The sequence below is a fragment of the Mucilaginibacter sp. 21P genome, assembly GCF_019331605.1.
Taxonomy (GTDB): domain Bacteria; phylum Bacteroidota; class Bacteroidia; order Sphingobacteriales; family Sphingobacteriaceae; genus Mucilaginibacter; species Mucilaginibacter achroorhodeus.
Window position 1 is genome coordinate 1,843,657 of sequence record NZ_CP063061.1, and the last position, 57,671, is coordinate 1,901,327.

The following is a 57,671-nucleotide window of genomic DNA, read 5'->3' on the forward strand; positions in this document are numbered from 1 at the left end:
ACCCTGCGCCAGCCACGGCAACAACCCACCATTGTATACTTTGGCGATAGGCGAAACCATCCAGCCATTTGTGCATCACCAGCCAGGCGAGCGGTGCAGCTATCAGGAATGACAGCATAACAAGTTTTATAAAATCTTTAGATAGCATACTTACAATGGATGATACGCTTGCACCCAGTACCTTGCGTATGCCTATCTCCTTGTTGCGTTGCTCTGCAGCATAAGCGGCCAGGCTAAACAAGCCTAACCCTGCAATAACAATGGCTAAGGTAGCGAAGACCAGAAAAAGCTGACCTGTGCGCTGCTCGGTGCGGTAGGCGGCGTTAAAATCCTCGCCCATAAAAGAATATTCAAATTGTTGATTTGGAGATGCTTTGTTCCATTTTGCCTCAATTAGTGGCAGAAAGTGTTTTACATCAGCGCCCTGTAGTTTAACGCTTAATGCGTTGTTATTACTTTGCAGCATCATCACCACCGGGGTAATATTGTCACGTAGGGATTTAAAGTTAAAATCTTTGATCACACCTATTACTTTAAGCTCTCTTACAGCGGTATCGCGCTCGCCGCGCTCCGGCTCGTAGTAAAGGCTTTTACCTATGGGATTAGCCGCGTAACCCAGTGCACGGGCGGCGGTTTCATTGATGATCACTTTTGATGAATCGGAAATATTGCCTTCTTCAAAATTTCGGCCCTGCGATAACTTCATACTCATGGTAGGCAGATAATCCTCATCAACCGGCCATATCTCTGTAAATACTGCATTTTTAGGTACCGGTGTGCGGCTTTTAAATACTGAATTAGGCTGCCTTAGGGTTCCGGTGGGTAAAAAACCACTTAGCGATGCATTGTTTACACCTGTAATTTGCTTTAATTCGTTTTTAAGTGCTCTGGCGTTTTCTACCCCTAAAGTGTTTTTTATAACCAGCACATGGCTGCGGTCATAACCGAGATCTTTTTGCTGTATATAATTTAACTGGTTGTAGATCACAATGGTGCCGATGATCAAAAAGATAGATACTGAGAATTGCACCACCACCAGGCTATTGCGTAACAAACTGCCCTTAAAGCCGTTTGATAACTTGCCTTTTAAAACGGCAATAGGTTGAAAAGCCGACAGATAAAAAGCAGGATAAGCACCTGCCAATACGCCCACAGTTAACACTATTGTGAATACGGCGGGTAATAACCATTTAATGGTTTGCAGGTTTATGCTTAATGCTTTGCCCGCTATGTTATTAAATGCAGGTAACAATGCCCAAGCCGCAAGCACAGCAATTATCGCTGCAGCCAGCGTTACCAAAATAGATTCCGTAAGGAATTGAAAGATCAGCATTTTGCGCGGCGAGCCCAGTACCTTACGTACACCTACTTCGCGGGCACGGTTAGCCGAGCGAGCAGTAGAAATGTTCATGAAATTGATACAAGCCAGCAACAATATAAATAATGCAATACTTGAGAATATGTACACATAGGTAACATCGCTGTTGGTACCCAACTCGTATTGCCTGTTAGAGCGTAAGTGGATATCAGTAAGCGGTGTGAGGTTTACGCGCACATAATTACCGTTTTTGGCAAAGGCCTGTTTATTAAAACCCGGCTGTTTTTCAAAATGCGATTGAAAAAGTGCGTCCAAGTTTTTATTCAATGCAGTAGCATCAGTTCCCGGGCGGGCAAGCAAGTAGGTACTGTAAATAAAGCTGTTCCAAACGTTGGCCTTGCTGCCCTCGTTGGTGCTCATTGATATCAGGAAGTCATAATTAAAATGCGATTGCTCGGGCATGTTGGCTATTACACCGGTTACTTTAAAGTTCTCGTTATTATTAGCCATAGTTAGCACGCGGCCAACAGCATCAGTGGTGTTAAAGTATTTTAAAGCGGCACGTTCTGTCAACACAATACTATGCGGCTCTGCAAGTGCCTTGTGCGGATCGCCGTGAAGCATAGGAAAGGTGAATACATCAAAAAAGGTAGAATCAACATTGGCTACTTTTGGCTCACTGATGTTTTCCACACCTTTTTTAAAGCGTACTTCGGTGGCAGTTGTTATGCGAACAGCCTTTTGTACTTGTGGCAGTTTGTTAACTGCTTCGGCAGCGAGTGGGGGCGGGCCGATAGCGTAAGAGCTTGCGTTGCCGCCGTAGCTGATATCAGTATTAACGCGATAAATACGGTTGGCGTTGGTATTAAACTTGTCGAAACTTAATTCGTCTACCACGTAAAACACAATCAGCAGGCAACTTGCCAGCCCCAGGGCTAATCCAAATATGTTAATGAGGGTTACGCCTCTGTTTTTGAGCAGATTTTTGAACGCAATTTTTACAAGGTTTTTGAACATAACAGTTGGTGTTAGGTGTTGCAGGCGATGCTTATAGCTGATTATTTTACGTTTTATAAAAGTAGTATTCACACAAACATCAAGATGTTAAATAAAGTTAAACTAAAATTTTAGTTATATCAAACGGTCTTCTAAAATATATTTTAGAAAATGTTACTGAAATATGCGTCTAACACTTTCTTTTGCATAAAAACAGCAACATGGCAATACAGATAGGAGAGGCAGCCCCTCAGTTTAAATTAGTTTCAACGGAGTTGAAGGAAGTATCGTTGGCGGATTTTAAAGGACAAAAGGTGGTGCTTCATTTTTTTCCGATGGCTTTTACAGGAGTATGTACTACGCAGCTTTGTACTATGCGCGATGATTTTGGCTTTTACGAAGGCATTAACGCACAAGTGTTGGGTATCTCGGTTGATTCGCCTTTCACGCTTGCTAAGTTTAAAGAGGAGCAAAAATACCAATTCCCATTGCTGTCTGATTTTAATAAAGAAGCCTCTTCAGCCTATGGAGCTCTGTATGATGAGTTCTTTTTTGGAATGAAAGGCGTTTCTAAACGTGCTGCTTTTGTTATCAATGAAGACCAGCAAGTGGTTTACGCTGAGGTGCTTGAGGATGCTAACAACTTACCGAACTTTGAGGCTATCAAAGAAAAATTAAAGTAATTGATAAAAAAGTTTGCAGCGGATATAAGAAAATTCTATTTTTGCAGTCCGTAAAAAACGGGACGTTATTGGTGAGACAATAACGGTTTTACATAGTACAGCGCACTTGTAGCTCAATTGGATAGAGCATCTCACTACGGATGAGAAGGTTTGGGGTTCGAATCCCTACAAGTGCACTCAAATTTTAAGCCTTTCCGTATAACAACAGAAAGGCTTTTAACTTTAATCACAAAGGGATGCTTAACTTAGTACTGTTTGGTCCGCCCGGTGCCGGGAAGGGTACGCAATCACAAAAACTTATCGAAAAATTTGGCCTTATTCACCTTTCAACCGGTGACTTGCTACGCGGCGAAATTGCACAAGGCACCACGCTTGGCCTTGAAGCAAAGAAGCTGATGGATGAGGGCCAATTAGTACCAGATGCGGTTGTTATTGGCATGATAAGCAATAAGCTTGATGCTAACAAAGATGCGCAGGGCTTTATTTTTGATGGTTTCCCGCGTACGGTAGCACAAGCAGAGGCATTGGATGAGCTTTTAGCATCTAAAGGTTCAGCTATATCAGGCATGATCGCTTTAGAAGTTAATGACCAGGAGCTGGAGCAGCGTTTATTAAAGCGCGGTGAAACATCCGGTCGCCCGGACGATGCCAACCCCGAGGTTATCCGCAAACGTATTAAAGAATATAACGATAAAACCGCACCTGTTGCAGGCTTTTATCAAAAGCAAAATAAGTTTACAAGCATTAACGGCATAGGTTCAATAGATGGCATCTTCGACTCTATTAATGACGTTATAGACGCATACTGATTGTTTGGGGCAAATCTTCGTGTTTAAATTTCAGAGCAGCAAGTTTTTTGACTCTTTAGGATGTCTATGTTTTAAAAGGCATGTGATAACTAAACCATTCATCAATCAATCTGTCAGACACCTAGATAATCTTATCATATGAAATTTTTTTCTTTTTTTTTATCGATTGCACTTATCGCACTCACTGCTATTTCCTGTAAAAAAAGCGATACGGTCACTCCATCCAAAACTGATTTGGCGGTAGGGGAAAGCACAATACAAGATAGTGTATCGTTTACCCTAAACGGAAAGTCGTATATAAACTTGCTGAATCCGACATCTTACACATTTAACGAGTTCGGTAATAAAGGCACCAATTTGAAGCCAACCACTACGCCTGGTGAATTTTATATTGGGCGGGGTAATACTTATTGGGTAGGAAGTCCTGATTCCGTTCAGTATTATTCGGCTTATGAGGCAGTATTGCAAAACAAAGCAGGTGTCATAAAGTTTTCTTTCATCAGAAACAACAATAAATTAGATGTGGTAAAGATGGGTAGCTTTTATCTGCCTAAAACTAACGAGGATTTTTATAAGGTAGGAGATTACCAATATGCGACAGACTTTGAGCGTGAAGGCAAAGAACAGGGCATTGCAATAAGTTTTGGATCGTTAAAGTCAAACACCCAGTCAGAGATATATGATCAGCCAACATTAACGGCACAAGATCAAAAGGGGTCGATGTTCAGGATTAAAAAAATCACAGAACTTAAGGGGGATCAATTGCTGTACGGAGCGCCTTCTGTTATGATAGAAGCAATCTTTGAGGTGAATTTATTTGACAAGGATAAAAATTCGGTTAAAGTTACCAACGGTTTTCTTAGGTTTAAAGCTATCGAATATGGAAACAGATGGAGTTTTTAACAATTGATTCCGTTTCGTAATTATCATCCCACCATATATTCGGTAATAAGTACATTAATAACTTCTTATTTGGTTTATTTTGTGTCAAATGAGAAGTTATCACTTAAAAAACTTTAATTTACTTGCTTATGTCTCAGGGATCTAACTTTGTTGATTACGTAAAAATTTGCTGTCGCTCGGGCCATGGCGGGCCGGGCTCTGCGCATTTGCACCGTGATGTTTTTACAGCAAAGGGCGGCCCCGATGGCGGCGATGGTGGCCGTGGCGGGCATGTTATTGTAAAAGGTAATGCGCAGTTATGGACATTGCTTCACCTTAAATATCGTAAACACGTTATTGCCGGTGACGGCGAATCCGGAGGCAGTTCGCAGCGCTCAGGTAAAACCGGCCGTGATGAAATATTAGAAGTGCCGCTGGGTACCATTGCCCGCAATGCAGAGACAGGCGAGGTGCTTTTTGAGATAAACGCTGACGGCGAGACCAAAATAATTACTCCTGGCGGTCGTGGTGGTTTAGGTAACTGGCACTTTAAAACACCAACCCAGCAAACGCCCCGTTTTGCGCAACCTGGTGAAGACGGCCGTGAGGATTGGAACGTTTTAGAGCTTAAACTACTTGCTGATGTAGGTTTGGTGGGTTTCCCAAATGCGGGTAAATCAACTTTGCTTTCGGTAGTATCTGCCGCTAAGCCGGAGATAGCTGACTATGCCTTTACCACGTTAATTCCTAACCTGGGCATTGTAAGCTATCGCGATAACCGCTCTTTTGTAATGGCCGATATCCCGGGGATTATTGAAGGTGCTTCACAAGGAAAAGGATTAGGTATCCGTTTCCTTCGCCATATCGAGCGTAACTCTACGCTGCTGTTTATGGTACCTGCCGATACTAACCGCACTATTAAAGAAGAGTATGATATCCTGTTAAATGAGCTTAACGAGTATAATCCGGAACTGATGCACAAGCCGCGTGTTTTAGCCATCACCAAAGCTGATATGCTTGACCAGGAATTGCAGGAAGAAATGGAAAAAGAATTGCCGAAGAATGTACCGCACATCTTTATATCGGCGGTGGCACAGAAAGGGATCACCGAGCTTAAGGACTTGCTCTGGAGAGAGATCAATAAATAGTTACCTGGCTTCTGTTGCGTAGTAAAGCACGTAATCGTCGCTTAGCTCTTTAAGAGAAAAACCTTTGTAACCGGGGAAGCATTTGAGTAGAACATTAGCGCGTATGCCAATGTAATTATGCGGCATTAGAATATAAACCGGTCCTCCATGTCTTTTGTAGGTATAATCATCCATATTAATACTAATATCCCTACCGAGCGGATCTAAGGTGATGCTGCGGTTATGATTGATCTCTAATCCCATATCCGGGCTAAAAAATACGAATACTGCATTGTTGTTATGGTTATCCAGCATTCGCAGATAATCCATAGTTTCCTTATCAGCAAACTGTTGCGCTATGCCGCTGGTGCTGTAAACTGCTTCTGTTCTTAGTGCTATGTGCGATAAAATATAGAACTTTAAACCAAAGAAAGCTGTAAAGGCTACCATTAAGCCAAATGCTATACGGTAGACTTTTGCAGCGCGGCTAAACAGGTAAACGGCACCGGGGATTGTAAGCAAGCCTACCGTACGGAAGTGCCTGGCCTCAAAAGATATATCCAGTTTACGTAAAAAAGCCGAGCCGAAGAATAATACTGCCGCAGCATAAAATATTGCCAGTAATACCGCGTACCGCTTATTCGGCACCTTTTTACAGATGAAGTAAATAAGTAACAGGCTTACGATAGCTAAAATGGCAATTATAGCTACCGCTTGCCCCGAGCTGAAGATTACCGCATCATTGTGAAATATAAAGCCATTGGCCATATCATCAAATGAAAAGCCGGCCAATAGTGGCGAAGCCAAAGGAAAGGCAAATACTTTTAAACTGAAATCCAAACCACCCGATGCTGATGATGGATTAATCCCTCTGGAAATGTATGTGAGGTAAATTACAGCGAACGAAATTACCGCCGGCACGCCTATCCAAAAGCCATTGACAAGCCACGTTTTTATCTCTCTTGTATGTTTTGACAGTTGTATACAAATAAATAATAATCCGGCACCGTACATCCATAAAAAGGATGATTTAGCAAAAAAGCCGACCCACCCGGATATCAAAACGAAAACTACCAATACAATGCCTGGCTTTGTAAATGACAAGCATCCGTACAAAAACCAGCCTATAAAGCCAAATAGCAAAACCTCCCCGCCGTTATAAAATATGAAAGGTGTTAAGAAAGACTGCTGCAGGGCGATGATGAGGATAGACAAAGCACTGATGAATTTGCTGAAGCCTGCCTTTTTAAAGAAAGCATAAAGGCCTGCCAGGCCGGAGAACTGACAAATGATAGTGGTAAGTGATGATGCATGACCCAGATCGAGCCCAAAAAGTTTCTGAAACGCTCCCGGCACAAGATATTGGCCCGGCGACCACCAGGATTTAAATTCTTCCACATTAGTTGCAATATTTGTGTGGCTTACCTGTGTTATCATATTAAAGCCACTTCCATTTTGCATGCTGCGCCAGACCTGGAAACCCCAGGATGCATCAGGAAAGATAGCCGCAGGATGCAACAGTAGTAATGCACATGGTATTGCAGTTAATATAAATGTGATAGAAAGTATGATCTTATAAGCAGAGCCGGAACGGAGAAACATAGTTATTGTATTTGACGGGCCCGCACCTTTATGGCGGGGTTACCCTGGTAGATAGCGTAGGCGTCGAGATTTTTGGTAGTGACAGATCCACTGGTGAGTATAGCATGGCTGCCTACAACAACGCCTTTGTTGACAACGGTATTTTGCCCGATCCAAGCACCATCCTCAAGGGTGATAGGGCCAATGATGAGATCGAACGTCGATTTTTTATAGTTATGGCTGCCGGTTTGTAAAACAGCACCCTGTGATAAGCAAACATTGTTGCCGAGGGTAACGGTTGTTAAATTATCTATCCAAACGCCTTCACCTATCCAGCAGTTATCACCTATTTGCAAATGCCATGGATATTTAATGTTAACGCGTGGCTTTAGCCTTACGCCCTTGCCAATGCGGGCGCCAAAGACTTTAAGCAGCAGAATCCTAAAACCGCTTACCGGTAACCATGCACTATTGATGAAAACGATATTTACATAATACCAAAGTAAGCGCTTGAAAGCATTTGCACCGGGACGGTAAGGATGGTTATTATATTTTGAAAGATCTGTTTGCTGCATTTATCGTCAAGCCTTTAATTCGTAAGGTTTGCTATTTATTTTTTGTAATTCATACACCTTGATATCGATCATCATCCTGAACCAAAAACCCTGTAAAAAATGAAAAACAAAACCGGTTTTACCGTCTAAAAACCCAAGCTTTATAAAATACCTGATCAAAAAATAAATTACCGGCCTAACAAATAAAGGAAACGACTCATACTTGTTTTTTAGATACCGCCTGCGTTGCATGGGATTACCCCAAAACTTTGGTTGTATCAGTTCAGTGCTATCCGGTTTATTTTTTTTGGCAAACTGATACTGTGCTTCGAGTGTGGCCCAATGGTTATGCCGTGTTACAAAAGTGTTTATAGAATCGGTAATAATGTCGATGATATCGCCCTTTAAGATCTTTGTTCTGCCATTTACGAGGAAATGCTGGTCGTAGAGTTTATCCTCGCAGCTCCCGTATCCACGCCTAAACATGTTTGCATGGTAGGTAGGGTAATGGCCGCCGTGCTTTATCCACTTATCCATAAAAATGGTGCGGCGGCTTATTAGAAAACCATTCAGATCGGCATCGGTTTGGGTAGATAAAATAGCATTTAGCTCGAGTGCAAGTTCCTCGCTTATGCGGTGGTCTGCATCAACATTAAATATCCAGGTGCCTTGCAAAGGCAGGTTAGCAAGCGCCCAGTTACGCTGTGCCGCATAGTTTTCAAACGGGTGATCAAAAATATTGCCTGTAAATTTCCTGCAAATCGCCAGCGTGTTATCTGTTGAGCCGGAGTCTACGATATAGATGTTGGAATTAAGAGGCAACGTGCTTTTAAGGCAAGCCTCAATGTTTTTTTCCTCGTTATAGGTTAGTATGATAATGTCTAAACTTTCAGCCAAAGTTATTATGCTATTTCTTGAATTACAGGTGCCGTTGCTATGTTATTGTACATACTTAGATATTCAGATACCAGCTTATCAATATTGAAATCATCTCTGATAATATCAGGAGCTTTGGAACTGATAACGTCAAACTTACTTTTATACAAAGCACATATATCGTTAAGCTTATCGCTTAAATTGTCGGTGTTAATCTTGAATATCCATCCCATATCCTTGTCTGCAACATAATCCGCTAAGCCAACCTTGTCGCTTATCAACACAGGTGTGCCAACGCTTAAACTTTCAATGACCACGTTACCAAAATTCTCGTCATACGAAGGGAGGATTAACAAATCATGATCATTTAACACATCAAACTTATCATCAGTAACAAAACCAAGCCAGCTTATTTGTTGGCCAATATTGTTGTCGGAAATAAGACTTTTAAGGGATTTGATGTACTCTGGATCGCCGGTGCCAGCGATGGTTAAACTAAATTGAAAATTTAGCTTGGGAAGTGCCTTTAGCAGTAGATCCAATCCTTTTTTTTCTTCGATACGAGAGAAAAACAGAAGTTTAATGGGCGATGCTTCATCGAAGGTTCGTTTAAAAGTCAGCTGACAGGGCAGTTTCACAAAGTTAGGAATAACCGTACTGCTTAGCGGCTTTATGAGTTTGTTTACGGCAAAAGCTTCACTTTGGGCCGTGGCGTGAATGTGACAGTTGCGAAGCAACTTTTTGCCGAGGAGATGATGTATTAGCCTCTTTTTAAAGCTATTTCGATTTAAAAAACTATAATAGCTTAAAGTTCCTCGCGGTGATAATATAACCGGCACATTATTTCTTGTAGCTATAAGTGCTGCAAATACCGAGACCAGATTCCACCAGGCATGGATGTGGATTACGTCATAATCTTTAACCTTTGCACGCAGGTTTTTTAACAGAGAAGGTGAAAAGTGAGTATGATCTTTAGTGATGCGTTTAAAGTATGTAACCGGCACGCCATTTACCATTTCTGGCGTCCCAGGTTTTACCGATAATTCCTGGCTTCCATTCGCTGTTGTAGTTAAAACTTCAACGTTGATACCGTTTTCGACCAATGCCTCGCAAAGCGCACTTACCGACATGATAGGGCCGCCATAGATATACGCCGGTTTGTAAGATGCGGTTACGTGCAGTATTTTCAATGTTTTTTTATATCGTATCAACAAAGTTTTTCTCAACCTTGTTATAAATTATTACTCCTACTAACAATGTAATAACGGTAGCTATTGTACAATAGGCCAGCAGACCGATGTCAAAACTGCCCTTCCCAAGTAAACCGTATCTGAAGGTTTCTATGATCGTTGTTATCGGGTTATATTTAATTACCCAACTATAACGTGGAAATTTTGCCTCTGCTTCCGATAACGGGTAAATAACTGTAGTAGCGTACATTAACAATGGCACACCAAAGGTTACTACAAACGCAAGGTCTCGATATTTTGTGGTTACTGCTGAAATGATCATCCCTAACCCCAGCCCTTGTGCGGCAATTAATACCACCAGGAAAGGGAAAAGCAACGCGTAGATATTTACTTCGATATTTGCACCTTTTATAAAATAGAATACTGCAACGGCGATGAATAACACCAACTGCACTGCAAAACGTATGAGGTTTGATGCTACAACACTTAGTGGCATTATCAGACGCGGGAAATAAACTTTGCTCATCAAAGCAGAATTATCTTTGAATACGGTTGATGTTTTGGTGAGGCAATCTGCAAAGTAATTCCAGAGGATAGTACCAGCCAGGTAAAAAAGAGGTTTAGGAACACCATCTGTTGGTATGCCAGCAAGATTCCCGAAAACGAATGTGTAAAAAACAACTGTGATAACCGGCTGTATAAAAAACCAAATGGGGCCTAATATGGTCTGCTTGTAGAATGCTACAAAGTCGCGGCGGACAAGCAGCACCAGCAGGTCTCGGTATTGCCAGACATCTTTGAGCTTAAGATCAAGAAGGCTGCCGCGAGGTTCAATTATGGTGTCCCAATGTTCGTTTTCAATATCAGTCATTGCTCAACATACTTTCAATTTTCTTACTGTAATTTCTTTCGTTAAAGTGTGTAAGACATTCTTGCTGCAGATCCCTTCGTTTAGCATTGGTAAGCGGTTTGTCCAGATAATCTGCAATAGCATGCTCCAGTTCTTTCTCATTGTCCGGGTCGATAGCTATTCCAAGTTCGCCGTCCCTTACAGCATCAACGCTTCCGTCTGCGTTGCCGCAAATAACCGGTAATCCGCAAGCAAGTGCTTCAATAAACACGATCCCAAAACCTTCTTTTTTGCTTGGCAGTACAAACAGATCTGCAATTAAGAAATGATCAGATATTTCTTTGTCGTCAATAAAGCCTGTAAGTATTACCCGGTCCTGGATGTTATATTTTAAAGCAAGCTGTTTGATCCTTTCTTCTTCCAGTTCATCGTATCTGCCGGCTAATATGTATTTAAGATTTTGATATTTTTCTTTCAGCTTAGCAACGGCTTTAATTACCTTTTCATGCCCTTTGTATTGTTCAAATGACGAGAGGCGTGTAAGGCTTAATATAACCTGATCGGTTTCTTTTATACCATAGCGATGCAACAAATAATCTGGTTTAACTAAATCTGCTGGCAGTTGCATAAAAGGATCAAGCACATTATTCAGTACTTCACATTTATCCGTTGTTAAATGGTGGCGGTTTGTTATTTGCGAAAGGGTGAATCTGCTTACGCACAATATCTTATCACTTTTTTCCAATAATTTCCGCTTTAACGGAGATAAAGGGCACCACATTTCAATGCCATGTGCTACAAGCCAGATCTTTGTTTTAGGACTAAAAAACTTTATTAAAACGCCGACAGCAGCCAGATTTATATGGCTTAATATCACAACGTCAGGTTTTTCGGCGAATAACACGCCTTGAAGCATAAACCTGATCTTCTTTCGGGCAAAGCCCTTAAAACTGCCTGCGGGGATATACTGATCCATCAGATCAGCATCCTTATCGTACAACGACACGAATTTAAAATCCCAATGCTTCCGGCTGCAAATATTATGTAATGAATGCGATAGGGTGCGGGTCATTTTTTGAATACCGCCGGTATCGCTAAAAGTCTGTAAAGAAAAGAGAACTATCTTTTTAGACATGTTTTTGTGTGTGATATAAGGCGAAGGCTCTTGCCCAATGCAGCTTTCCCGCTTTAAAATCAGCGATTTTTTTCTTGGCGAAGCTGCTATTATAATTATCAGTGTTGCAAATATTTTTATTTGCTGCCATCCATTTTTGTAAAGGGAAGGTAAAGCCCATTTTTGGCCTTTGCCAAACGGCAGCCGGTAACAGGTTATTAAAGCTATTTATCAGGAGCTGCTTATTACCATCTGCGAACCTAACATGCGGATCGATCGACTCTACGTAAGCAGCGAAATCCTCATCAAGGAACGGCACCCTAACCTCAAGGCCGTGTTGCATGCTCATCATATCCGTATCGCGCAGTAATTGATTTTGCATGTAAAGCCCTGTTTCCAGCTTGGCGGCTTTAAGTTTATCGTAAGGTAAATTTTCGCTATTTCCTTCACAGGCTAAAATGTCTTCAATTTCTTTTTGGTCCGCATTCAATAACCGGGGTATCTCGTTCAGTGAGAATAGTCCCCTAAGTGCAAGATAATCAGCATTATCACCTTCGAGCGAAAGGTAAGATAGCCGCTTCAATCCAGGTGACCCTGCTAAATTGAACAGTTGCATTATACCCGCAGGGATTTTTCTTAAATATGAGAGGTATTTGATCCTATCAAACGATGGGTAACCGCCAAAAAGCTCATCGCCACCAATGCCGGATAATACTGTTTTTAAACCTGCTTCCCTTGCATATTTGCTAATGAACCAGCTATTGATGCCATCAGTGGTTGGCATGTCCATAGCCTTTACGATCGCTGCAAAGTTTTGTTCAAACTCTTCCTGCTTTACCAGGTAGGTAAAGTTATCACCTTTAGTTTTATCTAAAACTGCTTGCTGGTAAGCGCGCTCATCGTATTGCTTTTCGTTAAAAAAGATGGAGACTGTTTTAAGCTGTTCCACTTCCTTAGCGGCAAGTAAGGTAATAAGACTTGAATCTACCCCACCACTGAGGAATACGCCAATAGGCGCGTCAGCTATCAGTTGGCGCTTTATGGCACTTCTGAAAGTAGCATTGATACCATTTTTTGCTTCTTCTTTATCGTTCACCCGATTATAACTTTTATCGGTGGTATAACCTTTAATACTATAGGCTCCACTTTGCTGCCAATGCAGGTAATGTCCGTTAGGTAAGCTGTAAACGTTTTGTAAGGTTGTATACGGCTCCGGCAAATGCCCATAAGCCAACAGATATACCGGCCAGTTATGATTATTTGCATGAGCAATGTCGCCCGCTTTAAAAGCCTTCACTTCCGAAGCGAATGCCAATTGCTTATCTTCGATATGATAATACAAAGGTTTTATACCGGCTGTGTCTCTTACGAGATAAACATCACCGCTTATCACATCATGTAATGCAAAAGCGAACATTCCCCTTAATTTCCCAAAAGCCGAGGTGTTCCACTTAAGATAGGCCTGCAATATTACTTCGGTGTCACTGTTGGTTTTAAATGTTGCACCTGCAGTAAGCAACTCTTGTTTTAGATCGATGTAATTATAAATCTCTCCATTGAACGTGATAACTGCCCTGTCATGAGTATCACTCATAGGTTGATGACCGTTGGCGCTGAGGTCAATAATAGATAGCCTGCGATGGCCAAAGATGACACCGCCATCATTACTTGCATAGATACCCTCATCATCGGGGCCGCCATGCCGTAGAGCATCGCACATAGCTTTAACCTTGTATTTTTCGGTTCCGGTACTTAGGGGATTTACCAGCCCTGCTATCCTGCACATATCTTAGGGGTTGAACACAGCTTCGCTCCGTAAGTCACATTTTTGGCGAGACTTATCAATAACAAAGCTATCTATCAGGTTGTCAAAACCTGTTTATCAAAGCAGCGGGAGCATTTACCAAGATGGATTGTCCCATGCTTTCAAGTCGTACCAATAATTGCTTTTGCGAACGATGGGCAACAATTTCGCCCGTTATGCCTTTAAGCGGTCCGCCCTTAATGGTTATTTTTTCGCCCGGCTGCAGGTCTTCTTCAGTCACTTCCATTTCCAGCGAGCTTGCCATTAAAAGTTTAAGCTCTTCTATCTGATTATCTGGCATAGTAGCCACCTTACCGGAGAAGTACACAAAGCGGGCTATACCCTTGGTCATTAATACTTCTGCCTGGCTGTTTGCAGGTATACGTACAAAAAGGTAAGAGGTTATCAAAGGCTCTTCCACCCATTTTTTCCTGTCGCTCCATTGTTTTAGTTTACGCTGGAGGGGCAAATAAGCCTCGATCCCCTTGGCAATCAAGGCGGCGAATGCTTTTTTTTCGGCACGTGGGTTTGTGTAAACCGGATACCATTTCAGGCCGCCTTCACCCGCAGTATCTTTCATTATTGCCTTGATAGTGTAAATATGATCAATGCTGTATTAAGCAATAATAAAGCGGGTTGTGCCCATGTGTTAAAATTTTGCAGGTTTTCCGTACGTATAGCCCGTTTGTTTTGCGCTACGTAAATAATGTCGCCGTTTTGCATAACCGTGCGAGGGTCTGATATCGAGTTTAAATCGCTTAGGTCTATGAGGTGAACTTTTTGCCCTTTCCCTTTGCCACGTATGATCTTTACATCTTTTTCGCTTGCTGCTGGCGTTAATCCGCCTGCCTGGCCAATTATCTCAACCAGTGTTGTATTATCTTTTAGCAGCGGGATATTACCCGGTGATTTAACCTCGCCTAAAAGGGTAACCTTTAAATTTGTTACTTTAAGTTCAATAAGCGGGTCTTTTAGTAAATTTTTTCGGTACAGGTCTTCAATCATTTTGGCTGCCTGGGTACGTGTTAGGCCAGCCACCTGCACATGGCCTATAGCCGGTAATGTTATGGTTCCATCATCCTCAACCTGGTAGGTTTGCCCGCTGCCTGCAATGTTGCCACCAGCAGATGTTCCTCCATTTCCTGAAGACATAGGAACTTCATCAACAATATATTTCAAGTTTTGAAGGTTGCGTATCTGCAAGGCATCCTGCGGTTGTATGCGGTAAGGCGTAACCGGCGCTTGTTGTGCGGTATCAGTTAATGCCGAAACCCTGTTTTGAAATAAAAGCTGGTTTTGTTTGTAAGAGCAGGAAGTAGCAATAACAACAAATGCTACAATTAATAAGGGGTGTAAAAAACGCATATATATAACCGCTTAATGTTGTCAATTAAATTAGGCAGCGCTTTCAAAAATACATAATTTGCGCTTATTAAAGCGGCCCTTAAGCTTGGAATATCCTAAAATATCAATCATAACCGTTTGTTATAACGCTGTTAACACCATAGAGCGTTGCATAAGGTCTGTAATAAACCAAAATTATCCTAACGTTGAATATATAATTATCGATGGAGGCTCAACAGACGGTACTGTCGATATTATATCAAAGTTTTACGAGCACATTGCCATAAGTGTTTCAGAAAAAGACCAAGGAATATACGATGCTTTAAATAAAGGTTTAAAATTATCATCAGGAGAAATTGTAGGCGCGCTTAACGCTGATGATTTTCTTTCGAATGAAAATATTTTAACTGTTGTGTATGAAACCTTTTCTATCCACCACCCGTATATTGTGTACGGTGACCTTGATTACCTTGATGGCACCGGTAAAATAATCCGTAAGTGGCGCAGCGGCAAATACAAGAAAGGTTCATTCAATTTCGGTTGGATGCCCCCGCACCCTACATTTTACTGTAAAAGGGAGTTATTTGAAAATCTGGGTAATTATAGTTTAGCATATGGATCTGCAGCAGATTATGAACTGATGACAAGATTTATACATAAATATAAACTTGCTGTTCACTACATACCGGTTGTTATGGTTAAAATGATGACGGGGGGTGTAAGTAACAGCAGTATGGGCAACCGATTAAAGGCTCTGGCCTATGATTTTAAAGCTATGTATAAAAACAGGATTATTTTTCCACCTATGGCGTTGTTGCTCAAACCTTTAAGAAAAATAAAACAATTTTTTTAATCCGAATACAATAAAGTAGATTTGCGAGAAGATAATACCCCTAATAATTTATCTAATGCAAGAGTATCTAGGTACTTACTACTTTGTTTACTACTTATTTATTGCTACGTTTTCTGTCCTGATAACGTTATTGGCAATCCCGTCAATTTTACACGTTGCCCGTACTCGCCATTTATATGACGATGTTGGCCACTTTCGTAAACAGCATGACCATGGCATCCCACGCTTAGGAGGCGTGGCTATCTTTGTAAGTTTTACTATTACGCTGCTATTATTCAGCATAGTTGATAAAAGTATACCTGTAAGCTACATACTGGCGGCCAGTATTGTGCTTTTTATTATGGGTATCAAGGACGATCTTTCGGGCGTTAATCCAAGTACTAAGTTTTTGATACAGTTGGTTGTGGCAATATTGCTGGTTACCGTTGGTAAAATAAGGTTTACAAGCATGTATGGTGTATTTGGCTATCATGAAATACCCTATCTGGTAAGTGCTGTGTTGTCATCGCTTTTCATCATCCTTATTATCAATGCCTTCAACCTGATAGACGGTATAGATGGCCTTGCCGGTACAACCTGTATCATCGTTAACGGAACCTTTGCTGCACTATTTATTTACATGGGGCATTATGAGCTTGCAACGGTTGCATTGGCCATTGTTGGTGCAGTGTTAGGATTTTTACGATACAATTTAACACCTGCTAAAATTTTTATGGGCGATGCCGGTTCGTTGCTCATCGGGTTGATATCTGCCATACTTGCGGTAAAGCTGGTGGAGCTTAACAGGTTCACTGCAACAGGCGCAGCGCCAGCTATCATTTCGGCACCGGCGTTAACCTTTGCTATTTTAATAGGGCCAATCTTTGATACTTTGAGAGTGTTTGTACTCCGGGTTTTTACAGGCAAATCTCCATTTCTGGCAGACCGTAATCATATCCATCACCGCATACTGGGGTTAGGTTTTACCCACCTGCAAACCGTGTTATTATTAGCCATAGTTAACATTGGGCTGATATTTATTGCCTACTTCTTTTCCTATCTGGGCAATTTTACGTTGATGATGATCATTGTAGCACTATCTATGTTTTGTAATTGGATGGTAACCTTTGCTTTGCGTAACCGCCAGCGCGAAAAGTTATCGCTGCGTAACTTGTTCATATAACCCGGCGGGGCTTTTTTTATTTAAGTAAATTTGCATCCTAATTTGTTACTGAATGAGGATCGCGATAAATGGATTTGGCCGCATTGGCCGAATTTTTCTGAGAACTATATTGAATAAGCAAGGCGTTGAGGTTGTTGCCATTAATGATCTTACTGACACCGCTACACTTGCCCATCTATTTAAATACGACTCTGTCCACCGAGGCTTTAAGGGTACGGTTAGCGTAAGCGGTGATGCCATGATTGTTAACGGACAAAGCATCAAAGTACTGCGGCAGGCTGATCCCTCATTATTGCCCTGGGCCTATATGGGCATAGACCTGGTTATCGAATCAACAGGCAAATACACTTCTCTTGAAGGTGCCCAAAAACATCTTGCAGCCGGTGCCAAGCAGGTTATTATTTCTGCTCCGTCGGCAGATAAAGCCATACCTACGGTTGTATTAGGTGTAAATGATGATACGGTTGATATTCACGCACCTATATTGTCAAATGCATCCTGCACTACCAACAATGTAGCAGCCATGGTGAAAATATTGGATGACAACTGGCATATAAAGGATGGTTATATTACAACGGTACACTCCATGACAGGCGACCAAAACCTGCACGACGCCCCGCATAAAGATCTCCGCAGGGCTCGTGCGGCATCATCATCTATCATTCCAACAACAACCGGGGCGGCTAAGGCCATTACTAATATATTCCCGCATCTTGAGGGTAAACTGGGAGGGGCGGGTATCAGGGTTCCGGTTTTAAATGGCTCACTTACCGATTTTACCTGCAGCCTGGCTCATTTGCCAACCGTTGAAGAGATCAATAATGCCTTTAAAGCTGCTGCCGATGGCCCAATGAAAAATGTTTTAGAATATACGGAAGACCCAATTGTGTCTGTTGATATTTTAGATAATCCGCACAGCTGCATTTTTGATGCTCAGCTTACCTCTATTGTAGGCGGTTTAGTTAAAGTAGTAGGCTGGTATGATAACGAGATGGGGTACTCCAGCCGCCTGGCAGATCTGGTTGAAAAAATAAGCCTGAGCAAGCATGATTAAGTTTATCACAGCCGAAGAGGTACTGCCTATCCGCAACGAAGTTTTAAGAGAAGGTAAGTTAACGCTTGATGAGTGCCGGTTTGTGAATGATGAAAAGGAGAGTAGCTTTCATCTTGCTTATTTTGTAGAGGAAGAGATGGCATGCATTGCATCCTTTCATGAGCAAAGCTATAAAGATTTCCAGGGCAGCGCTTATCAGTTAAGAGGCATGGCCACGCTTGAAAAATACAGGGGGAAGGGTTACGGCGCCATGCTGGTTAATTTTGCTATTACTTATCTGCGCGGCCGGCAGGTTAACTACATGTGGTGCAATGCGCGTAAAAGGGCGGTGCCATTTTACCTAAGCGTAGGATTCGAGATCGTTTCGCCTGAATTTGACATATCGGGCATTGGTCCGCACCATGTGATGTATGTTAAGATAAGGTGAAATTTTGATAAAATACAAACACCTTTTTTACTTTGGCGTTGCTCATTAGAATAAATTTCGGCATTTTGCGCCGTTACATCAATTATATATTATTTAAATGAAGACAATTGATCAGATAAGTTTCAATGGTAAACGTGCCCTCATTCGTGTGGACTTTAACGTTCCGTTGGATGAGAATTATAACATCACCGACGATAACCGCATGACAGCGGCCCTGCCTACCATCAAAAAAATTCTTAAGGATGGTGGTGCAGTTATCCTGATGTCGCACCTGGGCAGACCAAAAGATGGCCCGACCGAAAAATATAGCTTAAAGCACGTGGTTCCGCACCTGTCTGATCTGCTTGGTCAGCAAGTAGAATTTGCCAATGATTGCATAGGCGAGGAAGCTGTACAAAAATCAAAAGAGATTGAAAAAGGCGAAGTTTTATTATTAGAAAACCTTCGTTTTTACAAAGAAGAAGAAAAAGGCGATGTAGCTTTTGCAGAAAAGTTATCTAAGCTTGGCGATATCTACGTTAACGATGCATTTGGTACAGCGCACCGTGCACATGCTTCAACTGCAGTTATAGCGCAATTTTTCCCGGATGCAAAGGTATTCGGTTACCTGATGGCGGCTGAACTGAATAATGCTGAAAAGATCTTGAACGGTGCTGCAAAGCCTTTCACTGCCATTATGGGCGGATCAAAGGTTTCTGATAAGATCCAATTGATCGAACGTTTGCTTGATAAGGTTGATAACCTGATCATTGGTGGTGGTATGGCTTATACCTTTGCCAAAGCAGATGGCGGTAACATTGGCACATCGTTGTTAGAGGCCGATAAGCTTGAGCTTGCCCTTAGCCTTAAGCAAAAAGCAAAGGAAAAAGGCGTTAACCTGCTGTTACCGGTTGATAACGTTATTGCCGATAAATTTGCCAACGACGCTAACCGCGATGTTGCTAAAACCGGCGAGATACCTGACAACTGGATGGGTCTGGATATTGGCCCTGAAACCATTAAATTGTTCAGCAAAACTGTTGAAGAATCAAAAACTATCCTTTGGAACGGCCCTATGGGTGTTTTTGAGATGGATAACTTTATGGCAGGTACCAAAGCAATTGCTGATGCAGTGGCCAAAGCAACCGATAACGGTGCTTTCTCTCTGATAGGTGGCGGCGACTCAGCTGCTGCTGTCGCTAAGTTTGATATGATAGGTGATGTTAGCTACGTATCAACAGGCGGTGGTGCATTGTTAGAGTACATGGAGGGTAAAGAACTTCCGGGTGTTAAAGCAATTAACGAATAAGAACGAATTTGTTTATATAAAGAAAGGCAACCAATTTGGTTGCCTTTCTGCTTTTATTATCTCTCCGTTTTATTACGGATTATAAGTAGTTGATTTGCCGTAAAGCGCATTTGATATACTGCTTAAATATGTATGCACATCCGTATTAGGCAGGTTGTAATACAAATAAATACCATAGGCATTACTAACCGTGCGGGTAGCCAAAGATGCAGCAGTAGATGAACTCGTCGATTGTATGTCGATAGCTGCCGGGCCGAGGTTACTTTTGGCAAGGCCGGGCACATTTGGTGCCGAATAGGTGCCGTAAACTGCATTCCAGCTGTAATTTACCTTTGAACCTACGGTAACGCCGTTGTAGCTTAACCGTGATGCAGCAGGACCGTAAAAGTAGAAAGAGATGATCTTGTTAGGCATTAACTGGCGCAATGCACTTACCAGGTAAACAAACGAACTTGAGTTTGGCTGGCCTGTTCCGTTTGTGCCGTAATCAGCGTATTCATCGTCAAAATCAATACCGTCAAGTCCGTAAGTATTAACGGCATCGCTCAATTGCTGTGCAAATGCCTGCGCAGCAGCCTGGTTAGGAAAATTAGAGATACCGGCACCCTGGTGGTTGCCGAGGATAGATAACAGCACTTTGATACCCTTAGCCTGCAGCGTTTGTATATAAGTTGCCTTGTTGTTTAAAACATTGCTCACTTGCGGGTTAAAGTAAAGCACGGCTTTTTGGATGCTTGTATCGTAATTGATGTTAGCTGCAAATATGATGGCAATATCAAACAATTGGTGGCCGGTAGATAATTTGTAACTGCCTACATTGCGAATGTCGTTATTGTTCACCTCAACATAACAAACTCCTTTTGGCCCCGTAACGCCAATGGCATCAGTACTTAACCGGCTGCTGCTTTTCGGTGTTTCAGCAGGTGTTGGTTGTGTAGTAACGTCTTTTCGGCAAGCCGTAAAAATCAGCGGCAGACTGAGGAGTGTAACAAGAGTTTTGCTTAACTGTGATTTAAAAACTGTTCTCATAACTATTACTATTGGTTTATAAAATGGCAAATGCAGAACAGGTCATCCTTCAATAAAAATAAATGAATAGCAAAAGCATTCGGCTTTAATTGCCGTTTAGAAAAGCAGAAAAGGAGAACCTGATTAAATGGTTTGTTTGGTTTATAATTACTCTAACGTATTTAACCACGGCGGGGTTTCGTTAACCTTAGAGAAAATTGGAGTGCGAGCGATAAAGTTGATTGTTGTTGTGTTAAGATGGAAATTTGCTGATATTCACCGTATGAAAAGATCCCTCGTTATCGCTTTAAGCTTTGTGCTTTTGGCGTTCAACAGCTTTGCGCAAAATGATGCTGCTTACATCAAAGACAACTACACCAAGTACGAGTACCAGATACCGATGCGAGATGGCAAAAAGTTGTTCACCTCGGTTTATGTGCCTAAAGATCAGGCTAAAAAATATCCTGTTATGATGGATAGAACGCCCTATAGTGTTGGCCCTTACGGGGCCGATAAATACAAGGGCAGTTTAGGCCCATCATCGCTTTTTGTGCATGACGGTTACATTTTTGTTTACCAGGATGTACGCGGCCGCTGGATGAGCGAGGGTATTTACGAGGAAATGACCCCCGAACTGGAACAGCACAAAACCAACAAAGATGTTGATGAGGGTACCGATACCTATGATACCATTGACTGGCTTATCAAAAACTTGCCGAATAACAATGGCAAAGTAGGGGTATGGGGCATATCCTATCCGGGCTTTTACAGCACAACCGCTTTGTTAAGCCGTCACCCGGCTTTGGCTGCTGTATCGCCTCAGGCACCAATTGCCGACTTGTATCGCGATGATGCTTTCCATAACGGAGCTTTTATGCTGGTGGCAAACTTTGGCTTTTATCCGGGTTTTACCAATCGACAGGATGACAAACCTACCCAACGCAGGGCAAAGGGCTTTGATCCGGGCACTAACGATGGTTACAAGTTCTTTATGGATATGGGCAGCATGCGCAACTCTAACGTAAAGTATTATAAAGATACTATCCGCTTGTGGAACGAGATGATGGACCATCCTAACTACGACCAGCATTGGAAAGACCGCAACGTTTTGCTGCACCTGCATGATATCAAAACGCCTACCCTGGTAACAGGTGGCTGGTACGATGCCGAAGACCTATACGGAGCGATCAATACCTATAAAGTTTTAGTAAAAAATAACCCTGCAACACCGGTTTACTTTGCCATGGGGCCGTGGGTGCATGGCGGTTGGGCACGCGGTAACGGTGATCATCTGGGCGATGTAAGCTTCGGCGGACCCACCGGGCCGATGTACCGCGAAAAAATTGAGTTTGCGTTCTTTAGTCATTATCTGAAAGGTACACCTATGGATGTTGCTAAGGTTAATACATTTGAAACCGGCGTAAACCAATGGAAAAGTTACAAGCAATGGCCACCTGTGGAAGCGCAGGAAAAGAACCTATACCTTTTACCGGGCGGTAAACTTTCCTTTACCGCGCCAACAACCACCAGGAACGATTATAAAGAGTTTGTTTCAGACCCGATGAACCCGGTGCCTTTTATCGATGGGATAGATTTTGACATGACCCGCGAGTATATGACCGCCGACCAGCGCTTTGCGGAAAAACGACCGGATGTGTTAACCTACCAAACCGATGTATTGGATAAGGATATCACTTTAGCAGGTAACATTTGGGCAAACCTAAAGGTGAGCACCACAGGGACTGATGCCGATTGGATAGTGAAGGTACTGGACGTTTACCCAGATACTGCATCAGCTAATAAGTTCACCAAAAAAGGCGTTAACATGGCCGGCTACGAGCAAATGGTACGCAGCGAGGCTATGCGTGGCAAATTCCGCAACAGCTTTAGCAAGCCAGAGGCATTTGTGCCTGGCAAGATAACACCTGTAAACTTTGAACTGCAGGATGTGCTGCATACCTTTAAAAAAGGGCACCGCATTATGGTGCAGATCCAAAGCACATGGTTCCCGCTTATTGACAGAAATACGCAGCAGTTTCAGGATATAATGAAAGCCAAGGACACTGACTTTAAGAAAGCAACACACCGCGTTTATAGTTCAAAGACAGCCCCAAGCTATTTAAAGGTGAGGGTGTTGTAAGTAATAACCGGAGATTTTGCGTTAGTTACAGATTATATCTGTTGAATAGCTTGCAAAGCATTAATGGATAGGATAATACCAACAACCTGTAAGAATAGGTTGAACTGATGATAATCAAACAAATAAACACCTTTTTCATTTAAAGGATTATGATAAATATTGTTAACATAACAGCCATACAGCACATTGGCATACCGGTTACCAATATCGGAGACTCACAAACGTTTTATGAACGGTTGGGTTTTAAACGCGCAATGCTGGCGGGTTTTATGCACAAAGGGCATCCGGGCTCTTGTGTAATGATGAAGCGCGGAGATATGCTGATAGAGCTTTATCAATTACCCGAGCCTGATCTTAATGAGATACGTGGCCGGGGCAATGGCCATATCGACCATGTGGCATTCAACGTGCCTGATATTGACGTAGCCTTTAAGGAGATCAAAGAATCTGGTTTTACCATTATAGAGCCTGAGCCCGTTTTTTTGCAGTTCTGGAAAAATGGCTGTAAATTCTTTAACATCACCGGCCCTGATGGCGAGCGGCTGGAGTTTAACCAGATACTATAAGCTATGAAAAAGCTTTGCTTATTTGTATTACCCATACTACTCTTTGCTACATCATGTAGTAAAAGCGTTAACAGCGGATGTCCCACAAACCAGATCTGTACAGAAATATTTGCTTCCGTAGGTACCCAGTTTGTTGATGCAAATGGAAAATCTATTAGCGTAACCGATCTTAAAGTGTATAATCTCCGCACAAAAAAATATATAGAGCCTAAGGGTATCATTGATCCGGGTTTCTCACCTATGCATTATACCATTGTTACCGACTCTAACCGCAAGGAATTATCCTCCGAAGGGGACGACATCAGAGTGACAGCCATGTACGGCACCAAGCGTGTAGAAAGCATCTTCAAAATCTCCGGCGGTTGTAATTGCCACGTAGAAAAATTATCAGGCCCGGATAAAATAGTAATAAAGTAAACCTTAAGGTTGTGAAATTTGTTATGTTTGCATAGTATTTCGCTATGCGTTTAAATCAATTTAAATATCTGGTTGTTTTTATCTGCCTTTTCTCTTTGTTAGAGAGCACTGGCATCTCTATGATCAGGATGATCGTAAAAGCTAGCATAACGCATGTCCAAAAAAGCGCACTGGCTGATGATGACGCGACCGAGCGCAGCGATCGTGAAGTGAACTTGAAGGAGATACTGGCTGTGGAGGCTTTTTGTACTTTGCCGTCTGTTGCTTTACATGTACAAACTTATAATTATTCCACAGAAGCTTTTGTGCCCCACTTGGGTTGGATATCTCCCGTTCCAACACCGCCGCCCGATTTCGTGATATAATACTATCTGTCTTTTTAAGCCGCTTTGCGGCACAATCATTTATTTACTTAAAATTTATATCATGAAAATTCGTGTTCAATTCATATTATCATTTATGTTGATTTTAGTTGGTTTTGGTATCAAAGCATCAGCACAAACCATCAGCGATAAAGAAATTAAAACCAGCACCATGCCTTTAACCAATTCGCTTAATTATATAGCGCAGCTAAAGCCTATCAGTTACAGTTATGACCAGCAGCAGTTTAAGCAGTTACATTTGCCTGGTGGTACGCAATACGGATTCATAGCTGCAGATGTTAAGCAGGTGCTTCCATCAGTAGTTGGTGCTAAAAATAGCTGGTACCCGGCAGGTAAAGGAAACCAGCGCGCGGTAACCACCCCTGAGGTTGATCTGCAAAAACTTGTACCACTTTTGGTAGGCGCCATGCAGGAGCAGCAAGCCCAGATAGAACAGCTAAAGCAGGAAGTGCAGCAACTAAAAAGCACCAAATAATTAAAAGCGGCGAGAGCCGCTTTTTTTGTAGCGTTAACCGATCAACGTGCGTAATCATATAAACCAAAACCAAAATGATTATGAAAAGATTATGTACGTTATTACTTGTACTCGTTTGTGGATTAAGCGCCTGTAAAAAGAACAAAGGAGGCTGCGCCGCCCAGGTTTGTACTGACGAATTTGCGTCTGTAGGCATCGTGTTTACCAATAGTGACGGATCTGCGGTTGCTATATCAGATATCGAGGTCATAAATCTGCGTACCAATAAGCCTGTTCAGCGTCCTCCAATGCCACCTAACGTTGATTATGTGGCAGGCTTTGTACTGCTGGCAAATGACAATACCAAGGCAGAATACTCTTCTGCCGGAGATGATATCAGGGTAAGTGCTAAAAGCAATAAAACCGGTCAGGTTAAATCGGTAACGTTAAAAATAGCAGGCGGCTGCAACTGCCATGTCAGTAAAGTATCAGGACCGGATAATGTCGCCTTTGATTAACTTTTTTATACAATTCTTGTTATTCAGGGGTTTATTGGTAACTTAATAAACCCTTATTTGATAACCTGAATTGTATAAATATGAGCTTAAAGCGCTTACTCATCGGCAGTTTGTTTATAGCGGCCGCGACAATTTCACAAGCACAAAAGATTACGGCTTATCATGAGCCATACCGCCCGCAGGCGCACTTTTCCCCAAAAAAATGGTGGATGAACGACCCGAACGGCATGGTATATTATAAAGGCACCTACCACCTGTTTTTCCAGCATTACCCAAAAGCTACCATTTGGGGGCCGATGCATTGGGGCCATGCCACCAGTACCGATCTGGTGCACTGGACGGAACAACCTATCGCACTTTATCCCGACAAATTGGGCTACATTTTCTCCGGTAGTGCGGTGGTTGATCAAAATAACACATCGGGTTTGGGTGCAAACGGCAAAGCGCCTATGGTGGCCATATTCACCAGCCATGATCCAAAGGGAGAAAAAGCCGGAAGTTCCAAGTTTCAAAACCAGAGCATAGCCTACAGTTTAGACGAAGGCCGCACCTGGACGAAGTATAAAGGTAACCCTGTTATTAAAAACCCTGGTATTAAAGATTTTCGAGATCCCAAGGTTTTCTGGTACGAAGAAGGTAAAAAATGGGTAATGAGCCTGGCTACTAAAGACCGCATCACATTTTATTCGTCAGCCAACTTAAAGGACTGGACAAAGCAAAGTGAGTTTGGCCAAACCTTGGGTGCACACGGTGGCGTTTGGGAATGCCCCGATCTGTTTCCGCTTAAATTGAATGGTAAAGAGTACTGGGTTTTGCTGGTTAGTATCAATCCGGGAGGGCCAAATCAGGGATCGGCTACGCAATATTTTGTGGGCCATTTTGATGGTAAAACCTTCACACCCGTAAGTACTAATACCAAGTGGATAGACTTTGGTCCCGATGATTACGCAGGAGTTACCTGGGGTAACACAGGTAAGCGAAAAATATTTTTGGGCTGGATGAGCAACTGGCGCTACGCTAACCAAACACCTACCAAAGTTTGGCGAAATGCCATGACCATCCCGCGCGAGCTATCGCTGCAGCTTACGGCCGGCGATATTTACCTAAGATCAGAACCTGTTGAAGAGTTAGAAAAAATAGTTTCAAAAACTATTAAGGTTGATCCTGAATTGTTGGCCAAGAACAACAACATCTTTTCAGTGATAAAACAAACGCCCGCACAATACGTGTTGAAGTTTGATACCAAAGCTGCAAACAATTTTTCTGTAGTATTATCAAACACAGGCGGCGAGCAATTGATCGTTGGTTATGATGCCAAAACCACGCGTTATTACATAGATCGCACCAAAGCCGGGCAAACCAAATTCGATAAAGGCTTTGCACAGATCGCATACGCGCCTCGCCTAACAACAACTTTAGAAACTGATATGCAACTGGTAGTTGATGCATCGTCTGTAGAAGTATTTGCTGATAAAGGTCTTAGCGTTTTAACGTCGCAATTTTTCCCTAAAAAGCCTTATACAAAATTAAGTATCGTTAACCATGGTTTAGAGATAGAGCATTTGGAAATACAGCCGTTGAAAAGTATTTGGTAGGTCGCTGGTCTAAGTTTAGCGAAGCGTAACTTAGACCTTTAAATGTATTAAGCTTTCAGCTTAACAAGCAAGGAGAATTCTTGCTTTATCACTCCAGGACCACCGTCTTGTTTTTATACACAAACACGCGATCGTCAAAAACCAGTTTAAGGGCTTTTGCTAAAACAGCGGTTTCAATTTCTTTGCCCGCCTTTACCATATCCTGCACGGTGTGGCTGTGGTTAGCAGGGATAATTTGCTGGGCAATGATAGGGCCTTCGTCCAGCTCGTTGGTAACGTAATGGGCCGTCGCACCAATAAGTTTAACACCCCGCTCGTGCGCCTGGCGGTAAGGGCTTGCACCCGCAAATGCCGGTAAAAACGAATGGTGAATGTTGATGATGCGCATCGGGAAGCGTAACACAAAATCGGGCGAGAGGATACGCATAAACTTTGCCAGCACCAGGTAATCAAATTCGTATTGATTGATGGTTTCTATAAGCTTAACTTCAAAAGCTTCCTTACTGTTACCAGCCTGCACTTGATAAAAGGGCACATCAAAACGGTTGCAAATTTCCTGCAGGGTAGCATGGTTGCCTATAACGCACTGCACGGTTGCGCCAAGAGTTTTAAAGTAGTTGCGCACCAGTATATCCGCCAGGCAGTGGTACTCTTTCGTAACCAGCACCACAATCTTTTTCTCTGGTACTGGATTCACCTTTACAATGGCGCCCTCAGGTAATATCTGTCGCAGGTACTTTTCAATTTCCGCCGCACCATCAGTTTGGTCAACATCCAGGCGCATAAAGAAAAGGTCTTCGTCGTTGTCTACAAACTCCTGCATGCCATTAATATTAAGCCCTTTGTCGGCCATCAGGCAGGAGATAGCCGCTACAAGACCGATCCGGTCGGCGCATTGGATAACAATGATCATGGTTGGGGTATTACTTATTCTCTTTAACTAAAGCTATTTTCAGTTTCTGCCTGATGGGTATATCAAGCAATCTCATCACAAGGTAAGCAAAGCCAATTAATAATACGGTGCCCACGGCTGTAACAATGGTCATCTCACCCATGGTTGGCTTTTTTGCCTCCACCCAGCTCATAAACCACCAAATAAAAGGGTAGTGAACCATATATAGAGGATAAGAAATTTCCCCTAAAAAGTCGGAGATCTTTTTTGATGTGCCTTCTTGTTGAATACCTGCAGCAAGAGCTAATATAAAGGGGAAATAAAAAACAACGCTTACAGGCTCAAACCATTTATTAAAGCCGTCCCTGTACGGAACAATGAATATTACAAATAGCAGCACGCTGATCACTGCAAAGTTGATCTTAGATCTGATGATCCACTGCGCACGGTAAACCAGCATTCCGGCTAAAAAGGAAAAACTCATGCGTGCAAATCCGCCGCGCATAGTGTCGCCGCTCCACCCCAGGCTTAGGTTGCCTGATACCTGCGCTTCCCAAAACAGCGCAATTGCAGCAATGATCGTAAGCACCCAAAGCAACGGTTTCTTTATCCTTACCAGCACAAGCGCGTAAATAATATTGGCTATGTACTCAAAAAACAGAGACCACGTAGGCGGGTTAAGGTGGAACAGGTTAAAGTACCGTTCACGTACAAGCGGGTAAGGTATCATTACGCAAGAGGCAACAAACATCAGCAGCAGATTACCGGCATATTTCTGATAGAGGTTGCTCCAGGGGTCAAATACAAAGCAAACCAACCCCAACACCGAACCGATAATAACCAGTGGATGCAAACGAATGAGGCGCATTTTTAGAAAATTGCCGATACCTAACTTCTCCAGTCGTTGATCGTAAGCATAGGCTATCACAAACCCCGAAAGGCAGAAAAAGAAATCGACAGCCAGGTAAGCATGGGCAATAAAGCTTTTGGTATAATCAGGCTGTACCAACTCCATAAAATGGAACACCACAACGGATATGGCTGCAACGCCTCTTAATCCATCCAATACGGCAAAGTGCGGTTTAGTAGCGGTAATGCTTGTAGCAGCGGTTGGGTTACTCATGGTGATTGATCGATGGATGATAGTTTGCGGTTAATTGGCATTTTTCTTAAGCCATTCTAAACGGCGCTGATCCGGCAGGTGCTTAACCTTAAAGTTTTCAAATTTTGCCTCGAAACCCTGCCCGTCTGGCGATGCTGCCATAAGCCCAACCATTACGGGTTTGTTATCCTGGATGGGTGCGTTACGAGTCATGATGTAATTGACATCATCTAAAGAGTAAAACACTTCAACCGCATCCAGTCGCCGCACTATCTTTATCCAAATAAAAGGAGGTACTTTATTTAAGGTAGTAACCGCCCAATCGCTGGTGTGGTGGGTAACCACGCTGCTTACGTTAAACTTGCCGTCAACAAATTCAACGCCTGCCTTAATATAATTTTCGTGATCGGTACGTACCATTAAACCCATCTGGTCAAAACGCGCTTTATAGGCACCGGTAAGTTTCACCTTGGCTTCAAACTCGCCGCCGTAGGTAGTGTAATAAAAGGGTGCATCATCAACCGTGAAGCCATAATGCGAAATGCGCCAGTAATCACTTTGCGGTGTTACTGCCATAATTAAGGCGTTGTTCTTTATTTCCCACTTTTCGGGTTCATTGAACCATTGCATTTTTTCGAGGCTTTGAGCCATGTTCTTCTCGGTAGCGCATAACGCCATAACGGACAATAGAAGTCCTTTAAATTTAGTCATGAAAGGTAGAAATTGTAGTGCTTGTTGTTTGTAATGGCAAGTATAATAATTACCACCGGCGATTAAGGCATTTAATGTTTCCCATTTTCTACCACCAACGCACAGCCGGCAGATTTTAAATGCTGCTAAGTGGTGAGTAAGAAGTTAAACCTTAATTATTTACGCTCCAATCAACATGGTTGTCCGTCTTGCTTGATGTTTGATTTTTCGGCGTTTAGAGCAAAACAAGACCCCTTAAAAATTGTTGAAAACTTTTAAGTGGTAAAAGGTGGTAAAAAGTGGTAGAAGTGTTTTACTTTTACGTTACAAAAATTGCCGACAATCTAAAATGTCCTATTTAACCGGAGAATTTGAATGTAAACTTGATGCCAAAGGGCGGATGATGATCCCTGCTGGCCTAAAGAAACAGCTTCCAGAAGCTGAGACTGAAGGGCTTGTGATCAACCGCGGCCTCGAAAAGTATCTTGTTATTTACACCAAAACCGAGTGGGACAAAAAGCTTGATGAGCTGAGCAAACTTAACGAATACGACAGGAAAGTTAACCAGTTTGTGAGATATTTTACCGGTGGTGCCACTACTGTAGAGTCGGATGCGGCCGGTAGGATAAACCTGCCGAAAGGTTTGATGGAGTACGCAGGTATTACCGGCGAAGTGGTTTTAACCTGTATGTTAAATAAGGTAGAGATATGGGATAAAAAAGCGCATCAGCAGATGCTGAGCGATGAGCCCGAAAACTTTGCCGACCTGGCCGAAGAGGTGATGGTGAAAAGAGGAAAGGGTGGCAATGAGTAATTACCACGTACCCGTTATGCTGCAGGAGTGTATTGAGGCATTGAATATCAAGCCAAATGGCACTTACGTGGACGTAACCTTTGGTGGTGGTGGCCACTCGCGCGAGATAATGAAACACCTGAGCGATGGCGGCAGGTTGCTGGCTTTTGACCAGGACGAAGATGCGCAGCGCAACAGGATAGACGACGAGCGTTTTGAGTTTATTGACCAGAACTTCCGTTTTCTGAAAAACTTTGTGCGTTTGCATGATGCTATGCCGGTTGATGGGATACTGGCTGATCTGGGTGTATCATCGCACCAGTTTGATGAAGCCGATCGCGGTTTCTCTATTCGTTTTGATGCGGAACTGGATATGCGCATGAACCAGGCATCTGACCTGAGTGCTAAAGAAGTGGTAAACACTTACAGCGAGGCGGATCTGCACCGTATTTTTGGCGTTTATGGCGAAATCAAAAATGCCAAAACGCTGGCAAAAACCATTGTTACCGCAAGATTAAACGGTCCGCTGAATACGATAGCAGACCTAAAGAATGCGATAAATGGTTTGATCCCTCGCGGTAAAGAAAACAAATACCTGGCGCAGGTTTTCCAGGCGCTGAGGATAGAGGTGAACCAGGAGCTTGAGGCTTTAAAAGATTTTTTAGAGCAATCAGCAGATGTGTTAGCCCCTGGCGGTCGGTTGGTGGTAATGTCTTACCACTCGCTGGAAGACAGGTTGGTAAAGAATTTCATCGCCAAAGGCAAATTCAGCGGCGAGGTGGAGAAAGATATCTACGGCAATGATAACCGCCCGCTGGATGCGGTAAGTCGTGGCGCCATAACCGCCACCGAAGAAGAGATAAAAGAGAATAACAGGGCACGCAGTGCAAAACTTAGAATAGCTGTAAAAAGATGAGTAACCGTTTACGTACAGAAATTCTGGAAGAAGAGGAGGAAGCAGCAAAACAGCTTGTTGTTGAGGAAAAGCCGCGCAAAAAAGAGCTTCCGGACAATTTGCTAACGCGTTTCCTTACCAAAGGTGTTATCAGTACTGATGATGCCACCCGTGCGTTGCCTTTTATACTATATCTGGCTATGCTGGGTATGTTCTACATTGCCAACAGGCACTTATCAGAAAACAACATACGCGAGCTGGATAAAGTGAGTAAGGAAGTTAAAGAGCTAAGCTGGGAATACAAAAGCACTAAGGCTGATCTGGCTTTTAAAAGCACACTTACCGAAGTGGCTAAACGCGCAGACACACTTGGCCTGAGAGAGAGTAACGAACCACCACAAAAAATAACAGTAAAGGAGGATGCGCAGTAATGGGTATCAGAACTAACATATTATTAAGGGTTTACCTTGCATTTGGGTTGATTCTTTTGTTTGCAGGCGCTGTTTTGTTTCAGCTTTGCCGGGTGCAGTTAACGCAAGGCGAAAAGTGGAAAGCTATGGCCCGCAACCTGTCAACCCGTTACCGCAACATTGAAGCGGCGAGGGGTAACATATTTTCTAATGACGGCAGTTTGCTGGCTACATCGGTACCTGAGTACGAGGTGCGTATGGACATGCTGGCCGTAGCAGATGACAAGCTGTTTGATGAAAAAGTAGATTCGCTTGCACAAAAGCTTTCTGCATTTTTTGGCGATAAATCGGCACGCGAGTATTCAAGGATGTTCCGCGATGCACGCAAAGATAGCTCGCGCTACCAATTGGTTAGGCGCAGGGTTACTTATAATGAATTGAAAGAGATGCGCACCTTCCCCATCTTTAAAATGGGTAAGAATAAAGGCGGCTTGATCGCCGTGCAGCAAAATAAACGCATTCTGCCATTCCGCGCGTTGGCAGCACGTACCATCGGTTACAAAAATGAGAACGTAAAGAACCCGGTAGGCCTTGAGGGTGCCTATGCGGATTATATAAACGGAGAAAGCGGTAAACGCCTGGAGAGCCGTATGGCAGGCGGCGTTTGGATGCCGGTTAATGATGACGATGAAGTTGCGCCAAAAGATGGTGCAGACATTATATCTACCATTGATGTAAACATGCAGGACCTGGTGCAGAATGCTTTGCAAAAGCAATTGATATACACCAAAGCAGACCACGGCACCGCCATCCTGATGGAAGTTGCTACTGGTGAGGTAAGGGCGGTGGCCAACTATACCCGCATGCCCGATGGTTCATTTAAAGAGAAATTTAACTACGCCATTGCAGGCAACCAGGATCCCGGTTCAACCTTTAAGCTGGCATCATACATGGCGCTTATTGAGGACCATAAGGTAGACACCAGCACTATGGTTAACACCGGTGAATATCCTATCCCGGGCCATACCATTAAAGATTCGCACGGTAGCATCGGCAGGGTATCCGTTAAAAAGGCTTTTGAAAAATCATCCAATGCCGCGGTGGCTTATCTGGTAAATACAAGTTACAGAGACAACCAGGCTAAGTTTACAGATCATCTTTATGATTGGCACCTGAACGAAAAAATGAATTTGCAGATACCAGGAGAGGCACGCCCGGTAGTTAAAAACCCAAGCAACCGCAGCTGGAATAAAAACATGACCCTTCCGCAAATGGCATATGGTTACGAGATGCAGCTTACGCCGTTAAAGATGCTCACCTTTTACAACGCCGTAGCTAACGATGGAAAATTGATAACGCCTGTTTTTGTTAAGGAGATAAGAAGGTTGGGCAATACGGTTGAGCGTTTCCAAACCCGCGTAGTGAACGACAAGATATGTTCTGACGTGACCCTTAAAAAAATGCGCGAGATGCTTGAGGGCGTGGTGCTGGAAGGTAGCGGCCGCGAATACGTTTACAATCCGCTTTACAAAATAGCCGGTAAAACCGGTACTGCACAGGTGGCAGATGCTAACAAAGGTTATAAAGCCAAAAAGCAGTACCAGGCATCGTTTTGTGGTTACTTCCCGGCAGACAGACCTAAGTATTCATTGATCGTTGTTATCAATGACCCTAAAAATGGTTACTACGCTGCTTCGGTGGCAGGGCCGGCTTTCAGGGAAATTGCAGATAAGGTGTACGCCGGTGATATGGAGCTGAACCAGTCGCCGATAAGATATGTGGGCAATACAACCTTGCCAAAATACAAGCAGGGCAATGTTAAGGCGCTTAAAAAGGTTTACGAAAAGCTGAGCCTTAAGCCGCTTTATGCTTCAGCAAATTTAAACTCGGTGGATACCAGCAACGGTATTGGCTTTGAAGATAACAAATACAAAACCGGCACGGTGCCCAATGTAACCGGCATGGGTTTAAGCGATGCATTGTTTGCATTAGGTAATGCCGGCTACAAAGTATCAGTAAAGGGAAGTGGATCGGTAATAAATCAATCTGTTACCGGGGGGAGTGCAATACCTAAAGGATCAAAAATTTTAATTGAACTGCAATGAGATACCTGAGCGATATAGTAGAAGGAGTAGCCTTTACCGAACTGCAGGGCAGCGCGGATGTAGAGATAACCGCCATTGTTTTTGATTCGCGCAAGGTTGTACCGGGCTGTATGTTTGTAGCTGTAAAAGGCACGGCTGTAGACGGCCACGACTATATTGACCATGCTATAAAAGACGGTGCGGTTGCCATTGTATGTGAAGAATTACCTGCACATACCGCAGCAGAGGTTGACTTTTTAATGGTTGCCAACTCAGCAAAAGCTTTGGGCACCATGGCAGCCAATTTCTATGAGAATCCATCTACCAACTTAAAGCTGGTTGGGGTAACGGGCACCAATGGTAAAACTACTATTGCCACGTTGCTTTATAAGCTTTTCCGCGATATGGGTTATAAGTGCGGTTTGCTTTCAACGGTAGAGCACCAGATAAACGGTAATATTATTCCTTCAACGCATACCACGCCTGATCCGGGGGCGCTGAATAAGCTATTATCAGACATGGTTGATGAGGGTTGCGACTACTGCTTTATGGAAGTTAGCTCTCATGCAGTAGCACAGCACCGTATCGAGGGTTTGAAATTTTCAGGGGCGATATTCTCGAACCTTACGCATGACCATTTAGACTATCACAAAACTTTCGACAGCTATCTGAAAGCTAAAAAGGCATTCTTTGATAACCTGCCTAAAAACGCTTTTGCATTAACCAATACCGACGATAAGAATGGTAATGTAATGCTGCAAAATACCGCGGCGCACAAAAAGAGCTATGGCCTTAAAAGCATGGCAGATTATCGCGCACGTATCATAGAAAACCAGTTCAGCGGCTTGTTACTGAACATTGAGAACGAAGAAGTGTGGTTTAAACTGGTAGGTACATTCAATGCTTACAATCTGCTTGCGGTTTATGCAGCGGCTATGTTATTAGAGCAGGATAAAGCCAAAGTATTGGTAAGCTTAAGCAAATTAACCGGTGCCGAAGGTCGTTTTGAATATTTTACTGCGCCTAATAAAGTAATAGGCATTGTAGATTATGCCCATACGCCTGATGCCGTGCAGAATGTGTTGAGCACTATCCACGACATTCGTAAGGGTAATGAGAAAGTGATAACCGTTATCGGTTGCGGCGGAGACAGGGACAAAACCAAACGCCCGGTGATGGCAAAGGTAGCCTGCGAATGGAGCGATAAGGTGATCCTTACTTCAGATAATCCACGTACGGAAGATCCTGCGCAGATCATTAAAGACATGGAAGAGGGTGTTGATCCAGCCTTTAAGCGTCATACGCTAAGCATTGCAGATAGAAAAGAGGCTATTAAAACAGCCTGCATGCTGGCACAGCCCGGAGATATCATTTTATTAGCCGGTAAGGGGCACGAGAAATATCAGGAGATTAATGGCGTAAAAAACCATTTTGATGATATGGAAGAATTGGAAGAACAATTTAAACACATGGTTTAATGCTATACTACCTGTTTAACTACCTGAACAAGAATTACACCATTCCCGGCACGGGCGTGTTCCAGTATATCACGTTCCGTATGGCTATGGCGGTAATTGTATCGTTATTGGTAACAACGGTTTTCGGCCGTAGGCTGATCGATTATCTGCGTTTTAAACAGGTGGGTGAAACAGTACGCAACCTTGGCTTAGAGGGCCAGATGCAAAAGTCAGGCACGCCAACAATGGGCGGTATCATCATTATCCTCGGGATACTTATCCCAACCTTGTTGTTTGCTAAACTGGATAACATCTACGTGATCATGATGCTGATAACAACCGTATGGTTGGGTTTGATAGGTTTCCTTGATGATTATATTAAAGTATTTAAAAAGAATAAAGAAGGCCTTGCAGGCAAGTTTAAAATAACCGGTCAGGTAGGTTTGGCGCTCATTATCGGGTGGACGATGTATTCAAACACATCCATTACCATTCGCCAGGAAGTAAAACTTCCGGTTAAGTACGATGCCCCGGTTGATTTCCACATGCGTGGCGATAAACCGGTTTACACCCAGGATGTAAAATCGACCAAAACAACCATGCCTTTCTACAAAAACAACGAGTTTGATTACGGTAAGGTGCTTAAGTTTTTAGGTAAAGGGTATGAGCAATATGCACTGCTGGTGTTTATGGTGTTTGTTATCGTCATCATTACGGCGGTATCAAATGGGGCAAATATAACCGATGGTATTGATGGACTTGCAACTGGTACATCGGCAATTATCGGCCTTACGCTGGCTATACTTGCCTACGTATCAGGTAATATCATCACTGCCGATTACCTGAACATTATGTACATACCCAACTCGGGCGAGCTGGTGATCTTTGCCGGTGCCTTTGTGGGTGCATGCGTTGGTTTTTTATGGTACAACTCATATCCGGCCCAGGTATTTATGGGCGATACAGGTAGTTTGGCAATCGGTGGCATCATCGCAGTGTTTGCCATCATCATCCGTAAGGAATTATTGGTACCGGTGCTTTGCGGCATTTTCCTGGTAGAGAACGTATCCGTAATGATGCAGGTAGGCTGGTTTAAATTCACTAAAAAGAGGTATGGCGAAGGCCGCAGGATCTTCCTGATGGCACCATTACATCACCATTACCAGAAAAAGGGATTTCATGAAGCCAAGATCGTCACGCGCTTTTGGATCATTTGTATTTTCCTGGCGATACTAACGGTGATAACGTTGAAGCTCCGTTAGTGATTGGTGATTAGAGAATAGAGATTAGTTAAATGAACGAAAATAAAAATATATCATCCCTAACAGCTCCCTCTCCTTCGGAGAGGGCTGGGGAGAGGCTTTGCATCCTCGGTGCCGGCGAAAGCGGTGTTGGTGCGGCCTACCTGGCACAGCAGCAGGGGTATGATGTTTTTGTTTCTGACTTTGGCGCTATAGCAGATAAGTATAAAGAACAACTACAGCAATGGAATATTCGCTTTGAAGAAAGCGGACATACAGAGGTTGAGATCCTCAGCGCTGAAGAAGTAGTAAAAAGCCCTGGTATACCTGAGAAGGCACCAATTATCAAAAAGCTGCGCGAGGCAGGCATCCCTGTAATATCTGAGATAGAGTTTGCAGGCCGCTACACCGATGCAAAAATGATATGCATAACCGGCTCTAATGGTAAAACAACCACCACCAGCCTTACTTATCATATTCTTAAAAATGCTGGGCTTAATGTAGGCCTTGCAGGCAACATCGGCAAAAGCTTTGCCTACCAGGTGGCAACAGAAAAGTTCGACTGGTATGTGCTGGAGATAAGCAGCTTTATGCTTGATGATATGTACCGTTTTAAGGCTGATGTAGCAGTGCTATTGAACATCACGCCAGACCATTTGGACAGGTATGAGTACAAGCTGGAGAATTATGCGGCATCAAAATACCGTATTACCCAGAACCAGACCGAAGCCGATTACTTTATCTATTGTGCAGATGATGCAGAAACGATAAAGGTACTTGCGGAGAAAGAAGTTGCAGCGCAACAGCTGCCGTTTTCGATAGAAAAACAACTGGTGCCGGGAGCATATCTCGATGCCGACAACCTAATTATAAACGTTAATAAACAACATTTTCAAATGTCAATCAACGAACTGGCCTTGCAGGGAAAGCACAACATCTACAATTCTATGGCTTCGGGTATCGTAGCCAAGGTGCTTGAGCTACGTAACGATACGATGAGAGAGAGCATGGGTAACTTCCGCAATATTGAGCACAGGCTCGAGTCGGTTGGCAAGATATCTGGCATCAGTTTCATAAATGATTCAAAAGCAACCAACGTAAACTCTACCTGGTACGCTTTAGAGAGCATGACAACCGATGTTGTTTTGATATTGGGCGGTGTTGATAAAGGTAATGATTACAGTATGCTGCGGGATCTGGTTAAGCAAAAGGTGAAAGCCATAGTTTGCCTTGGGAAAGATAATAAGCGCATACACGATGCCTTTGAAGATGAGGTAGAGGTAATAGTAAACACTAATTCGGCACAGGAAGCAACACAGGTGGCTTACCACCTGGCTTCAAAAGGCGATACGGTTTTACTATCGCCGGCCTGCGCAAGTTTTGATCTTTTTAAAAATTACGAAGACCGCGGCAACCAGTTTAAAGCGGCGGTAAGAGAGCTTTAGACGGCCTCTTGAAAGGGAGAACCTAAGTTTAAGATTAAATTAAGTAACAGAAAAATAAAGATAATGAGCACGACGGCAGCAGACCAAGCTACTCAAAAACTTCCTTTTAAGGGGATTGGGGCGCTCTTGAACAACGTTAAAGGAGACCGTTGGATATGGCTGATCGTGATATTGCTGTCGGTGATATCATTACTGGCGGTATACAGCTCTACCGGTACGCTGGCTTATAAAAGAGGGCAAGCTAATGAGTTCATCCTCATGAAACACCTGTTTATGATAGTAGGTGGTTTGGCGCTGATGTATTTTTCGCACCTGTTAGATTACCGTTATTATGCAGGTATATCTAAACTGCTAATGGTTATTACCATTCCATTGCTATTATACACGCTTTTGTTTGGTAATCACGTTAATGATGCCAGCCGCTGGATCTCTATCCCCGGTACCGGTTTAACGTTCCAGACATCCGATTTGGCTAAACTTGCGCTTATAACTTACCTGGCCCGTACGCTATCGCGCAAGCAAGAAAACATCAAAGACGTAAAGCAATCATTCATTCCAATTATGGGGTCGGTTTGTGTTGTCTTTATATTAATTGCATTGGCAAACTTGTCAACAGCTTTGATGTTGTTCGGTGTAAGCATTTTGTTATTGATCATCGGGCGTATCAGCATTAAGCAAATAAGCGTGGTTTGTGCAGCAGGCGCAATCTTATTGTTGGGCGTTGTGTTTTTAGGCCCTCGCCGTACCACTTACATTTCGCGTGTACATGCATTTATGCATCCTGAGACTGCTAACCCGGATAAGTCATTCCAATCGGACCATGCTAAGATAGCTATTGCTACCGGTGGTGTGTTTGGAAAGGGTCCCGGCAACAGTACAGAACGTAACTATCTGCCTCACCCATATTCAGATTTTATATACGCAACTATCATAGAAGAGTATGGTTTGCTTGGCGGGTTCGCTCTGGTGGCTATCTATCTTTTTCTGTTATACCGGTGTATAAAAATTGTAACGGCAGCACCCAAGGCTTTTGGCGCATTGCTGGCTTGTGGTTTAAGCTTTAGCCTTACCATACAAGCATTTGCCAACATGGCAGTAGCAGTTGGTTTAGGCCCGGTAACAGGTGTGCCGCTGCCACTGGTAAGTATGGGTGGTACATCAATACTGTTCACCAGCGTGGCGTTCGGTATCATCCTTTCGGTTAGCCGGGATATAGATGAACCAAAGAAAGTGGTAGTAGGTGAGATAAGGGAAGTGGCGGCGTAACCCGCAGTGATTAGAGATCGGTGATTTGAGATTAGTGATAAGGGCTCTCTTTTAGGATTTGGTTTTTAGGATTTAGAGTTTAAAATATAAAATATGAGTAAAAGGATCATCATAAGCGGCGGCGGTACAGGGGGGCACATCTTCCCAGCTGTATCTATTGCCAACGCGGTGAAAAAGCTTGATCCGGATACCGAGATACTGTTTGTAGGAGCCAATGGCCGCATGGAAATGGAAAAGGTTCCGGCGGCCGGCTATAAAATTATCGGGTTAGATATTACCGGCATCCAGCGTAAATCGCTCTGGAAAAACGTAATGTTCCCCATAAAACTGTTACGCAGTGTGCGCAAGGCCATGCAAATTATAAAAGATTTTAAGCCCGATGCCGCAGTGGGTGTGGGTGGTTTTGCTTCGGGGCCGCTGCTTTATGCAGCATCGTTACGTGGCATACCAACGCTTATACAAGAGCAAAACTCTTATGCAGGTATTACCAACAAATGGCTTGGTGCAAAGGCAAAAAAAATATGTGTGGCCTTTGATGGTATGGAAAAATTCTTCCCGTTTGAGAAGATCATCAAAACCGGTAACCCTATCCGTAAGGAGTCGGTAAATATTGCCGGCAAGCACATGCAGGCGCTGGAGTTGTACAAGCTTTCGTCATTCAAGAAAACCATCCTGATAACGGGTGGCAGCCTTGGTGCGCGCACATTGAACAACAGCATTATGGCCGGTATAGAAAAGCTGATAGCGGCTGATGTACAGGTAATATGGCAAACAGGTAAATTTCATTACCAAAGCATATTGCAGCAATTGGGGCCTGATAAACACCCCGATATTTGCGTGGTAGAGTTTCTAAACCGTATGGATCTGGCTTATGCCGCTGCTGACGTAATTATTTCACGTGCAGGGGCAGGAACCATTGCCGAGTTATGTGTGGTTAAAAAACCGGTAATATTGGTGCCTTCGCCAAATGTCGCCGAAGATCACCAAACTAAAAATGCGCTGGCACTGGTTGAAGAGCGGGCGGCAATTTTTATTGCTGATAGGGATGCCGAAGCAAAACTGGTTGACAGGGCACTTGAGTTACTAAAAGACAACGATTTACAAAAAACATTAAGCAATAACATTGGCAAACTGGCCCTGCCGGATGCCGATGAGGTAATTGCAAAAGAAGTTATCCAAATAACAAACAACAATTAAAGTAAAAGCCTCCCGCTTAGGGCGGGAGGTCTTTTTAAAAATGAGTTAGTTAGTTTCCCGGTATTATCGGGAAGAGATTAGGAGTAAAAAACTAAAAATGGAATTAAACAACATAAAACGAGTATACCTGATAGGGATCGGCGGCATAGGCATGAGTGGCCTTGCACGCTATTTCTATCACCTGGGTTGTGTTGTTTGTGGTTACGATAAAACGCATACGTCACTTACAGAGGCGTTGCATAACGAAGGTATTTGCATTGTATACGAAGATCTGAAGGACAGCATACCAATGAGTTTTCAGTCTCCTGATGAAGGAACGCTGATCATTTACACACCTGCTATCCCTAAAGATTCGGCGATACTCAATTATTTCCGTGAAAGCGGGTTTGAGCTGTACAAACGCTCGCAGGTGTTAGGCATCATCAGCAAGGGCATGTTTACCATTGCCGTTGCAGGTACGCATGGTAAAACAACCACCTCGTGCATGATAGCGCACATCTTGAAAGATTCGGGTAAAGATTGCTCGGCTTTTCTGGGTGGTATATCATCAAACTATCAAACCAATGTGCTGTATGGGCAAAACGATATTGTAGTTGTTGAGGCTGATGAGTATGACCGATCGTTCTTAACACTTCATCCAAATATCGCTATTATCACATCGATGGATGCCGATCATTTGGATATATACGGCGACCATTCAAAACTGGAAGAATCTTTCCTCCTGTTTGCTTCACAGCTTAAGCAGGGAGGTACTTTAATATACAGGCAGGGTTTGCCGTTAAACAACGGCTTTACCTACGCCATGAATGATAATGCGCAGGCTATGGCCACAAACGTACGCATTGAAGAGGGTAGCTTCTTTTTCGACTTTAACGATGGAAAGGTAAGCATACCGAACATACGTATGGGTATTGCCGGTCTGCACAATGTTGAGAATGCTACTGCAGCTATTGAAGCAGCCCTGCATGTTGATGTTGACCCTGATGCCATCCGCGAAGCGTTGGGCTCTTTCAAAGGAGTTAAGCGCCGTTTTGAGTATATTATTAAAACCTCGGAAACTATTTTTATTGATGACTATGCACACCATCCCGAGGAGTTGCGTGCTGCGATATCATCGGTAAGGAAGCTGTATCCGGAGAAAAAGCTGACGGTTATATTTCAACCCCACCTGTTCACCCGCACCCGTGATTTTGCAGATGGTTTTGCAGAGGTATTGAGCATGGCTGATGAGACCATCTTACTGGATATTTACCCGGCAAGAGAACTGCCGATTGAAGGTGTTACCAGCGAGATGATCCTTAATAAGATGACGCTTGCAAACAAACGTAAGCTGGGCAAACAGGAATGTATTGATACAATACGTAATGAAAAACCGGAGCTGCTGCTTACGGTAGGTGCAGGCGATATTGATGCAATGGTGCAACCATTAAAAAGTGCTTTAGAAAATGTTTAAGAAACGCATTTGGAAACCACTCTTAATTAGCTTGGGTTGGCTGGTAAGCCTCTCGGGCCTGGCGGTGCTCATGAGTTTCATTGAAGTAAAAAAGGCAGAATTGGTTTGCAAAAAGGTAAAGGTATTTATCCCCGGCAACCAGTACTTTATTGACAGGCAGGAGATAGATAACATTTTGGGCGCAAGTGGTAAAAACCTGGTTGGCCGCCGGTTGGAGAATATTGACATCCATGCGCTGGAAAATAAGCTAAAGCATAACCCATTTGTGGAATATGCCCGGGTTTACGAGGATATGGATGGCACCCTGCAAGTTGAGGTAGTACAACGCAAGCCTATGCTGCGTGTAATGAACCGCTTTGACCAGGATTTTTATGTAGACGAACATGGCATGAAAATGCCGCTATCGCAAAACTTTACCGCAAGGGTATTGGTTGCTAATGGTTTTATTGATGAGTTGTTTGCCAACAAGGTAGACTCGTTGCATACCGTTTTAGCAAAGGATATTTACAAAACTGCAGATTTCATCAGGAAGGATTCACTTTGGGAAGCGCAGATAGCGCAGATCTACGTGAATGAGAACCATGAGATAGAGCTGATACCGCGGGTAGGCAACCAGCGCATATTGCTGGGTAATGCCGATTCGTTGAGTACACGTTTCAATAACTTGAAAGTGTTTTACAAGCAGGCACTGCCAACTGTTGGCTGGGAAGCTTATAAAGTTATCAATATAAAATACCTTAACCAGGTAGTGGGGGTTAAGAACGAAACGCTTTTAGACTCGCTTAAACGCCGCAAGGCTTTTGAGACCGATTCGATAAAGCGTGCACAAATTAAACTGGACACGGCGAAGGCAGACAATGCGCCGGTTATAGAAAGTACGGATAAAAAGACATCTATTAAAAATTAAAAGTATGGACAAAAGTTCGACACAAGAAAAAAGCTCGCCAATTGTAGTAGGCCTTGATATTGGTACTACTAAAATTTGTGCAATTGTTGGCCGCAGGAGCAAGAATGGCAAGATCGAGATTTTAGGGATAGGAAAGGCGGAGTCGGCGGGTGTCACGCGTGGTATGGTATCAAATATTGATAAAACCGTGCAGGGCATAGTACAGGCAGTAGATGTGGCCGGTTCGCAGTCGAACGTTGAGATAAGGATCGTAAATGTTGGTATTGCCGGCCAGCACATCAAAAGTTTACAGCATAGGGGCTTAATAACTCGCCGCGACCTGTCGCAGGAAATAGGCCGTAAGGATATTGATAAACTGGTTGAAGATATGTACAACCTGGTAATGCCTCCGGGAGAAGAAATTATCCATGTGCTGCCACAGGAATTCACCGTTGATAACGAGCCGGGTATCAAAGATCCTATCGGTATGGCAGGTGTGCGCTTGGAGGCTAACTTCCATATCATATCAGGCCAGGTAACTGCCATTAAGAACATTGTAAAATGTGTTAACAAAGCACAATTGGAAAGCCAGGAACTGATCCTTGAACCACTTGCCTCATCAGAATCCGTACTGAGCGAGGAAGAAAAAGAAGCAGGCGTTGTGCTGGTAGATATAGGTGGCGGTACAACAGACGTGGCTATTTTCCACGAAGGTATTATACGCCACACTGCAGTTATTCCGTTTGGTGGTAATAGTGTAACTGAAGATATCCGCGAAGGTTGTTCGGTAATGCGCAACATAGCAGAGCAGCTGAAGGTAAGATTTGGTTCGGCCTTGGCTGAGGAGAATAAAGAGAATGAGATAGTTTGTGTTCCTGGTCTGCGTGGCCGCGAACCCAAAGAGATCTCTGTTAAAAACCTTGCGTTTGTGATACAAGCCCGTATGGAGGAGATCATAGAGCATGTTTACTACGAAATAAAATCATCAGGCTACGAGAAAAAGCTGATAGCAGGTATAGTAGTAACCGGTGGTGGTGCTCAGTTAAAACATTTAACCCAGCTTATAGAGTATGTAACCGGTTTAGATTGCCGTGTGGGTTACCCTAACGAGCACCTGGCTAAGAATGAAGTATTGCCTAAAGCCACTTACGAGGATATGCAAAGCCCTACCTACGCAACCGGTATCGGCTTACTGATAAAAGGTATCCAAAAGATGGAGTATGACGGGGTAACGGCGACACCTGCAGCTTCAACCGTTAAACAGGAAAAGGTAAAATATACCGATGACCGCAAGTTTGGCTTGCTGACCAAAATTTTAGAATCGGGTAAGAAATTTATTAAGGACGATATAAAGGATGAGGATTTCTTGAAATAGACTCACCACCAACCCCTCTTGCGAAGCAAAGAAAGGAACTAAACCCTCTTTCCGCGCAGCGAAGAGAGGGTCGACGAGCGAAGCAACGTCGGGGTGAGTAAAAACTCGCGAGGAGTTGAGACAAGGACTTTTTCCACAAACAATAACTTTTCCACATTATAAACGATTGTGGAAAAACCCTGTGGAAAAACTGTTATCATTACATTAAGTAAATCTATCTAATCGTCGAAATACATATAGCTGAAAATAAGGATTATGCAGTTTGAGATGTTAAAGGAAAAATCGTCTATCATCAAAGTTATTGGTGTTGGCGGTGGCGGCGGCAACGCAGTAAACCATATGTACAGGCAGGGAATCACCGGTGTTGATTTCATTATTTGTAACACCGATGCCCAGGCGCTCGAACTGAGCCCTATCCCAAACAAGGTGCAGTTGGGTGCAAGCTTAACTGAAGGTATGGGCGCCGGCTCTATTCCCGAAGTTGGTAAAAACTCTGCCATAGAAAACATTGATGACATTAAGGAAATGCTGGGCAGCAATACAAAAATGCTGTTCATCACCGCCGGTATGGGCGGTGGTACCGGTACCGGTGCAAGCCCTATCATAGCGAAGGCTGCCCGCGAACTGGATATCCTTACCGTAGGCATTATTACTACTCCGTTCTCTTTTGAAGGCAAGCGCCGTAAAATGCAGGCTGAGGAGGGTATGGAAGAACTTAAAAAGTATGTAGACTCATACCTGGTTATTTCAAATGACAGGCTTCGCCAGATATTTGGTAACCTAACCATGAGCTCTGCATTTGCACAGGCCGATAATATCTTAACAACTGCCGCTAAAGGTATTGCTGAGATCATTACCCTGCCCGGCTATATCAACGTTGACTTTAAAGATGTACGCACCGTTATGAAAGATAGCGGCGTATCTATAATGGGCAGCAGTAGCGCCGAAGGCGAACACCGTGCATTAAAGGCGGTTGAGGGTGCATTGGCATCTCCTCTGCTGAAAGATAACGAAATTGAAGGTGCACGTTACATCCTCCTGAACATCAGCTCTGGTGATAGCGAAGTTACCATGGATGAAGTAAGCATTATTACTGATTACATACAGGAAGAAGCCGGCCTTGCTGCAGATCTTATCTGGGGTAACTGTAAGGACGAGAACTTAGGCGATAAGTTATCGGTAACCATTATTGCTACCGGTTTCCAAACCAAAGACGAGCGCGAAAAAGAGAACAACAATAAGAAAGTAGTATCAATGCTGGTGCCTGAGAATGAGCCACTGGTAAAACCGGTAAATGAATTTATCACCCCGGTTAAAGATGATACCGACCTGGTTGCGCAGCCTTACATGAAAAGTACTGTTAAGGAAGAGCCGAAACAAACCGGTTTATTTGATCTGTTTGCCCGTGCCGAAGAGCAGGACAAACATGAAGGCAATGTTGTTAGATATAACCTTACTGAGGAAACACCTGCAGCACCGGAAGAAACCGATGCTACGGAGTTTACTTTTAAGGTGACTGAAACAGTTATGAACTTTGAGCCGGTTGCAGCGCCGATACAACAGCCCGAGCCGGAACCAGAACCGGAACCACAGGCACTTAGCGCTGATGACGGCAAAACTGATGAATCTATAGAGGAACAACTGCGTAAATCGCGTGAGCGCATTATGCGCCTTAAGGATCTGAGCATGAAACTGCGTAACGGTAACATCCAGGAACTGGAAAATGTACCGGCATACAAACGCAAAGAGATTGCATTACAACAAACACCGGCATCTGATGAAAGCCAGGTGTCAAGGTTCTCGTTACTGCCTGATAGCGATGGCAAAACCGAGATCAGGAACAACAATTCGTTCCTGCATGACAATGTCGACTAATTGATTAAACCCTATCCCAAGCCTTTCAAATTAACTTTGGAAGGCTTTTTACTTTCCTAAACCTTTCTAAAAAAGCTGGTTCAAACAAATTGGCTATAAGTTAGTTTTGCAACAAAGCGCCCATTTGTGGTTTAACCAGCCTGCCTTAGGCTATATTTGATGTGTTATTTTTTAGAGAGAAACTATTTTGGATTTATTTGACAAGATCAATAAGAACGTTGGGGGGCCGATAGGGCAGCACCAAAAGTGGTCGCACGGATATTTTTCGTTCCCAAAGTTAGAAGGTGAGATAGCACCTCACATGCAATTTAATGGCAAAACTCACCTGGTGTGGAGCCTTAATAATTACCTGGGTTTAGCCAACCACCCCGAAGTGCGCGAGGCTGATGCTAAAGCGGCTGCTGATTACGGAATGGCTTACCCCATGGGTGCCAGGATGATGTCGGGCAATACAAAACATCACGAAGAACTGGAGAACGATCTCGCTAAGTTTGTAGGCAAAGAGGCGGCCTTTTTATTGAACTACGGCTACCAGGGTATGGTGTCTATTATAGATGCACTGGTTGACCGTAATGACGTTATTGTGTACGATGCTGAATCGCACGCCTGCATCATTGATGGCGTTCGCCTGCATATGGGTAAACGCTTTGTTTACAAGCATAACGATGTGGATAGCTTTGAAAAGCAATTACAACGCGCAGAGCGTATCACTATGCAAACCGGTGGCGGCATCCTGGTGATCACCGAAGGTGTTTTTGGTATGTCTGGTGCACAGGGTAAGCTAAAAGAGATAGTTGCACTTAAAGACAGGTATAAGTTCCGCATATTGGTTGATGATGCGCACGGCTTTGGCACTATGGGTGAAACAGGTGCAGGTACCCATGAGGCGCAGGATTGCGTTGAGGAGATCGATATCTTTTTTGGAACCTTTGCCAAATCAATGGCAGGCATAGGCGCTTTTGTGGCAGCTGATAGTCAGATCATCAGTTACCTGCGCTATAATATGCGTTCGCAAACCTTCGCCAAGGCATTGCCTATGCCAATGGTGATAGGTTTAAAAAAACGTTTTGAACTCCTTAAATCAAAACCAGAGCTGCGCGAAAAATTATGGAAGGTAGCTACAACCCTGCAAAAAGGTTTAGTTGAACATGGCTTTGACATTGGTGTAACCAACAGTATGGTAACCCCGGTGTTTTTAAAAGGAGACCTGATGGAAGCAACAAGCCTTACCCGCGATCTGCGAGAGAACCATGATATATTCTGTTCTATTGTGGTGTATCCGGTTATTCCTAAAGGCTTAATTATGCTTAGGCTGATACCAACCGCCTTGCACACCCTTGATGACGTACAGAAGACGCTAATAGCCTTTGCCGCGGTAGCAGCAAAACTTACCGACGGGCACTACAAGGAAGCTATCGCATCATAGATTTTAGAAAAAAGTTTATTATCCTGCGCAAAACACGCAGGATTTTTTTGTTTATGCCCTTTAAAGCAAATGGATGCGGTTTTTATAACTAAAAAGGCCTTTGGTTAAACGTTAAATAAAAAAATTATGCGTTAGTAAATAAAAACACAATAAATGTCAAACTGGCCTTTAAACAGCTGTTGCGGTATACTTCAAAAAGCTTTAGAAACTGCTTGTTTACAGCTAAAAATGTGGAAAAAAACCGCGTAGATGCCCTTTTATTATACCTAAAAAAATTTTTAATTTAGATAAAAGCAATTAGCTTAGCTTTAATTAAACAGTAAACCTCAAATTTAAAGGAGTAGTCACAATGAAAAAATTCGAAGAAGTAAAACAACTGGTTGCATCATTAGAGGCAGATGCTGACAAATTTTACAACAAAGGTAACAGCGCTGCTGGTACCCGCGTTCGTAAAGGTATGCAGGATCTTAAGAACTTAGCACAAGCTATCCGTCTTGAGGTTCAGGACACCAAAAACAAAGAATAATTTGCCCGCATAAGGTTAATTTACTTTTAAAAATAAAAAATCCGGCAGCTGAGAAGTTACCGGATTTTTTATTTGATTATTATTCTATGTGTCATTGCGAGCGATAGCGCGGCAATCTCCTCGCGTTAATGTCAGCGATGAGGTTGCTACGTCGCTCACGCTCCTCACAATGACATGGGTATGTAAAAGACGGGGCTCTTACTTCACCACCTTCAACTGCTCGCCGATCTTTGCATCAGCAGCGGCGCTAACATTAACCAGCGGAAGGCGTACGGTATCGCCGCAAACGCCTAATTGCCTCAGTGCTGATTTTACACCTGCGGGGCTGCCTTCGGCAAACATAAGGCGGGTAAACTCTATCATACTATAATGCGAAGCGTGTGCGCCTTTAAAATCGCCCGCAAGGCATTTTCTGATCATGTCTGAAAACTGGCGCGGCAAAGCGTTACCAACTACAGATATCACACCAACGCCGCCCATTGCAACCATTTGTAACGAGATGGGATCATCACCGGATATCACCAAAAAATCTTCCGGTTTATCGCGGAACAGTTGGTTCAGCAGGTCGAAATTTCCGGATGCTTCCTTTATACCGATGATGTTATTAAATTCTTTGGCTAAACGCACGGTAGTTTCTGCAGCCACAGAAGAACCTGTGCGGCTTGGTACGTTGTACAGGATGATCGGTAGTTTTGCAGCTTCGGCGATAGACTTATAGTGCTGGTAAATACCTTCCTGCGTAGGTTTATTGTAATGCGGACTTGCCGAAAGGATTGCGTCATAGCCATCGATATTAAATTCAGCAATTTCGGCAACAGTTTCGCGTGTGTTGTTGCCGCCAATGCCGGCAACAAGCGCAACACGTTTATTCACGGTCTTAGCAGTAAACTCCCACACCTTCTTCTTCTCTTCCTTGCTCAATGTGGCGCTTTCGCCGGTTGTGCCTAATGATACGAGGTACTCCACCCCGCCATCAATCAGATGGTCTATCAGCTTACCTAAAGCCGGGTAGTCCACCTCTCCGTCTGCCTGAAAAGGAGTAACCATTGCCACTCCTGTTCCGTGAAATCTGTTCATGTTCAAATATTAAAGGTCGCTAAGATAATAATTAGAGATTAGAGGCCGGAGATTAGTGACCAGTTTTTTACAGAACTGCTTTGATTTGGGTGTTTCCCGCCGTTCGGCAGGCCGGGCTTTTCGTTCATACGCCGCCGGGCATTAGGCACATGGCCTGTATCCGTTGCAATCCCTAACGCAAAGGTTGTCTGAATCAGGATTCACGGGATTAATGAATTATCAGGATTAAAGTTTTGGGATAATAAATAGCAAGAAATTTTCCTATCCTCTTTTCGCGAAGCGAAGAGAGATGCGACGATCCGCCGGTAGGCTGAGATGTAGGGGTGAGTAAATTTGCGAGGTAACTCACCCCGCGACACTTTGTGCGCGACCCTCTCTGCTTCGCAAAGAGGGTGAAAAGTAAATGCGCGATGTGTTGTAGTTTTACTGACAAATACGTGTCAGCGTTCACGGTGTTCACAAGCGTTCATGGCGTGAACGTGAACACTTTCGCTTTTGATCTGAGTTTGTCGCTTTCAGTCTGAACTTTTCGAACACCCTTTCGCCTAATGAGCTGTTAGTCCACCTCACCATCAAATCTTTGTTTAAATTATCCCATGCAACACACCGCCTTCGGCACCCATAGCATCAACAGTTTTCTCAACTGCAGGGTCGCGCTCCAATACTGGTGCATGGTGGGGTTTAATGCGTGCATCAACGATCAGCGGGCCGCGGCAGCCCCAGTGTTTGTTCTCGGTAAAACTGTTGATACCGTAAATATCATGACTTGGATTGCTACGGGTAAACGTTACCCAAACCAGGTTATCGATAGTGGCGGCAGTGAACGCGGCATCGTCGCAAAGGACTATCAAAGGCAGACCGTTTAAATCAGCCTCGCCTAAATGTTCCTGCAGAAACTCCAGTATCAGCGGCAGATCGCTCTGGCGGATGTTCTTTGGCACTTCTACGGCCAGTACGCCCGGCATAGCCATTTTGTAATTCACAATAGGGCGCGGCAGATCGAAACTGGCAGGCAGCTCCGTCCATAACTCGCGTTTAATGGCACCAGCAACGGTAACCGCCACTTTACTGCCGCTGTTAAGGCCTTCGCCGCTGTAATCCAGCGTATCGATAGTAGTGCGGGTATGGAAATGCAGGTCGCGGGTTAGGTCCACGCGTTGCAGTATGTGTTTCAGGAATGCACCAATGTCATTGACATCCAGTTGAGGGTTATCTTCCTTCGCCGCAATGAAAAGATACTTGGCAAGGCTCAATTGCCCTTTACCTAAAATATGATTGGCAATGGTTATCAGTTCTGCAGGGTGGCGCTCCTTAACATAAGGTGTATAACGCTCGCTGCCGATGGCAAAAAGCAATGGGTGCACACCTGCAGCATCCACAGCGTTAACGGCGTGCAGGCCGGGTATTTCTTTTGGAATAGCACTACCAGTTATCTCATGTATGAGTGCGCCAAAACTTGTATCCTCCTGCGGAGGTCTGCCCACTACCGTGAACGACCAAACAGCATCCTTGCGATGGTAAACATTATGCACCTTCATCAGCGGGAAGGGGTGGGTGAGGCTGTAATAACCTAAATGGTCGCCAAATGGGCCTTCGGATTTGTTTTCCATCGGCATAACCGTGCCGGTGATCACAAAGTCAGCATCAGCGGAGATACAGAAACCCTCAGCATCATAAAAATAACGAAAACGACGGTTGCCCAATGCCCCGGCGAAGGTCATCTCGCTTAATCCCTCGGGCAGCGGCATAACCGCAGCAACCGGGTGCGATGGCGGGCCGCCAACAAATATGCTCACCTTTAAAGGTTGTCCCTTGGCATTGGCCTTGGTTTGGTGTACACCGATACCGCGGTGCAACTGGTAGTGCAGGCCTATCTCTTTATCCTGCACGTAATCATTACCACCAAGCTGGATACGGTACATCCCCAGGTTGGCATTCATAATGCCCGGCTTATCGATGTCTTCAGTATAAACCTGCGGCATGGTTACAAATGGGCCGCCATCCATGGGCCAGTTTACCACTTGCGGTAGTTCGCTTATCTGCGTACGGCCAAATGCTACCGGTGCATTTTTGCCTACACGCATCGGCAAAGCCGATAAAGCTGTTAAGGCAGTATTGGCATATTTGAAAGGATTTTTAATGGCTGTGATAGGGTCGTTTTTGATATCGACCAGGGTTTTTATCTTCTCCAATGTATCCCTGAAGATAAATTTCGACCTATCCAACGTACCAAAAAGGTTAGATATAGCCGGGAACTTACCGCCTTTTACATTCTCAAAAAGTATGGCAGGGCCCTCATTCTCAAACACGCGCAAATGTATCGCCGCCATTTGCAGATAAGGGTCAACTTCCTGTTTTATGCGTACGAGGTGACCATGTTTCTCAAGATCGGCTATGCAGGCTTGTAAGCTTTTGTATCCCATTTGGTGCCAAAGATATTATATAATGCGGTCAATAAGAAGTTGCAAAAGCTTACCTTTACCGCAATCAATTATACCAACTCATGTCGGTACTTGTTTTTACTGCTATTATTCTTGTAGGCGCTTATTTCGCTGGGTTGTTAGGCTCTTTAACAGGGCTGGGCGGCGGTGTTGTTATCATCCCTTTACTTACTATTTTACTGGGTGTAAACATCCATTATGCTATCGGCGCTTCTTTAATATCGGTAATTGCAACCTCATCGGGTTCGGCAGCAGCATATGTAAAAGAGGGCATAACCAATATTCGGCTAGGGATGTTCCTGGAAATAGCTACTACCATAGGTGCGCTGGTTGGCGCATTAATAGCGGTTTATATACCAACGCAATTTATTGCCATCCTTTTTGGCCTTATTCTGATCTTCTCAGCTTTGATGTCGCTACGTAAGAAGGCGGAGACAATTATAGCTAAACCAACTTACCTGGCAGCCAAACTTAAACTACACGGCAGCTATCCAAATGGTAAAGGCGAGCAGATAGATTACGGGGTAACCCATGTAAGCGGCGGCTTTTTTATGATGCTGTTTGCCGGCGTTATATCTGGTTTGTTAGGCATTGGTTCTGGTGCGCTTAAGGTTATTGCTATGGATACCATTATGCGTATCCCGTTCAAAGTATCAACCACCACCAGTAATTTCATGATAGGGGTAACGGCTGCGGCAAGCGCCGTGGTATACCTGCAGCGTGGCTATATCGATCCGGGCATTTCGATGCCGGTGGTTATTGGCGTATTGCTTGGCGCCATGACGGGTTCAAAAATTTTGGTACACACCAAATCATCAGGCTGGCTAAGATGGGTGTTTGCCATTGTGGTAACCTTCCTCGCCGGGCAAATGATCTATAATGGGGTGATGGGAAGGATTTAATTGGTGAGTAGAGATTAGTGAATGATTTCTAAAACACTATATTTAACACTCTGCATAACCACTAATTAACCAATCTCTGATCAACTAATCTCTAACCATGAAACGCCTGCTTTCCAATCTTACTTTCCAGGTTATTGTTGCTATCCTGCTGGGGGTATTGGTAGGCTTGTACTTTAAAGATTTTGCGCCCACGGCGCAATTGATCAGCAAGACTTTCATCAGCCTGATCACCATGCTGATAGCGCCGATTATATTTTTTACGATAGTGCTGGGTATTGCAGGTATGAGCGATATGAAAAAGGTTGGCCGGGTTGGAGGGAAGGCTTTGCTTTATTTTGAATTGGTAACCACCCTTGCTTTGGTGATAGGCGTTGCTGTTGCAAATATCATTAAGCCTGGTTCAAACTTCATTAATAACCACGTAAAGGTAGATTCGTCTAAACTGGCAGAATATGAAAAGGCCGCCGCTAACATGAAATGGGGCGAATTTTTCGCCCACATCGTTCCGGGGAACTTGTTCAAAGCCTTTGCTGATGGCGATATCCTGCAAATATTGTTCTTCGCTATTCTGTTTGGTTTTGGCTTAAGCCGCATGGGAAAGGCAGGCGAATCGCTGATACAAACGTTTGATAAACTGTCTAAGGTGTTCTTCAACATCATGAAGATAGTGATGAAGGTTGCACCGCTTGGCGCATTCGGCGGGATGGCATACACCATCAGCACCTACGGAATAAAAACGCTGCAGCCATTAGCCATGCTGATGGGTTCGGTTTACCTGACCATGTTTCTGTTCATCTTCGTGGTGCTCAACATTATTGCTGCGTTGTTTAAGTTTAGCTTGTGGCAATATCTAAAGCATATCAAAGAAGAAATACTTATCGTTTTGGGTACGTCCTCATCAGAATCGGCATTGCCGGGAATGATGGAAAAACTGGAAAAGTTTGGCTGTTCAAGATCTGTGGTAGGCTTGGTTATTCCGGCCGGTTATTCCTTTAACCTGGATGGCACTACCATCTATCTTTCAATGGCTACCATATTTTTAGCACAGGTTTTTAAGATCGATCTTTCGTTGGAGCAACAGCTTACCATCATCGGGATATTAATGCTTACCTCAAAAGGTGCAGCAGGCGTAACCGGGAGCGGGTTTATCGTACTTACCTCAACGTTGGCCGCCATTAAAGTGATTCCGGTAGAGGGTGTGGCGATCCTGTTGGGAGTAGACCGCTTTATGAGCGAGGCTCGTGCTATCACTAACGTTATAGGCAATGGCGTAGCTACTATTGTGATCGCGAAAAGTGAGGGGGAGTTTAGCTCAAGCCACACAGCCTCCTGAAGGGGGCGTACTAATTTAAAATCCCTTTCTTAAAATCAACTTGTGTGGGCGCATCCTTTCCTCTAAGATTTTTGTAGCGCGTATAATTCTCTTTGATGTACTGCATCAGGTTGTAATCCGTCATGCCGTCTATAAGGTATTGAGGCGGCTGATAGTTAGCCATAAAAGTATCCAAAGAGTCACCTTTCATGCCGGTTACTTTGGTTACGAGGCCGCGGTTGAAACGCAGGGCAACGTGATTCTCATGTTCAAGCCTTAACATCGCTTGCTGCAATCTATATTGCTTGGTTTTCTTTTTAAAGATGGTTTTATAAAGTGATAACAGGTCAACGTTTACAAAGGCAAAAGGGGCATCTGTGCTGCTATGGTGCATCACATCTGTAAGCGCCGGGCCTTTAAACGCAAACTCTTTTGCGAATATTCGCCGGTTATCCAACGAATCCTGCAGGTAGCGTTTATAAGCAGAGATGGTTACACCGCGCAAACGGTAGGTTTCGGGTATGAGTTCTATTAATTTTAATTGTCCGCTGAAAGGCGTTACCGGGATCACTACAGGTTTATAACCCATGGTTTTTATTTTAATGGTATCGCTTATCTGCCTTACGCGTACGGTAAAGCCGCCGGCCTCATTAGTGAATACATTTGTTCCGCTTGTTGATACAAGGATAAAAGGCATCGGTTTTTTGGTGTCTTTTTCTACCACAAAACCGCTCACGTTTTGCGCCGATACTTTTAAACTGAAAACAACAAGTATTAAAAAGGCAAGGTTTTTCATTGCGGGCGCTTTGCAACTAAATTAAGTAGTCAAAAAGTTAATTAAAAGATATTTAACAGTTTTTAACCGCTTAAACCAATCGGTTTCTTGTTCTATTGGGCGTTTTTACAATGAGAGATCCGGCATAAAAATTAAAAACTGATTAAGGTTAACATCTTTTAAACCGGCCGACCGGGTTACCGCCAACAATTGCGAAAATATTTTGACGTAAAAATGCCATCAAGGCTAAAAATAAGTTTGACTTTAAGGGCAATAACTTTAGCTTTGCCATACAAAAATCAAAAGCCGATGAGCGTTCTCGTAAATAAAGATTCAAAAGTTATCGTACAAGGTTTCACAGGTAAAGAAGGTTCATACCATGCTGAGCAAATGATAGCCTATGGTACACAGGTTGTTGGTGGTGTTACGCCGGGCAAAGGTGGCCAAAGCCATTTAGACCGCCCTGTGTTTAACACAGTGAAAGATGCAGTTGACCAGACCGGTGCCGACGTATCTATCATTTTTGTTCCGCCTGCGTTTGGTGCTGATGCTATTATGGAAGCTGCCGAAGCAGGTATTAAAGTTATAGTATGTATCACCGAGGGTATCCCAACAAAGGATATGATCGAGGTTAAAGAATATATCAGTGATAAAAACACCCGTTTAATTGGCCCTAACTGCCCTGGTATCATCACTGCTGATGAAGCTAAAATTGGTATTATGCCTGGGTTTATCTTCAAAAAAGGTAATGTGGGTGTGGTATCAAAATCTGGTACCTTAACTTATGAAGCTGTTGACCAGGTTGTTAAAGCCGGTTTAGGTATCACTACTGCTATTGGTATCGGTGGCGACCCTATTATTGGTACACCAACCAAAGAAGCTGTTGAATTGTTAATGAATGATCCTGATACGCATGGTATCATCATGATCGGTGAAATCGGTGGTGGTATGGAAGCAGAAGCTGCCCGTTGGATAAAAGAGCATGGCACTAAACCTGTTGTAGGCTTTATTGCCGGCCAAACTGCGCCTCCGGGCCGCCGTATGGGCCACGCGGGTGCTATTGTTGGTGGCGCTGATGATACTGCTGCTGCAAAAATGAAGATCATGGCAGAGTGTGGTATCCGCGTTGTAGAATCTCCTGCTGAAATTGGCGCTGCTATGGCAGAAGAATTAGCAAAAAAATAGATTCAGGACTTTTAGAGTCAGGAATTAAGATATATAAGTCCCGGTCAATTTTTGACCGGGATTTTTTTTTGTTTTTAGAAGATTGATAATTGAAGAATTTTTAAAATTCTTTTAATTCCGGGTCAGATCATTAAATTAGATGTAAAGCCTCATCTATGCGCAAATATTTTTACCTGCTGCTTTTTGTTTCGTCGGGCGCTTTCGCTCAATACAAGCCAGCCACTTTTACTGATCCCGACCGGTTAAAGAAAATTGAAGCTACTTACAGCGTTATCGACAGTGTTTATAAACACCAGGCAGAAGCAATGCATATACCAGGCCTTGCTTACGGCATTGTGGTTGATGGTAAGCTGGTGCATACCGGCAATGTAGGTTATACTGATATTGCCACTAAAACACCGGTTTCTTCGCAATCTGATTTCCGCATTGCATCCATGAGTAAAAGCTTCACCGCCATGGCAATTTTAAAGCTGCGCGACGAGGGCAGGCTTAAACTTGATGATCCGGCGTATTTCTATATACCGGAGATGAAGAACAACAAGTATCTCACCAAGGATGCTGCGCCGGTAACCATCCGCCACCTGTTAACCCATTCGGCAGGTTACCCGGAAGACAATCCGTGGGGCGACAGGCAGCTTGCCGTAAGCGATGCGGACCTGATCAATATTTATAAAAAAGGTGTCTCGTTTTCTCATAACCCTGGTCAGGGTTATGAGTACAGTAACCTGGGGTTTGCCACTTTAGGATATATCATTAAAAAGGTTAGTGGCAAAACCTATGAACAATATATCAACGAGAATATCCTTAAGCCACTCGGTATGACCCATACTTACTGGGAGTATAATAATGTACCCCAAGATAAACTTGCGCATGGTTACCGCTGGTTGGATGGGCAGTGGGTGGAGCAACCTTTGCTGCATGATGGCGCTTACGGGGCCATGGGCGGTTTAATCACTACTATTGAAGATTTTAGCAAGTACATGGCCCTGCATATGGATGCCTGGCCGCCTCGGGATGATGCGGAAAAAGGTCCGGTAAAGCGTAGTTCGATCCGCGAGATGCATTATCCATGGGATGTTAATTATATTAATCAATATTCGCTTAATCCGTCTAAACCTTGCGCTTCTGTTTCGGCATATGCTTACGGATTGCGATGGGTTAAAGACTGCGAAGGACGAGTTTTTGTAGGTCATACCGGCGGCTTGCCGGGCTTTGGCAGCCAATGGAATATCATGCCCGAGTATGGCATTGGCGTTGTGTGTTTTGCCAACCTTACTTATGCAAGTGCCGGCAAACTAAACAACATGGTGTTAGATACTTTGCTTCAATTGTCAAAAATCCAACCCCGTAAATTGCCTCCGTCAAAAGTGCTTACCCAACGACGTGACGAGTTGGTGAAGCTACTACCCGGTTGGAGTAACGCACAAGCAACCCGCATTTTCGCCGATAATTTTTTTCTTGATTACTTTCCTGATAAATTAAAAGCTGAGGCAACTGCAATATTTACCAAAGCCGGTAAGATCGTTAGCGTGGGGGATGTGGTACCTGAAAATAACCTACGTGGCTATTTTATCCTTACAGGCGAAACAGCGAAGATCAAAATATCTTTTACGCTTACCCCGGAGAATCCGCCGTTAATACAGGAGTATCATATTGGGTTGGTGGAGTAAATAGTTCGAATGAGAAGGAAAAAGGAGTATAATTTTAAGAAAGCATCAATTTGGTTTGATGTTGTAATGGCCGTTTTTTTAGTGTCAGTATTTATATATTGTTTACTCAGTATTTTTTTCGATGGAGCGTCTCGGTTTGTTTTATTAGTTTTAATTATTCCGGCGTTTCTTCTATGGTTTCAGGCATATGTTATATTTATTACCATTCAGTTTAATAATGCAGATAATGGTAAGCAGATAATAATAGATGATCTGGGTGATAATATGATAGTTATACAGCATGATGAGCAAATCAATATTAAT

General features: G+C 43.5%; 53 protein-coding genes and 1 tRNA gene (2 of these 54 only partly in view). 37 read left to right on the forward strand and 17 right to left on the reverse strand.

Going from position 1 to position 57,671, the window contains the following annotated elements:
- On the reverse strand, positions 1–2,335 hold the 5' portion of the coding sequence (locus INP83_RS08380) for an ABC transporter permease (protein ID WP_219127054.1). It extends 86 nt beyond the left edge of the window; only the first 2,335 of its 2,421 coding nucleotides appear in the window; its start codon is at positions 2,333–2,335; its stop codon lies beyond the left edge, outside the window.
- A gap of 200 nt (positions 2,336–2,535) precedes the next feature.
- Here INP83_RS08380 and INP83_RS08385 point away from each other — a divergent pair, with 200 nt between their 5' ends.
- The 5 genes from INP83_RS08385 to obgE all read left to right on the forward strand — a co-directional run bounded on the left by INP83_RS08385 (position 2,536) and on the right by obgE (position 5,836).
- Entirely contained in the window at positions 2,536–2,997 is a 462-nt protein-coding gene (locus INP83_RS08385; protein ID WP_219127055.1) for a redoxin domain-containing protein, read from the forward strand.
- Positions 2,998–3,099: 102 nt separating this feature from the next.
- A tRNA-Arg gene (locus INP83_RS08390) sits at positions 3,100–3,173 on the forward strand.
- A gap of 60 nt (positions 3,174–3,233) precedes the next feature.
- The gene (locus tag INP83_RS08395) at positions 3,234–3,806 is read left to right on the forward strand and encodes an adenylate kinase (protein WP_219127056.1); all 573 of its coding nucleotides are present in this window, start codon (positions 3,234–3,236) and stop codon (positions 3,804–3,806) included.
- 138 nt (positions 3,807–3,944) lie between these two features.
- Positions 3,945–4,709, forward strand: a complete 765-nt coding sequence (locus INP83_RS08400; protein ID WP_219127057.1) for a hypothetical protein — start codon at positions 3,945–3,947, stop codon at positions 4,707–4,709.
- A 128-nt stretch (positions 4,710–4,837) separates the two neighbouring features.
- Positions 4,838–5,836, forward strand: coding sequence for a GTPase ObgE (gene obgE, locus INP83_RS08405; protein ID WP_219127058.1), 999 nt, complete (start codon positions 4,838–4,840; stop codon positions 5,834–5,836).
- On the opposite strand, the gene INP83_RS08410 is transcribed toward obgE, so the two are convergent.
- From INP83_RS08410 to INP83_RS08450, 9 genes are all read right to left on the reverse strand, one after another.
- Complete coding sequence (locus tag INP83_RS08410) at positions 5,837–7,417, reverse strand: hypothetical protein (RefSeq protein WP_219127059.1); 1,581 nt, start codon at positions 7,415–7,417, stop codon at positions 5,837–5,839.
- 2 nt (positions 7,418–7,419) lie between these two features.
- Entirely contained in the window at positions 7,420–7,971 is a 552-nt protein-coding gene (locus INP83_RS08415) for a WcaF family extracellular polysaccharide biosynthesis acetyltransferase (RefSeq protein ID WP_219127060.1), read from the reverse strand.
- 6 nt (positions 7,972–7,977) lie between these two features.
- A complete protein-coding gene (locus tag INP83_RS08420; protein ID WP_219127061.1) occupies positions 7,978–8,847 on the reverse strand; it encodes a glycosyltransferase family 2 protein in 870 nt (289 codons plus the stop codon).
- Between the two features lie 5 nt (positions 8,848–8,852).
- Positions 8,853–10,016, reverse strand: a complete 1,164-nt coding sequence (locus INP83_RS08425) for an XrtY-associated glycosyltransferase XYAG1 (RefSeq protein ID WP_219127062.1) — start codon at positions 10,014–10,016, stop codon at positions 8,853–8,855.
- A 7-nt stretch (positions 10,017–10,023) separates the two neighbouring features.
- A complete protein-coding gene (locus INP83_RS08430; RefSeq protein WP_146268759.1) occupies positions 10,024–10,887 on the reverse strand; it encodes an ABC transporter permease in 864 nt (287 codons plus the stop codon).
- A complete protein-coding gene (locus INP83_RS08435) occupies positions 10,880–12,001 on the reverse strand; it encodes a glycosyltransferase family 4 protein (protein ID WP_219127063.1) in 1,122 nt (373 codons plus the stop codon). Before INP83_RS08435 ends, INP83_RS08430 begins: the two co-directional genes overlap by 8 nt.
- A complete protein-coding gene (gene asnB, locus INP83_RS08440) occupies positions 11,994–13,766 on the reverse strand; it encodes an asparagine synthase (glutamine-hydrolyzing) (protein WP_219127064.1) in 1,773 nt (590 codons plus the stop codon). Before asnB ends, INP83_RS08435 begins: the two co-directional genes overlap by 8 nt.
- A gap of 82 nt (positions 13,767–13,848) precedes the next feature.
- Complete coding sequence (locus INP83_RS08445; protein ID WP_146268756.1) at positions 13,849–14,364, reverse strand: UpxY family transcription antiterminator; 516 nt, start codon at positions 14,362–14,364, stop codon at positions 13,849–13,851.
- The gene (locus INP83_RS08450; protein ID WP_146268755.1) at positions 14,364–15,149 is read right to left on the reverse strand and encodes a polysaccharide biosynthesis/export family protein; all 786 of its coding nucleotides are present in this window, start codon (positions 15,147–15,149) and stop codon (positions 14,364–14,366) included. Before INP83_RS08450 ends, INP83_RS08445 begins: the two co-directional genes overlap by 1 nt.
- An 85-nt stretch (positions 15,150–15,234) precedes the next feature.
- On the opposite strand from INP83_RS08450, the gene INP83_RS08455 reads away from it, so the two are divergent.
- The 5 genes from INP83_RS08455 to pgk all read left to right on the forward strand — a co-directional run bounded on the left by INP83_RS08455 (position 15,235) and on the right by pgk (position 19,912).
- Positions 15,235–15,981, forward strand: coding sequence for a glycosyltransferase family 2 protein (locus INP83_RS08455; RefSeq protein WP_219127065.1), 747 nt, complete (start codon positions 15,235–15,237; stop codon positions 15,979–15,981).
- Between the two features lie 55 nt (positions 15,982–16,036).
- A complete protein-coding gene (locus INP83_RS08460; RefSeq protein ID WP_146268753.1) occupies positions 16,037–17,143 on the forward strand; it encodes an MraY family glycosyltransferase in 1,107 nt (368 codons plus the stop codon).
- Positions 17,144–17,195: 52 nt separating this feature from the next.
- On the forward strand, positions 17,196–18,197 hold the full coding sequence (gene gap, locus INP83_RS08465; protein ID WP_219127066.1) for a type I glyceraldehyde-3-phosphate dehydrogenase: 1,002 nt from the start codon (positions 17,196–17,198) through the stop codon (positions 18,195–18,197).
- Complete coding sequence (locus INP83_RS08470; protein ID WP_219127067.1) at positions 18,190–18,624, forward strand: GNAT family N-acetyltransferase; 435 nt, start codon at positions 18,190–18,192, stop codon at positions 18,622–18,624. The genes gap and INP83_RS08470 overlap by 8 nt, the downstream gene beginning before the upstream one ends.
- A 97-nt stretch (positions 18,625–18,721) precedes the next feature.
- A complete protein-coding gene (gene pgk, locus INP83_RS08475) occupies positions 18,722–19,912 on the forward strand; it encodes a phosphoglycerate kinase (RefSeq protein WP_219127068.1) in 1,191 nt (396 codons plus the stop codon).
- Between the two features lie 72 nt (positions 19,913–19,984).
- On the opposite strand, the gene INP83_RS08480 is transcribed toward pgk, so the two are convergent.
- Entirely contained in the window at positions 19,985–20,941 is a 957-nt protein-coding gene (locus INP83_RS08480; protein ID WP_219127069.1) for an endo-beta-N-acetylglucosaminidase H, read from the reverse strand.
- Positions 20,942–21,203: 262 nt separating this feature from the next.
- On the opposite strand from INP83_RS08480, the gene INP83_RS08485 reads away from it, so the two are divergent.
- The 7 genes from INP83_RS08485 (at position 21,204) to INP83_RS08515 (ending at position 26,993) form a co-directional block, all read left to right on the forward strand.
- Positions 21,204–23,060, forward strand: coding sequence for a CocE/NonD family hydrolase (locus INP83_RS08485; protein WP_146268748.1), 1,857 nt, complete (start codon positions 21,204–21,206; stop codon positions 23,058–23,060).
- 149 nt (positions 23,061–23,209) lie between these two features.
- Positions 23,210–23,626, forward strand: coding sequence for a VOC family protein (locus tag INP83_RS08490; RefSeq protein ID WP_146268747.1), 417 nt, complete (start codon positions 23,210–23,212; stop codon positions 23,624–23,626).
- Positions 23,627–23,629: 3 nt separating this feature from the next.
- Positions 23,630–24,043 (forward strand): hypothetical protein, encoded by a 414-nt coding sequence (locus INP83_RS08495; RefSeq protein ID WP_146268746.1) that lies wholly within the window; start codon positions 23,630–23,632, stop codon positions 24,041–24,043.
- Between the two features lie 128 nt (positions 24,044–24,171).
- The gene (locus INP83_RS08500) at positions 24,172–24,408 is read left to right on the forward strand and encodes a hypothetical protein (protein WP_146268745.1); all 237 of its coding nucleotides are present in this window, start codon (positions 24,172–24,174) and stop codon (positions 24,406–24,408) included.
- 61 nt (positions 24,409–24,469) lie between these two features.
- Positions 24,470–24,901, forward strand: coding sequence for a tail fiber domain-containing protein (locus INP83_RS08505; RefSeq protein ID WP_219127070.1), 432 nt, complete (start codon positions 24,470–24,472; stop codon positions 24,899–24,901).
- Positions 24,902–24,981: 80 nt separating this feature from the next.
- The gene (locus INP83_RS08510; protein ID WP_219127071.1) at positions 24,982–25,398 is read left to right on the forward strand and encodes a hypothetical protein; all 417 of its coding nucleotides are present in this window, start codon (positions 24,982–24,984) and stop codon (positions 25,396–25,398) included.
- Positions 25,399–25,478: 80 nt separating this feature from the next.
- Positions 25,479–26,993 (forward strand): glycoside hydrolase family 32 protein, encoded by a 1,515-nt coding sequence (locus tag INP83_RS08515; RefSeq protein ID WP_219127072.1) that lies wholly within the window; start codon positions 25,479–25,481, stop codon positions 26,991–26,993.
- Positions 26,994–27,081: 88 nt separating this feature from the next.
- On the opposite strand, the gene purU is transcribed toward INP83_RS08515, so the two are convergent.
- The 3 genes from purU to INP83_RS08530 are packed head-to-tail and all read right to left on the reverse strand — an operon-like array spanning position 27,082 to position 29,698.
- Complete coding sequence (gene purU / locus INP83_RS08520; RefSeq protein ID WP_219127073.1) at positions 27,082–27,906, reverse strand: formyltetrahydrofolate deformylase; 825 nt, start codon at positions 27,904–27,906, stop codon at positions 27,082–27,084.
- A gap of 10 nt (positions 27,907–27,916) precedes the next feature.
- The gene (locus INP83_RS08525; protein WP_219127074.1) at positions 27,917–29,008 is read right to left on the reverse strand and encodes an acyltransferase; all 1,092 of its coding nucleotides are present in this window, start codon (positions 29,006–29,008) and stop codon (positions 27,917–27,919) included.
- A 30-nt stretch (positions 29,009–29,038) separates the two neighbouring features.
- The gene (locus tag INP83_RS08530) at positions 29,039–29,698 is read right to left on the reverse strand and encodes a DUF1349 domain-containing protein (RefSeq protein WP_255563281.1); all 660 of its coding nucleotides are present in this window, start codon (positions 29,696–29,698) and stop codon (positions 29,039–29,041) included.
- Positions 29,699–30,026: 328 nt separating this feature from the next.
- Between INP83_RS08530 and mraZ the strand changes: the two genes are divergently transcribed.
- From mraZ to INP83_RS08605, 15 genes are all read left to right on the forward strand, one after another.
- Positions 30,027–30,491 carry a division/cell wall cluster transcriptional repressor MraZ gene (mraZ, locus tag INP83_RS08535; protein WP_219127075.1) on the forward strand — a complete coding sequence of 155 codons (465 nt, stop codon included), beginning with the start codon at positions 30,027–30,029 and terminating at the stop codon, positions 30,489–30,491.
- Positions 30,484–31,386: a 16S rRNA (cytosine(1402)-N(4))-methyltransferase RsmH gene (rsmH, locus tag INP83_RS08540; protein ID WP_219127076.1), complete on the forward strand. Its 903-nt coding sequence runs from the start codon at positions 30,484–30,486 to the stop codon at positions 31,384–31,386. Before mraZ ends, rsmH begins: the two co-directional genes overlap by 8 nt.
- Positions 31,383–31,796, forward strand: coding sequence for an FtsL-like putative cell division protein (locus INP83_RS08545; RefSeq protein ID WP_146268737.1), 414 nt, complete (start codon positions 31,383–31,385; stop codon positions 31,794–31,796). The genes rsmH and INP83_RS08545 overlap by 4 nt, the downstream gene beginning before the upstream one ends.
- Positions 31,796–33,880 (forward strand): penicillin-binding protein, encoded by a 2,085-nt coding sequence (locus INP83_RS08550; RefSeq protein ID WP_219127077.1) that lies wholly within the window; start codon positions 31,796–31,798, stop codon positions 33,878–33,880. Before INP83_RS08545 ends, INP83_RS08550 begins: the two co-directional genes overlap by 1 nt.
- Positions 33,877–35,337: a UDP-N-acetylmuramoyl-L-alanyl-D-glutamate--2,6-diaminopimelate ligase gene (locus INP83_RS08555; RefSeq protein ID WP_219127078.1), complete on the forward strand. Its 1,461-nt coding sequence runs from the start codon at positions 33,877–33,879 to the stop codon at positions 35,335–35,337. The genes INP83_RS08550 and INP83_RS08555 overlap by 4 nt, the downstream gene beginning before the upstream one ends.
- Positions 35,337–36,578 (forward strand): phospho-N-acetylmuramoyl-pentapeptide-transferase, encoded by a 1,242-nt coding sequence (mraY, locus tag INP83_RS08560; protein ID WP_146268734.1) that lies wholly within the window; start codon positions 35,337–35,339, stop codon positions 36,576–36,578. The genes INP83_RS08555 and mraY overlap by 1 nt, the downstream gene beginning before the upstream one ends.
- Before the next feature lie 32 nt (positions 36,579–36,610).
- Positions 36,611–38,002 (forward strand): UDP-N-acetylmuramoyl-L-alanine--D-glutamate ligase, encoded by a 1,392-nt coding sequence (gene murD, locus INP83_RS08565; protein ID WP_219127079.1) that lies wholly within the window; start codon positions 36,611–36,613, stop codon positions 38,000–38,002.
- 63 nt (positions 38,003–38,065) lie between these two features.
- The gene (locus tag INP83_RS08570; protein ID WP_219127080.1) at positions 38,066–39,268 is read left to right on the forward strand and encodes an FtsW/RodA/SpoVE family cell cycle protein; all 1,203 of its coding nucleotides are present in this window, start codon (positions 38,066–38,068) and stop codon (positions 39,266–39,268) included.
- A gap of 93 nt (positions 39,269–39,361) precedes the next feature.
- Positions 39,362–40,465 (forward strand): undecaprenyldiphospho-muramoylpentapeptide beta-N-acetylglucosaminyltransferase, encoded by a 1,104-nt coding sequence (gene murG, locus INP83_RS08575; protein ID WP_219127081.1) that lies wholly within the window; start codon positions 39,362–39,364, stop codon positions 40,463–40,465.
- A 97-nt stretch (positions 40,466–40,562) separates the two neighbouring features.
- The gene (gene murC / locus INP83_RS08580) at positions 40,563–41,918 is read left to right on the forward strand and encodes a UDP-N-acetylmuramate--L-alanine ligase (protein WP_219127082.1); all 1,356 of its coding nucleotides are present in this window, start codon (positions 40,563–40,565) and stop codon (positions 41,916–41,918) included.
- Positions 41,911–42,825 (forward strand): cell division protein FtsQ/DivIB, encoded by a 915-nt coding sequence (locus INP83_RS08585; protein ID WP_219127083.1) that lies wholly within the window; start codon positions 41,911–41,913, stop codon positions 42,823–42,825. The genes murC and INP83_RS08585 overlap by 8 nt, the downstream gene beginning before the upstream one ends.
- A 4-nt stretch (positions 42,826–42,829) precedes the next feature.
- A complete protein-coding gene (ftsA, locus tag INP83_RS08590; RefSeq protein WP_146268729.1) occupies positions 42,830–44,179 on the forward strand; it encodes a cell division protein FtsA in 1,350 nt (449 codons plus the stop codon).
- 255 nt (positions 44,180–44,434) lie between these two features.
- On the forward strand, positions 44,435–46,054 hold the full coding sequence (gene ftsZ / locus INP83_RS08595) for a cell division protein FtsZ (RefSeq protein ID WP_219127084.1): 1,620 nt from the start codon (positions 44,435–44,437) through the stop codon (positions 46,052–46,054).
- A gap of 187 nt (positions 46,055–46,241) precedes the next feature.
- A complete protein-coding gene (locus tag INP83_RS08600; RefSeq protein WP_219127085.1) occupies positions 46,242–47,480 on the forward strand; it encodes a pyridoxal phosphate-dependent aminotransferase family protein in 1,239 nt (412 codons plus the stop codon).
- Positions 47,481–47,829: 349 nt separating this feature from the next.
- Positions 47,830–48,006, forward strand: coding sequence for a histone H1 (locus INP83_RS08605; RefSeq protein ID WP_146268726.1), 177 nt, complete (start codon positions 47,830–47,832; stop codon positions 48,004–48,006).
- 198 nt (positions 48,007–48,204) lie between these two features.
- On the opposite strand, the gene dapA is transcribed toward INP83_RS08605, so the two are convergent.
- Together dapA and INP83_RS08615 are read right to left on the reverse strand one after the other, a co-directional pair.
- The gene (dapA, locus tag INP83_RS08610) at positions 48,205–49,083 is read right to left on the reverse strand and encodes a 4-hydroxy-tetrahydrodipicolinate synthase (protein ID WP_219127086.1); all 879 of its coding nucleotides are present in this window, start codon (positions 49,081–49,083) and stop codon (positions 48,205–48,207) included.
- Between the two features lie 584 nt (positions 49,084–49,667).
- Positions 49,668–51,506, reverse strand: a complete 1,839-nt coding sequence (locus INP83_RS08615; RefSeq protein WP_219127087.1) for a UbiD family decarboxylase — start codon at positions 51,504–51,506, stop codon at positions 49,668–49,670.
- An 80-nt stretch (positions 51,507–51,586) separates the two neighbouring features.
- Here INP83_RS08615 and INP83_RS08620 point away from each other — a divergent pair, with 80 nt between their 5' ends.
- Positions 51,587–52,426 (forward strand): sulfite exporter TauE/SafE family protein, encoded by an 840-nt coding sequence (locus INP83_RS08620; protein WP_219127088.1) that lies wholly within the window; start codon positions 51,587–51,589, stop codon positions 52,424–52,426.
- A gap of 97 nt (positions 52,427–52,523) precedes the next feature.
- Positions 52,524–53,759, forward strand: a complete 1,236-nt coding sequence (dctA, locus tag INP83_RS08625; RefSeq protein WP_219127089.1) for a C4-dicarboxylate transporter DctA — start codon at positions 52,524–52,526, stop codon at positions 53,757–53,759.
- 10 nt (positions 53,760–53,769) lie between these two features.
- Here the strand turns inward: dctA and INP83_RS08630 are convergent, their stop codons facing one another.
- A complete protein-coding gene (locus INP83_RS08630; protein WP_219127090.1) occupies positions 53,770–54,534 on the reverse strand; it encodes a carboxypeptidase-like regulatory domain-containing protein in 765 nt (254 codons plus the stop codon).
- Positions 54,535–54,822: 288 nt separating this feature from the next.
- Between INP83_RS08630 and sucD the strand changes: the two genes are divergently transcribed.
- From sucD to INP83_RS08645, 3 genes are all read left to right on the forward strand, one after another.
- Positions 54,823–55,698 (forward strand): succinate--CoA ligase subunit alpha, encoded by an 876-nt coding sequence (gene sucD / locus INP83_RS08635; RefSeq protein WP_146268718.1) that lies wholly within the window; start codon positions 54,823–54,825, stop codon positions 55,696–55,698.
- A 155-nt stretch (positions 55,699–55,853) separates the two neighbouring features.
- The gene (locus INP83_RS08640) at positions 55,854–57,368 is read left to right on the forward strand and encodes a serine hydrolase (protein WP_219127091.1); all 1,515 of its coding nucleotides are present in this window, start codon (positions 55,854–55,856) and stop codon (positions 57,366–57,368) included.
- A gap of 9 nt (positions 57,369–57,377) precedes the next feature.
- On the forward strand, positions 57,378–57,671 hold the 5' portion of the coding sequence (locus INP83_RS08645; RefSeq protein WP_219127092.1) for a hypothetical protein. 216 nt of this gene lie beyond the right edge of the window; only the first 294 of its 510 coding nucleotides appear in the window; the start codon lies at positions 57,378–57,380; its stop codon lies beyond the right edge, outside the window.

Bases quoted from the DNA above. Each gene is read 5' to 3' on its own strand.
- murG (WP_219127081.1), top strand. From the start codon at position 39,362: ATGAGTAAAAGGATCATCATAAGCGGCGGCGGTACAGGGGGGCACATC.
- INP83_RS08605 (WP_146268726.1), top strand. From the start codon at position 47,830: ATGAAAAAATTCGAAGAAGTAAAACAACTGGTTGCATCATTAGAGGCA.
- rsmH (WP_219127076.1), top strand. From the start codon at position 30,484: ATGAGTAATTACCACGTACCCGTTATGCTGCAGGAGTGTATTGAGGCA.
- INP83_RS08445 (WP_146268756.1), bottom strand. From the start codon at position 14,364: ATGAAAGATACTGCGGGTGAAGGCGGCCTGAAATGGTATCCGGTTTAC.
- INP83_RS08545 (WP_146268737.1), top strand. From the start codon at position 31,383: ATGAGTAACCGTTTACGTACAGAAATTCTGGAAGAAGAGGAGGAAGCA.
- mraY (WP_146268734.1), top strand. From the start codon at position 35,337: ATGCTATACTACCTGTTTAACTACCTGAACAAGAATTACACCATTCCC.
- INP83_RS08525 (WP_219127074.1), bottom strand. From the start codon at position 29,008: ATGAGTAACCCAACCGCTGCTACAAGCATTACCGCTACTAAACCGCAC.
- INP83_RS08510 (WP_219127071.1), top strand. From the start codon at position 24,982: ATGAAAAGATTATGTACGTTATTACTTGTACTCGTTTGTGGATTAAGC.
- INP83_RS08495 (WP_146268746.1), top strand. From the start codon at position 23,630: ATGAAAAAGCTTTGCTTATTTGTATTACCCATACTACTCTTTGCTACA.
- INP83_RS08630 (WP_219127090.1), bottom strand. From the start codon at position 54,534: ATGAAAAACCTTGCCTTTTTAATACTTGTTGTTTTCAGTTTAAAAGTA.
- INP83_RS08400 (WP_219127057.1), top strand. From the start codon at position 3,945: ATGAAATTTTTTTCTTTTTTTTTATCGATTGCACTTATCGCACTCACT.
- ftsZ (WP_219127084.1), top strand. From the start codon at position 44,435: ATGCAGTTTGAGATGTTAAAGGAAAAATCGTCTATCATCAAAGTTATT.
- INP83_RS08550 (WP_219127077.1), top strand. From the start codon at position 31,796: ATGGGTATCAGAACTAACATATTATTAAGGGTTTACCTTGCATTTGGG.
- mraZ (WP_219127075.1), top strand. From the start codon at position 30,027: ATGTCCTATTTAACCGGAGAATTTGAATGTAAACTTGATGCCAAAGGG.
- purU (WP_219127073.1), bottom strand. From the start codon at position 27,906: ATGATCATTGTTATCCAATGCGCCGACCGGATCGGTCTTGTAGCGGCT.
- INP83_RS08470 (WP_219127067.1), top strand. From the start codon at position 18,190: ATGATTAAGTTTATCACAGCCGAAGAGGTACTGCCTATCCGCAACGAA.
- INP83_RS08435 (WP_219127063.1), bottom strand. From the start codon at position 12,001: ATGTCTAAAAAGATAGTTCTCTTTTCTTTACAGACTTTTAGCGATACC.
- INP83_RS08480 (WP_219127069.1), bottom strand. From the start codon at position 20,941: ATGAGAACAGTTTTTAAATCACAGTTAAGCAAAACTCTTGTTACACTC.
- INP83_RS08555 (WP_219127078.1), top strand. From the start codon at position 33,877: ATGAGATACCTGAGCGATATAGTAGAAGGAGTAGCCTTTACCGAACTG.
- INP83_RS08615 (WP_219127087.1), bottom strand. From the start codon at position 51,506: ATGGGATACAAAAGCTTACAAGCCTGCATAGCCGATCTTGAGAAACAT.
- pgk (WP_219127068.1), top strand. From the start codon at position 18,722: ATGAAGACAATTGATCAGATAAGTTTCAATGGTAAACGTGCCCTCATT.
- murC (WP_219127082.1), top strand. From the start codon at position 40,563: ATGGAATTAAACAACATAAAACGAGTATACCTGATAGGGATCGGCGGC.
- INP83_RS08640 (WP_219127091.1), top strand. From the start codon at position 55,854: ATGCGCAAATATTTTTACCTGCTGCTTTTTGTTTCGTCGGGCGCTTTC.
- INP83_RS08570 (WP_219127080.1), top strand. From the start codon at position 38,066: ATGAGCACGACGGCAGCAGACCAAGCTACTCAAAAACTTCCTTTTAAG.
- INP83_RS08530 (WP_255563281.1), bottom strand. From the start codon at position 29,698: ATGACTAAATTTAAAGGACTTCTATTGTCCGTTATGGCGTTATGCGCT.
- sucD (WP_146268718.1), top strand. From the start codon at position 54,823: ATGAGCGTTCTCGTAAATAAAGATTCAAAAGTTATCGTACAAGGTTTC.
- INP83_RS08450 (WP_146268755.1), bottom strand. From the start codon at position 15,149: ATGCGTTTTTTACACCCCTTATTAATTGTAGCATTTGTTGTTATTGCT.
- INP83_RS08515 (WP_219127072.1), top strand. From the start codon at position 25,479: ATGAGCTTAAAGCGCTTACTCATCGGCAGTTTGTTTATAGCGGCCGCG.
- INP83_RS08430 (WP_146268759.1), bottom strand. From the start codon at position 10,887: ATGACTGATATTGAAAACGAACATTGGGACACCATAATTGAACCTCGC.
- INP83_RS08385 (WP_219127055.1), top strand. From the start codon at position 2,536: ATGGCAATACAGATAGGAGAGGCAGCCCCTCAGTTTAAATTAGTTTCA.
- gap (WP_219127066.1), top strand. From the start codon at position 17,196: ATGAGGATCGCGATAAATGGATTTGGCCGCATTGGCCGAATTTTTCTG.
- INP83_RS08505 (WP_219127070.1), top strand. From the start codon at position 24,470: ATGAAAATTCGTGTTCAATTCATATTATCATTTATGTTGATTTTAGTT.
- INP83_RS08410 (WP_219127059.1), bottom strand. From the start codon at position 7,417: ATGTTTCTCCGTTCCGGCTCTGCTTATAAGATCATACTTTCTATCACA.
- INP83_RS08485 (WP_146268748.1), top strand. From the start codon at position 21,204: ATGAAAAGATCCCTCGTTATCGCTTTAAGCTTTGTGCTTTTGGCGTTC.
- INP83_RS08415 (WP_219127060.1), bottom strand. From the start codon at position 7,971: ATGCAGCAAACAGATCTTTCAAAATATAATAACCATCCTTACCGTCCC.
- INP83_RS08460 (WP_146268753.1), top strand. From the start codon at position 16,037: ATGCAAGAGTATCTAGGTACTTACTACTTTGTTTACTACTTATTTATT.
- dapA (WP_219127086.1), bottom strand. From the start codon at position 49,083: ATGAACAGATTTCACGGAACAGGAGTGGCAATGGTTACTCCTTTTCAG.
- ftsA (WP_146268729.1), top strand. From the start codon at position 42,830: ATGGACAAAAGTTCGACACAAGAAAAAAGCTCGCCAATTGTAGTAGGC.
- dctA (WP_219127089.1), top strand. From the start codon at position 52,524: ATGAAACGCCTGCTTTCCAATCTTACTTTCCAGGTTATTGTTGCTATC.
- INP83_RS08490 (WP_146268747.1), top strand. From the start codon at position 23,210: ATGATAAATATTGTTAACATAACAGCCATACAGCACATTGGCATACCG.
- obgE (WP_219127058.1), top strand. From the start codon at position 4,838: ATGTCTCAGGGATCTAACTTTGTTGATTACGTAAAAATTTGCTGTCGC.
- INP83_RS08395 (WP_219127056.1), top strand. From the start codon at position 3,234: ATGCTTAACTTAGTACTGTTTGGTCCGCCCGGTGCCGGGAAGGGTACG.
- asnB (WP_219127064.1), bottom strand. From the start codon at position 13,766: ATGTGCAGGATAGCAGGGCTGGTAAATCCCCTAAGTACCGGAACCGAA.
- INP83_RS08585 (WP_219127083.1), top strand. From the start codon at position 41,911: ATGTTTAAGAAACGCATTTGGAAACCACTCTTAATTAGCTTGGGTTGG.
- murD (WP_219127079.1), top strand. From the start codon at position 36,611: ATGAACGAAAATAAAAATATATCATCCCTAACAGCTCCCTCTCCTTCG.
- INP83_RS08500 (WP_146268745.1), top strand. From the start codon at position 24,172: ATGATCGTAAAAGCTAGCATAACGCATGTCCAAAAAAGCGCACTGGCT.
- INP83_RS08620 (WP_219127088.1), top strand. From the start codon at position 51,587: ATGTCGGTACTTGTTTTTACTGCTATTATTCTTGTAGGCGCTTATTTC.